The following is a 57,671-nucleotide window of genomic DNA, read 5'->3' on the forward strand; positions in this document are numbered from 1 at the left end:
GATATTTTTCTTTTAGTGAACATGCTAAAATAAAGATGTCGAATAACCCAATCTACTTGTCCAAGAGATTTTTAGGAGGAGGAAAAATGAAAAAAAACATCTGGCTGATCGTTGGTGCGATCGTCCTCATCAGTATTATTTTTAACGTAGTAGGCGATTCATTTGCGAGCCTATTATTAATCGTCGGTGCAATTTTAGTCTACGTCGGTATCAGAGGACGTAAAGTTCCGGCAGCGGATCCACAAGTTTTGCCTTCTTTAACGAGAGAACGAGAAGCCCATTACTTGAAGAGCGGAATGACTGCTCGTGAGATCGAATTGTTCCGTGAAACGATGAATCAGACGAAACACCAAATCGATAAATACCAAAAAAATATCACTAGCAATAACAAGTTAAAAGCCATTGACTTGCGTCACGATGCCTTGCGTGCCTCAAAAGCTCTTTTCAAAGAACTCGTAAAAGAACCAACTAAACTGCCTTTGGCAAGTCATTTCCTTTATACCCACTTGCCCAATATGGTCGATTTGACCGATAAGTTCATTGAAATCAATAGCCATGAGATCAAAAGTCGTGAGACCTATGATAAAATCGAAGAAAGCACACAAATTATCGAGCAAATGGCTTCCTTGATCGCCAAAGACTACTCCCAATTTGTAGCAGACGATCTTGATGACATGGATATTGAGTTATCCATTGCCAAACAAAGCATAAAACGAGATAATGAATAGGGATAGATTCTGATTGGCAACAAAAAAAGAATCTAAAAAAAATCTAGCCCAGGCTAGATTTTTTTCGAAAGCAGACAATTATTAGGAGGAGTTATTATGAGTGACACACCAAATCAAGTAAAACCGGTAACGGATACGCTTGACGATTTATTGAACAACCCATTTTCAACCCCTGTCGACACTTTGACCACTACTCAACAAGCGGAGATCAGTCAGCTGAAAGAACAGCAAACAGCACCGCGTTTGATTGACAAATTACCGCCAGAGCGTCAAGCACAGGCCCAAGAATTAGCCAGCAAGATCGATGCAACTGACCAGCAAGCAGTCATCACCTATGGTGCAGCTGCCCAAACCAAACTTGGGGAGTTTTCCCAATCTATGTTGAACCATGTCCAAGCAGCTGATATCGGCCCTGTGGGCGACTCATTGACTGAGTTGATGTATCGCTTGCAAGAAGCCAATCCAGATGAACTGCGTGCAGGTGAAGGCAACTTATTCAAGCGGATGTTTGGTAAAGTAAAACAATCCATTTTTGAAATCACCGCTAAATACCAAAAAATCGGTGCCCAAATCGACAAGATCGCCGTCAAATTGGATAAAGAAAAAGACGGTTTGCTAAAAGACAACCTGATGTTGGAACAGTTGTATCAAAAGAACAAAGATTACTTCGATGCATTGAACATCTACATTGCCGCTGGCGAGTTGAAGATGCAAGAATTGCAAACCAAAATCATTCCTGAAGCCATGAAAAAAGCAGAAGAAACGAATGATCAAATGGACGTACAGATCGCCAACGATTATACGCAATTCCTAGATCGTTTAGACAAACGGACCCATGACTTGCGCTTGGCACGTCAAATCACGATCCAACAGGCACCGCAAATTCGCCTGATCCAAAACACGAACCAAGCGTTAGCAGAAAAAATCCAAGCTTCTGTCAATACAGCGATCCCACTATGGAAAAACCAAGTGGTCATTGCCTTGACTTTATTGCGTCAAAAAGATGCAGTTACGGCACAGCGCCAAGTTTCTGAGACCACCAATGATCTATTGAAGAAAAACTCAGAAATGTTGAAAGTTTCTGCTATTGAAACAGCGAAAGAAAACGAGCGCGGCATCGTCGACATCGAAACATTGCAAAAAACACAAAACGACCTTGTGGAAACGATCCAAGAAACATTACGGATCCAAAAAGAAGGAAAAGAAAAACGTCGTGCTGCCGAAGTGGAATTAGGTCATCTAGAAGAAGACTTGAAAGACCGCTTATTGGATTTAACTAGCAACAAGTAAATTTCACCTATCAAAAGAGGACTTCCATTCCCGGAGTCCTCTTTTTTTGAAAAAATTGATTTAAGTGAAGGCAGCAATCAAATCTCAATGAAATGAAACTTCAAAGTGATTGACGCCGTCTTGATCCACCGTCAAACTGATTTGCGCCTCCAGCATTTCTGTGATGGCTTTGGCGATGGCTAAACCTAACCCATAGCCACCGTCTTGATGGTTGCGAGAAGGATCCCCGCGGTAGAAGCGGTCAAAGACATAGGGAATTTTTTCTTCGGGGATCAGACAACCACTGTTGGAGACTTGCAATACTGTCTTTCGTTGCCGTTCGATTAGGGCCACTTTGACTGTTTCTCCAGCGGGCGTGTATTTCAAGGCATTGTCTACCAATATCATGGTCAATTGCCGCAAGGCTTGCTCATTGCTTTCAAGGTGCACCTGTTTAGCGATCTGTTCCTGATAGTGGATCCCTTTTTCCAGCGCAATCGCCTCCATGCTTTGATAAACACTTTGCACGACTTGACTGGCGTCGATCAAAGAACGCACCATTTCTTGTTCGGCACTTTCGAATTTGGTCAACAGCAATAAGCTATTCACTAGCTCATCCATCCGTTCGGAACCTAACTGAATGTTTTTCAGCCATTTCATCTGGCTTTCCAAGGTTTCTTCTGGACTGCCAGCTAATACCTCAGCATTGACTTGAATGATCGCCAGTGGTGTTTTCAACTCATGGGAAGCGTTAGAAACAAACTCTTTTTGTTTGCGCCAAGCCAGTTCCACCGGTCGCAAGGCTCGATTGGCCACATAAAAACTAGCGATATAAATACTGGCTAAAGCTAAAACGCCGATGAGCAAAAGCGTGTTTCTTAGATTTCTCAGACTGGTCTTATAATCGGTGACATCAAAAAACATTACTTGGTAATACGGCTCATAGCTATTGATACTGGTAGAGTACATTCCCATTGACTCATTATTGATGGAATAATGGCTGAAAGAAGCTACCAAAAAGAGGGAATAGCGCCAATAACGATCATTCAACTTCACCTCGTTTGGTACTGCTCCTTGCTTCGTTGCTGTATCGACCAAAGCGGCATACAGTTCGCTCTCATCGACACCCTCATCATCACTTTGGATCTCAACGTCGACTTGATCGCTGACAACTAAGCCAATTTCTCTGACGTCACTCGTACTATTGATGACAGTCAAAATCATTGGATATTCTGGGTCTGCCAGTGATTGACGCACTTCTTCCTCATCTAACGGTGCTGCAGCTAGGAGATTTGATTCTTGCGAGACGAGCGATTGGATCTCGTTTTCAATTTGGGTGGCATTCAAAATATAGATAAAGGTAAAGGCACCTAAGACAATGATCGAGATCAGTGCCATATTGAACCACAGCATTTTATTTCGCAATTTTTTTAACATGGCGGCTCCTTGCTCTGCAAAATGTACCCCGCATTACGGATCGTGCGAATGCCGATATCTGCTTCAAGCAGTGCCAATTTTTTCCGCAGCAAAGACACATAGATTTCAACGCGGTTTTCTTCCACATCGGGATCAAAGCCCCAAATTTTATTGATGATGGTTTCTTTTGATAAGATCACTTTGGGTCTAGATAAGAACAGTTCCATCAGTTTCATTTCTTTGGGTGACAACACCACTTGATTGCTAGGCGTGGCTAACTGCAGCTCATTACGATCTAAGCCCACGTTGCCAAAGGCTAACTGGTCTTCTTGATAATCCAAATCTTTTCTTCTGCCTAACGAACGAATCCGTGCCAGCAGCTCTTTCATTTGAAAGGGTTTCGTCAAGTAATCATCGGCTCCTGCATCCAAGCCGAGTACTTTGTCATCGACTTCGCTTTTGGCCGTCAACATAATGATCGGCGTGCGAATATTTTGCTTGCGTAACGTCTTTAGCAATGTGATTCCATCGATTTTGGGCAGCATGATATCCAAAACGAGAATGTCATATACACCACTCGCTGCATAATCTAGTCCGGTTTCGCCGTCAAAGGCCAAATCAACGGAATAATGCTGTTTTTTCAATAAGCTGGCAACCGCTTCTGCGATCGATGGCTCATCTTCTACGAATAAAATCCGCATTGGTCAGTCCCCCTTTTACACTCATCATTTCTTTTTCAATCACTTTTCGGTAAGCACAATCATTCCTGTAGGATCATTCCAATTGTTCTCCAATAAAACGTTCTGTTGAAACGATCCGCACGTGTTCGCTGGATTGATGAATCCACATGTGTAGCAACAATGCTACCATACCGCTTAGTAAAAACACAAACAGCTTTTTCCTAAGGTCTTGAAAATTCTCTTGATGACGCATGGGTTTCCTCCTTCTTGCAGGTCATCGATAAATCCGCTCGACTATTCAGAATCAGATGCCGCAGGGGCTGTCTGATTGCCTAAACTGATATCAAAGGTAATCGTATCTTCTAACGGTAAAAACTGATTGAACTTGCTCATCCCCACGATTGTCCCGTAGGGTTCTGCTGAATTGACATAACGGACTTGATAGCTGATGTTCGCCCCTTTTGAACGGAATTCATCAAAGAAGAGTTTTTGCAGATCCCCTTCAAGGATCTCGCTTCGACGGTAATCTTTGATATAAGGTTGACCTGCCGAATAGACGACTTCAATGCCTTGGTCATCTTTGCTGGTTAAGACGGTCCCGGCGGTCTCACTTTGCGAGATCAATTGTCCATAGGGCAGACTCTGAGTAAACTGCATCCGCATCCGCACAGTGACACCCTCAACAGCGGCCTGGGCATCATCTGGTAAAATCGTTGAAAAGTCTGGTACGGTGACCCCTTTCCCTAGGGAAATCGTTACTTGAAACGCATCCCGTTTCGCGATTTTTTCTTTTGGTGCCACGCTTTGTTCAATGACTTTGCCTTCTTCCACAGTATCCGAAGCCTGTTCTTTGACTTCAAGCTCCAGCTCATGGGCTTTCCCCCATGTTTCTACCTCTGCACGGGTTTTATCACTAAAGTCTGGTACTTCAATATCTTTTTCAAAGGTTTCTTCGCCTTTGGAATAAAAGACTCGTCCGACATCTCGACGATGATAGTTCTCTCGTGAGACTTCTTTATTGGTAAATTCTACTCGAATCGGTGCTTTTTCCTCGATCTCATCGTGGTATTCATCGACGATCGTCAAATTGCTTGCTTGATTTTTTTCGATCCACTCTGCTGCCTCGTCCCTCGTCATTTCCATAAAGTCTGGCAATGCCAATTTCTCTTCTGGATCAGGTCCTTGGCTCACGGTTAGATGCAGAGTGCTTCTTTTTCTGACTCGACTTCTGGCAGCTTCTGCTTGGGCGATCACTTGATTGGCTGGGGCTTCATCATAGGCTGGTGTGACATCAACCGCAAGATCATGTTCCGCTGCCCATTCTCTGACCTCTGAGATCTCTTTGTCCACAAAGTTATCCAACCGGACATACGCCAATTGGAAAAATAAAAAGCCGCTGAGTATAAAGAGTCCAAGCAAGGCAGCTAACCCTAGCAGTCGTTTTTTTCGCCGCTTCTTTTTGAAGGAGGGATCATGTTCGATCCCCTCTTCTAAAGAAGCTGAACCTTTTTCTTTTCGGGAAGCACGGGAAGAAGGTACTTCGGCTGCTGATTCCTTGTCTGGCTGTTTCGGTTCTTCTTCAAACTTCGATAAAAAATCACTCATAGGCCGTCAACGCACCTTTTTTTAAGTAAAAAGTCTGATCTGACTGCTTGGCGATCTCGGTCGAATGGGTCACTACGATGATGCACTTGTTGTGGATCGCCGCTAGTTCTTTAAAAATATCCACGATTTCTTGTTCCATGCCTTCATCCAAATTCCCGGTAGGTTCATCGGCTAAAATGATATCAACGTTGGTCGCTAAAGCACGAGCGATGGCGACCCGCTGCTGTTCCCCACCGGAAAGCTGATTGACGAAACGATCGGCTTTCGTGGAATTGATGCCGATATAGTCCAGCAAACGATACGCAATTTGATCGTGCTGATCCGGGAGTTTGTTGTCTGAAATCGCCATCGAAACAAGGACGTTTTCTAAAGCCGTCAAATAAGGGATCAAGTTGTAACTTTGAAAAATCAAACTGATTTTGTTGCGGCGATATTCTTCATAACCGATCGTTTTGATATTTTTTTCTTCAAAAAACACTTCCCCATCGGTTGGCTGATCCAATGCACTGATCAAGGAAAGAAAAGTGGTCTTTCCTGAGCCTGATTTTCCTAAGATCGTGTAAAATTTGCCTTTTTCAAAGGAGATATTGGTTTTATCTAAAATTTTCCGGCGATTCTCGCCATCTTGGTAGTAATACGTCATGTCTTTTGTTTCTAAAATTGCCATGTTCATCGCTCCTTACAGCATGATTTTTTTCGGATTCAACCGTAAAATGTACAACAGCGGCACCACTGCCGAAAGCAAGATCGTCACGATCCCAGTCGCTAAAAAGGCGATCACATAAGATAAGGTATATTGAACGCGAAACGCCTCGTTGATCGTCGCTTGGTCGATTTTCGGTGCCCCCACAAAGAATTGTTCCATCCCTGCCTGGTTTGCCTCTAGCATACTGCTGGCTAACAAAGATTCAGAAACCATCTTGCCCAGCATATTCCCTGTAACCAAGGAGATCAGCATTGCACTGACACCAATCAACAGGAGTTCGATCACAATCTGTGCAAACACGTATTTCCGGCGTTCCCCTAACGAAAGGTAGATGCCTAACTCATATTTACGATCACGGGTAAACAACACAATGATCAAGGAGATAATAATCAAGGAAGCAATCACCGCAATCACTACGACATACGAGGAAATTTGTGATAAGCGATTCATACTGGTTCCCACACGGTCATACTCATCCGTAGAAGCATTGACCTTATAGCCATTTGGCAAGAGTAGTGTCACCTCTTGTTTGAATTGTTCTGCATCTTCTGGTTGATTCAAAATAAATTGCGGGGTAAAGAAATCCTCGTCAGATCCGGGGTCTGTCGCTGGAAACGCCGCTTGTCGCCCCGCACGTTCCTCTTCAACAATCGTTTTCACAGCATCATTTGGCATATAGATCCGATTGAAGGGACGATCATCAAAAGCAAACGAGCTGACTCCCCCCTCTTGTCCTTGTTCATTCGCTTTTTCTAAGCTGGTATTTTTAAAGATCCCGACGATTTCGATAGGATAATCATTGCCTTTTTGTTTCTCTGGATCTCCACCAGATGAATAATCGATAAACTGTCCATCTAATACCATGGTGTCACCAACGGTCAAGCCGTTTTCCTGAGCCACCTCTTCAGAAATCAACCCTACACGTTTTCCGGTACGCTGTTCCTCTTCTGTAAAGAAGCGTCCCTGTGTTAAATTCACCGTATCTTCTTCAAAATCCAACGGTTGTAAGAGATTGGTTCCTGTTAAATAGACCCAAGAATCCATACCTCCAGAAACCATGATATTCTCGTTTTCAACTTCTGGTCTAAAACTATAGGGTTTGAATTTATCAACAGCAATCATTGCTTCTCGCAAATAGTCATACTGTTTGACTTCCGAGCGCTCGCCAATTTGTTTGATCAGCTCCTCCGGCAGCGGCTGAATCTCCTCCATACTTGTGCCGCCCTCACTATTTGCCATCAAGGCTTCATAGTCGATATCGATCGTTGCGAGGGAACCTAATTGGTTTTTGATCTGCTTTTCGACATTTTGAGTCGACTGATTGACCGCAATTGCTCCAGCGATTACATTTCCTAAAATTAGAATAACAGCAAACAATATCGCAGATTTCCCTCGCTTTCTCGTCACACTCAGCCATGCTCGTTTCATATAATTCACTTGCCAACATCCTCTCTTTTTTTCTCTAACAAAAGCATACTGGATGAACCTTTAGTGAATCTGTCATTTGCAAATTTTTTCAAAAAAAGCAGAATCTTAGGGAACATTTGATAAAAAAGACTGTTGTTTCAATGATCGACTCAAGCAATCATCGGAATGTGAATGATAAAAGAAAATACCTCCCAAAGATTTCTTTGGGAGGCTTTGCTATAGTTAACAAAAAAAGACAAAGACCACATCTGGGTCTTTGTCTTTTCGCTATCTTATTCGTCGATTTTCTCATTTAATTCGCTGTTACGATAGCCATATACAAAATAGATTGCGATTCCGATCACTAAAGAGATCCCAAAAACGATCCAGGTCGCCTTTTGCAGACGGGTCATCAAGAAGAGACAGCTGGCAACGGACAACAAAGGCAATAACGGTACCAGAGGTACTTTAAATTCACCTTTAGCAGGTGGCCCCATCATCTTCCGCAGCTTGATGATCCCTAAGGACATTAAGATCATATAAGACAATGCCGCAATGTTGGTCAATTCTGCCAAGATATTCAACGGGAAAGCTGCCGCAAAGAAGAAAGCAAAAACACCAGCGATGTAGGTCGCTTTCTTTGGTGTTTTATGCTTAGGATCGATGGCTTGCATGGCTTTTGGCAATAACCCATCTTTACTAATGGCATATAACAGACGCGCCAAAGAGTACATCATAGCGATCGTCACTGTTAATAAGGTCAAGATCGCCCCTACGGAAATGATTGATCCGACCACTCCATGACCGACATAACGCATCGCAAAAGCCACCGGATCATTGACTCCTAATTCCGCAAACGGCACGATTCCCGTCATGATCAGTGTGACAATGATATAGAGGACTGTTGCGATCGCAATGGAACCAATGATTCCTCGAGGGACATTTTTCTTGGCATCTTCGACTTCTTCCGCCGCCATTGCGACGGCATCAAAGCCAAGAAAAGCAAAGAAAACTAACGCTGCACCATTAAAAACGCCTGAAAAACCAAAGGGCATAAAGGGCTGCCAGTTGTCTGGTTCCACGAAAAAGGCACCAAAGACGATAAACAAGAGGATCACGCCGAATTTGACCCATACCATAGCATTGTTCAAACGTAACGCTTTTTTCGCTTCTTGGCTGACCCACAAGGTTACAAAAATAATGACTAAACCAGCAATCAAATCAATGTAGGTCCCCTTGCTTGGGTCATAACCGCCCGTCAAAGCGGTTGGTAAATGGATATCCGCACTGGCCAAAAAGCCTTGCACATAGCCTGACCAGCCAGATGCCACCGAAGAAACGGCCAATAAGAACTCGCAAATCAAAAACCAGCCTGCCAGCCACGCGGTAAATTCACCAAAAACGACATACAGATACGAATAGGCGCCCCCTAAAACAGGGATCCGAGAAGCAAATTCCGCAAAAGAAAGCCCTGATAACACAACAACGATACCAGCTACAACAAAGGAAAGAATCAATGCCGGTCCGGCATACTCAGCAGAAGCAGTCCCTGTAACAACAAAGATACCTGTGCCGATAATGGCGCCGATCCCCAACATAATCAAATCTTTTAACTTCAACTCTTTTTTTAAATTCGTCACACTTTCCCGTTGTATGACTTTTTTTCGAAATAAATCCATAACTCCTCCTCAAAAATATAAGTTTATGTTGCTTTCATATACCCCAGCAAAACACCACCGATAATCACCAGCAGACAACCAATCACCACATAACGCAGTTCTTTCTTGGTTTTCTTTTCGCCGAGAATAAAAATCCCGCCTAGCGTTGAAATGATGATCCCCATCTGCGACAATGAGAAGCCCACCGCGAGTCCGACTTGCTGAACCGTGATCAGCATGCAGACATTTCCGATGCCCCATAACAACCCTGACAAAGTATTTTTCCCTACAAAACGGTCGACCTTCGTCTTCCTTAAAGCAAATAGGCTGGCACCGATCAGCATCCCGACACTTTGTGGCAAAATGATCGCCAAGGGGTCCAATCCTGCCCAAGTAATCAAAATCGTATAGGCACCGTAACCGATCGTTGATGAGATCAATGCCCGAAATCCTTTAGGAAAATCAAGCATCTTGCTGCCAGCTTCTACCGGACTTTCGCCATCTTGACGAGCGGTCAGATACGCCCCGATCACCAACAAGATCAATGCGCTAACACCTAGTGCATAATCGCGGGTCTGGGTCCATTCCGCAAAAAACAATGCACCGGCGACCGTATTTAAAATCAGCTGCATGCCGGTTGAAAGCGGCAGTCCAACAGACACACCTAAATATTTCATGCCATGGAATTGACCGTTTTGACCGACGGACCAAAAGAGACCAGACAAAAGACCGATCAAAATCACCTTTCCATCAATCACTGGCATCGTCACAAAATATACGACCAGAGAAAAGAAAAAGGCACCAATCGTCATTCCTAGCGTTTGCTGGTTCGCATCCCCGCCAAGTTTGGCACTTACTAAACCAATGCTGCCCCACGCAAACATTGGTACTAATGCAACGAGTATCTCCATTTCATTCATCCTTACCATTCAATTTTAAACACAGGCTTTAGTGTATCAGTGAAAACGTTCTAGGGACAAGTGATTTTTGTCAAAAAACACAAAAAGATACTCGAAAAAAAGCAGATTAGCGTTTTTCCTCATAATAACTCAACAAGGGAAAGAACAGCGTCATGGTGGTTCCTTTTCCAACTGTCGACGAAGCCGTTAGCTCGATGCCTAATTCCTTCGCTAAACTTTTCGCTAAAAAGAGCCCTAATCCCGTCGAGTGGGTGTCCGTTTGGCGCCCATTTTCGCCCGTAAAGCCTTTATCAAAGATGCGACGCATGTCTTCTTTAGGAATGCCGAGCCCACTATCTTGCAAGTGGAGATAGGTTCCTTGGGCATCTTTTTCGATCCGAATTGTCAGCTGCCCATTTTGTGGTGTGTACTTAACGGCATTGCTGACCAATTGTCGAAAGATAAAGCCGAGCCATTTTTCATCGGTCAACACTTGCTGATCCTCACCTTCAACGGCATAGTGCAGGTTCTTTTGGATAAAATAATTTGCCTGACTGCGTAAAACCGGCTGGATGACGGCTTTCAATGAAATTTCTTGGACCAGATAATCTTTTGAAAAGCTGTCCAAACGGGCGACGTACAAGACTTGCTCGACATATTCGTTCATGCGGTTCAATTCATTTTCTAGTAAGATGAATTTTTCATCTGGAATATCAAATTCGATCGAATGCAAAAGCAATCGTGATGCGGCTAAAGGTACTTTGATTTCATGGACCCACGAATCGATGTATTCCTTTTGTTCTTCTTGATTGCTGACGACTTGCTGCATCAATTCTTGGTGCTCTCGGATCAACTGATTGATGTAAGATTCGATCCGTTCTTCTTCCGCCGAGCGTGCTCCTTGCAAGTAGTTTTGCAGCAAGCTGTCTCCGGGCTTGGGGGTGATTTTTTGCCAAAAACGCCGCTTAGATAAGTAGCTGATTGCCAAAAAGAACACCATCAAGACACTTTGCATCAAAAAGAGATAGCCGACTGTACCCCAATCCATCGGGGAATGAGGAGTCAGCCAAAAAACTAAGACCGTCAACACGAAAAAGACCAGCCAGCCAATAAACAGCAGCCAACGATCTTTCAAAAAACTGCGCAAAACCCGCCACTTTGTCATGGTACGATATACCCTTGACCAACCTTGGTTTCAATGTAGCCATTCATCCCCGCTTGTTCGATTTTTCGTCGCAAACGATTGATATTGACCGTCAAGGTATTGTCATCTACAAAACGCTCGTCATCCCATAAGGCCCGCAAGAGTTTTTCACGACTTAAAATCTTGCCGTGATTTTTCATCAAAATATACAGCAGGCGGTATTCGTTTTTGCTAAGATCGATGCTTTCGCCATTGATATACATGCTGCTGTTGTCGATATTGAGGGTCAAACCGTTATGCACTAACGTCTCGCTGCTGCTTTCTACATAGTTGTAGGAACGGCGCAATAAGGCATTGATTTTTGCAATCAGAACGTCGATCTCAAAAGGTTTTGTCACAAAATCGTCCGCCCCCATATTCATGGCCATGATCATATCCATATTGGTATTGCGACTGGAAATAAAAATGATTGGTACTTTGGAAGCTTCGCGGATTTTTTGACACCAATAGTAGCCATCAAAAACCGGCAAATTAATATCCAGTAAAATCAGTTGGGGCTCTTGTTCTTCAAAGTCAGTCAACACTTGATGGAAATCCGTCGTGCCAAAGGTCTCAAACTGCCATTTTTCTAGTTCTTCGATAATCAGTTGGCGAATCACCGCTTCATCTTCTACTACCATTATTTTTGCCATATCCGTGAATTCCCTCACTTTGCGTAATTTTCTCCTCTTTACTTTATCAAATATCAAAAACGAATGCGAACATTAATCGCCGTTTTTAGCAAACCCTAAAAAACCTCTTCACTGTCCTGAGGAATCAGTGAAGAGGCAAACAAAAAACGGACGACTAGGTTACTCGATGATCTCAACAGTCTCAATTAGTAGTTTTCCGATAAACAATAAAATCCCATCGAAAAAAAGCACACTCATGTTGACACCTAATAGCATTGATAACCGTTCAACGACATCGATTTTTGGTCGTTTGTTCAAATAACGAAACAAGAAAAAATTCACACCATACGTCACTGCCATGATCAGCAGCATCAAGATCACCATTTTAGTTCCCTGCTTTTCTTCAAATTTTTGGTTGCTGTGCTAAAAACTGTGTCAGTTTACTTTGATCGATGGCTTCATACTGCGATAGGAAGCGACCGATTGCTTGAACGACTGCCGGTAGATGACCCGCTTCATCATTTTCGATCTGCAGCACCAGCAGTGGTTCGTGCAAGCTCATTCGCAGCAAGAACCAGCCTTGGCCATAGGGCGCTGTCAAGTTGATGCGAATGCCTTCCTCATTTTCTGGATCGATCTGCCAGCCTGGCAGCAAATGATCGGCTAAATCCGCGATCACTTGGCGACCATAGTCTTGATAGTCGGCTTGTTGGATCGCAAAGCGCAATTCTTGGGTCTCGGCGGGTTGTTGCAACGCCGCGATCAGCTCATCCAGTGTCGTGCCTTGCTGTTGCAATTGTGGCAGCATCATCAAGAGCTTGGCGATCACGTACGCCCCGTCATCTAAAAAGAAATTTTCTTTAAACGCGGCATGCCCGCTGGTTTCGATGGCTAACTGTGTGTCCAGTCCTGCTTCATTCAATTCAATCGCTTTGTTGATCACATTGCGGTAGCCAGAAATATAGCGTACTTGCTGCCCTCCCAGTGCTTCGATAAAGGTTTTTAAATGATTAGAGGTTGGTGAATTAGTGACGATACGCGTGCCAGGGTGTTCCGCTAAGATGATCTTGCTTAATACAGCAATCATATTGTTGCGGTTCAAGGGCTCACCGCTTTTGGTCACGACAGCCGAGCGGTCGACATCGGTATCGAAAATAATGCCTAGATCGGCTTGTTCTCGTAAGACGGCTTCACGAATACTTGCCATCGCCTCTTTATTGTCTGGATTAGGGATATGATTGGGAAAATGCCCATCCGGTTCTAAAAATTGCGAGCCATTCGTATCTGCCCCTAGCGGCAGCAACACTTTTTCAGCAAAAAAGCCGCCGGCACCATTGCCTGCATCAACAATGATCTTTAATCCAGCCAAAGGTTTTTCCTCATTGGTTCCCATCCCTTGGCGAATTTTTTGCAGTAGATCTTGGGCATAAGGCGTCAGCAGGTCTTTTTGCTGATAGCTTCCTTTTTCCGCTGCCTCATGAACGGTAGTGTGGGTCAAAATATAGTGGATATCCATTTTTTCGGCACCGCCTTGGCGGCTGAAAATTTTTATTCCATTAAAGTAATAAGGCAAATGACTCGCTGTCAGCATCACACCAGCATCACAGTCGAAATCCGCAAACTGTGTGCTCATAAACATGGCTGGTGTCGTTGCCAAGCCACAATCGATCACTGCCACGCCTTCTTGCTGCAGCTGTGCCATCAACACTTCTTGCAGTGCTTCGCCACTCAAGCGACTGTCACGACCGACTGCCACGCGAAAAGGTCCGCTGCCCTTTGTTTCCAACCAGTTGCGCAAGCCCGAAGCAACTTGCCGAACCGCTTGCTCCGTCAGCGTCACCTGTTCTTTTTCTGTTGCGATCGCAATCCCTCGAATATCAGAACCATTTTGCAAATCAACGATGTTCATTTCCTCCACCCCTTCTTGTAACCGGAATCAATTTTATTATACCAGAGAAAAAAGGAAATGAAATTGCTTTTTAGTATTTTTTACTATAAATAGTTTACTTTCCTTATTCTTTAAACGGAATCCCTTCCAGTTGCAGTAGTCGGCGTTTGGTTGCTAACCCGCCCCGATACCCCGTCAAGCGGCCGTTTTTTCCTAACACCCGATGACAAGGAACCACGATCATCATTGGGTTACGCCCCACTGCGTTGGCGACAGCTCGGACAGCGGTCGGACGTTGAATGCGCAGCGCCAAGTCACTGTACGTAGTGGTTTCACCATAAGGAATTTGGGTCAGTGCTTGCCAAACGGTTTGTTGAAACGGTGTCCCTACAAAATCAAACGCAAAAGTAAACGTCACTGGTTCCCCTGCAAAATAAGCTTGCAGCTGCGTTTCAATTACTGGATCAAGGTCAGCTATACTACTGATTTCAGCCAATGGAAAGAATTTGAGTAATTCATGATGATCCTGCTGCCGACCAAAATACACTAGCCCTTTTTCCGATTGGACCACCTCATACCATTCTTCGTCTAAAACGATCTTTGCCAATGCTAGTTTCATATTTTCACCTCATGGAATCCATTTTCCGCAGCACAACTGCTTACGTGCTGCCGCCGTTCTACGGCTGTCTCAGTGACAGTATACCATTTTTTCGAGCTGCGCAAAAAACCGACTGGCTTACTGCCAATCGGTCGTTGCAAACAAGGGGAAAATAGGCAGATCGCCAGTCGCTGCAGCTTCAAGCCGTAGCAATGGCAGAATCAATCCAATTCGATTTTCCCAGTATATAGCTGATAATAGGTGCCTTTTTCTGCCAACAGCGTTTCATGGGTCCCCCGCTCAATGATACGGCCATGATCCATCACCATGATGGCATCGGAGTTTTGGATTGTAGACAATCGATGGGCGATCACAAACACGGTCCGTCCAGACATCAAACGATCCATCCCTGATTGGACGATACGCTCTGTACGGGTATCGATGCTTGAGGTGGCTTCGTCTAAGATCATCACTGGCGGATCAGCGATCGCTGCGCGAGCAATTGCCAACAGCTGCCGTTGACCTTGGGAAAGCCCTTCGCCATCGCCCGTGATCACGGTGTCGTATTTTTCTGGCAAATGGTTGATAAACATGTCGGCATTGGCTAGTTTCGCTGCTGCCAGCACTTCTTCATCACTGGCATCCAGTTTTCCGAAGCGAATATTCTCGCGAATCGTTCCAGTAAACAAATGGGTGTCTTGCAAAACGATTCCTAATGAGCGACGGAGGGATTCCAGATGGATTTTTTCAATATTGATACCATCATAGCGAATCTTCCCGTCTTGGATGTTGTAGAACCGATTGATCAGATTGGTAATCGTTGTCTTACCAGCACCTGTTGCACCAACAAAGGCAACTTTTTGCCCAGGCTCTGCATACAGATTGATCTCATGTAAGACCAGTTGATTATCGACATAGCCGAAATCAACATCTTCAAACCGCACGTCTCCCGTCACTTCCGTATAGGTAATGGTTCCATCCTCGTGGGGATGTTTCCACGCCCACGTGCCTGTTCGTTCTTTGGTTTCAACTAGTTGACCTTGCGACCATTTGGCATTGACCAGTGTGACGTAGCCATGATCGATTTCTGGCGTTTCATCTAATAGGTTGAAAATTCGCTCAGCACCGGCTAATGCCATGATTACAAAGTTGATTTGTTGTGATACTTGGCTGATAGGGCCATTCAATGAACGGCTCAGTTGCAAGAAAGAAGCGATCATCCCGACCGTCAGTCCAGAAACACCATTGATGGCAAACAGGCCACCAATGATGGCGATCAAGACATATTGGACATTTAGTAAGTTCATCATGATCGGCATCAAGGTATTGGCATTGACATTGGCTTTAGTGGCACTTTCTTGCAGTTGATCATTTAAGGCATCAAATTCTTCCATGACGATTTTTTCATGATTGAAGATTTTGACGACTTTTTGTCCGTGCATCATTTCTTCGATATACCCGTTGACAGCGCCTAAATCTCGTTGCTGTGCGCCAAAGAAGCGGCCGCTGCGGCGAGAAATGATGCGGATCACATTCAGCATCAAAATAACCGACAGCATCACGAACAGAGTCAATGGAACACTGATGGAGAACATGGCGATAAAGACAGAACAAAAGGTTACCGCCGCCATCATCAAGTTTGGAATACTTTGGGAGATCATTTGACGCAACGTGTCCGTATCGTTGGTAAAGTGACTCATGATGTCGCCATCTGAGCGGGCATCAAAGTAGCCGACTGGTAGAGACTGCATATGTGTAAACATTTGGTCACGGATTTTTTTCTGCGTGCCCTCACTGATCTTGACCATCATAAAGTTATAGATCAGTGCGGCCAAGATCCCAATCAGGTAGATGATCGCCATTTGGACGATCGCCCGAAACAAGCCGCCAAAATCAGGATTGGCTTGCCCTAAAAGCGGTGTGATATGATCGTCGATCACGACTTGTAAAAACAACGAACCACGAACGTTGGCAAAAGCACTTAACAAGATCATAACAACGACGAATAGGAGTTGTCCTTTGTAGTCGCCAAACATCGTTCGCAATAAACGTTTTAATGTGCGCTTGGGATTTGCTGCTTGTCTATTCTTCACCTTCACCAAATCCTTTCTGCTGCGAATGGTACACTTCTTGATAGATGGCATTGTTTGCCAACAATTCTTCGTGGGTACCGATGCCATTGATTTTGCCATCATCCATTACGATGATCCGGTCGGCGTCTTCGATCGAATTGATCCGTTGGGAAATAATGATCGTCGTCGTTCCCGGAATTTCTCGTTTCAAGCCTTCGCGGATACTGCGATCGGTTTTGGTGTCGACGGCACTAGTAGAATCATCGAGAATCAAGATTTTCGGTTTCTTTAATAAGGCGCGAGCAATCGTCAACCGTTGTTTTTGCCCACCGGAAACATTGTTCCCTCCTTGTGAGATCTGCGTTTCATATTTATCAGGAAACTCTTGAATGAAGGGATCGGCTTGTGCAATCGTCGCCACGCGCTGGATCTCTTCATCCGACGCCTCTTCATTGCCCCAACGTAAATTGTCGTTGATGGTGCCGCTAAAGAGTACATTGTTTTGCAAGACCATACTTACTTGGTCCCGCAATGCTTCTAAATCATAGTCGCGAACATCATGACCGCCGACGATGACACGCCCTTCAATCACATCATATAAGCGGGGGATCAGCTGGACGAGGGTGGATTTCCCGCTCCCGGTTCCACCAATGATCCCAATGACTTCACCGGATTCGATGCGTAGATTCGCATCGGTCAGCGCCAACTTGTTTTTGTCATTGGCGTAACTAAAGCCGACATTTTCAAAAATGATGGAGCCGTCTTTGATTTCTTTGACTGGCTCGGCGGGATTTTTCAAGTCACTTTCTTCATCTAATACTTCCACGACCCGTTCTGCCGACGTTCGTGCGATCAAAATCTGCACGAAAGCCATCGACATCATCATCAAGCTCATCAAAATCTGCATCGTGTAGTTGAACATGCTGACTAATTCACCAGTCGTCAGGCTACTTTGTTCCACGATCAACTGGGCACCAAACCATGACAAGAGCAACATACATGTATAGACTGCAAATTGCATCAATGGCATGTTAAAAGAGACGATTCGTTGCGCGAGAGTGAAATTCCGATAAACATCGGTGGACACTTCGCCAAACAGTTCTTCTTGTTGTTCTTCTCGGACATACGATTTCACGACGCGAACCCCTTGTAGATTCTCTTGCACCACATTATTCAAGCGGTCATAAATGCGGAATACTTTTAGAAACAGCGGGTGGGCAAAACGAATCACTAAAGCAAGGCCAATCGCTAAAATCGGTAAAACAACTAAGTAAATCGTCATAAGCTCTGGGCTGATGGTGCTAACCATTGCAAGTGAGAAAATCAGAACTAACGGACTGCGGACCAGAATACGAATAATCATTTGATAAGCATTTTGGACGTTGGTCACGTCAGTGGTCAAGCGGGTGATCAAACTGGAGGAAGAAAAGCGGTCAATGTTTGAAAAGGAAAAATCTTGGATTCGGCGAAATAGATTGTGCCGCAGGTTGCGGGCAAAACCAGCCGAAGCGATCGCTGCCGTTCGTCCGCCAAGCGTTCCTAAAAGTAACGCGATCAAGGAACATAAAAAAAGCAAGCCGCCATCTCTTAGAATCACACCGGCGTCTCCTTTTTCGATCCCTTGGTCGATCATCATTGCCATGATCAGGGGCATAATGACATCTAAGGCAACCTCTCCTGCTACATACACAGGGGTTAGCAAGCTATCCTTCTTATAGCTGCCAACATTCGCGAGTAATTTTTTTATCATTTGTTTCGTCCCTTCTATAGATGGCACTGCGGAGCCATTTTTTCTCGTTACCATCAAGTTTACTTTATCGATCCAGTGATTTCAAGCGGCTCGCTCGTGTTTTTTTTACAATTAGTAAGTAAAAACACCCTTCCAAAGAAGGGTGCTTACCTTTTGATGCTGTGTGAAAAAGTGTCGGTTGCGAGATTATTCGGCAGCAGATGAACCAGCGGTACTGACCGGTTCATCCGCCTCCCCGCCATCCTCTGCCGGCGGTGTTTGGGTACTGCCTTGCAGATTGCCGCGGCTGATACCGATGGTGATCCACGTTTCTAGGGGAATGAACTCGCCGTAGCGGCTCATTTCAACGACGGTTCCTTTTGGTTCCGCCGAATCGACATAGTAGATTTCGTAATAGACATTGGCACCTTTTGATTTGTATTCATCAAAGAATAGTTTTGGCAAGTCGCCTTCCGTTGCTTGGAAACGGATGTCTTTCAAATACGGTCTGCCTAATGAGTAGACGACTTTGACAGTTGGCAAAGTATCGCTTTCGCTGTACTCTTTGCCCGCTTCCTCCGACTGACTCAAGAAACTACCATACGCCACTTGATCGGAATAGACCGTGCTGACTTGCAGCGGGATTTTTGATTCTAGTCCTTGGGCTTCTTCGATCGTGTATTGTGAAAAATCTGGAACGGTCAAAGCTTGGCCTTTTGAGACCTTCACCACAAATTCTTCTTTTTTCGCAAGTTTGCTGCCTTTGACTGGTTCTTGTGAAACGACCAGATCCAGGGCGACACTGTCAGAAAAGACGGTTTCTTCTTTGTATTTCAAGTCATTCTTTTTCGCCCATTCAGAAGCTTCACTTTTGGCTTTGCCTGTAAAATCAGGTACTTCAATATTTTTTTCAAAGACTTCTTTGCCCTTTGAATAGTAGACACTCAAACGGTCTTTGCGTTTGTATTCGGCTAAATCAAGCTCTTTGTTGGCCGCCTCTTGTTTGATAAAAGCTTCTGCTGCTACATTGTCGTCAAATTGTTCGATCAAAGAGAGGTTTTCGGCTTTATTGCTAGCGATCCAATCTTTTGCTTCGGTCACTTGCATCGCTGAAAAATCCGGTAGCTCTAAGCGTTCTTCAGGATCAGGCCCGAGACTCGCCGTCAGTGTCAGTGTGGCACCCTTCTTGATTTTTTTCTCAGGGTCGACACTTTGGTCGATTACTTGGTTGACGTCTTTGTCAAAGTCATATTCTTGCTCCACTTTGATAGCGACGCCTTCTTCCATGCCCCACGTCCGCGCTTCTGACAGATCTTGGGCAGTGAAATCCGGCACCTTCACATGGGTCATCTGATAATAGACGATCCCGATCACGGCAACCGCCAAGGCGGTCAGTAAAGCAATCAGCAAGATTTTTTTCTGCTGACGCTTTTTGTAGGTCGGATCAAATTCCGTTTCTTCTTTACCAAAACGGCTGACTGGTTCCTTTGATGCTACCTTCTCAGTCCCAGAACTCGCCGCTTTTGCTTCAGTCGTCTGTGTTTGTTGACGGGCTGCCGAGCGACTCATCGGCTCACTAGCTGTCGGCTCTTCTGATTGGTGAACCGTCGTTGGCTCCGCTGGTTTGCTCGCTTGCTCCGCGCCTCTTGCATTTTGATCTCCGACAGGTTCGCTAGTTTTTTTCTCGCTATTGCCAGCGGATTTCTTTTTGCCATCATAGTTGTCCGGGCTAAAATTTGATAAAAAATCACTCATGTTTACTCAACACACCTTTACGTAAATACAAGACTTCATCCGCTTGTTGAGCGATCTCGTTAGCGTGGGTCACGACGATCACACATTTGTTGTGGACGTGTGCCAGCTCCTTAAAGATATCGATGATCTCTTGTTCCATTTCTTCATCCAAATTCCCGGTTGGTTCGTCCGCTAAAATGATATCGACATTGGTGGCTAACGCCCGGGCGATCGCTACCCGCTGTTGTTCTCCACCAGATAATTGATTGACGAGCCGATCGGCTTTTTCTTTGGTGATGCCTATATAATCCAGTAAATTGTATGCCACTTCTCGCTGATTGTCTGGCAGCTGATTTTTCGTGATCGCCATCGGCACTAAGACATTTTCAACTGCACTTAAATAGGGAATCAGATTATAGCTTTGGAAAATGATACTGATGTCGTCGCGGCGATAATTTTCATGCCCAATTTTTTCGATATCGGTGCCTTCATAAAGTACTTGACCGCTTTTCGGACTATCCAACGCACTGATCAAGGATAAAAACGTCGTTTTTCCCGAACCAGATTGCCCTAAGATGGCATAGAAAGTCCCTTTTTCAAAAGAAACAGAGGTCTCTTTCAGTATATAGCGGCGCTGATCGCCGTCTTGGTAATAGTAATCGACTGCTTTGGTTTCTAATAAAGTCATCGTTGGTTCCTCCTACATCATGATTTTCTTTGGATTCAAGCGTAAAATATACAACAGCGGTAAAATAGCTGAGAACAAGACGGTTCCTAAACCTAACAGCAGATACGTAATGATGTAGCCTGCTGAGAAGGACACTTGATAGGCATTCTTGATATCCATGTAATCAATATCAGCTGCCATCAAACCGCCAGAATAAACACCGCCCATATCATTTTGATTGCTCATCCAATCGTTTTGCATCAAGGTATTTGAAACGGCACCACCTAATAAGTTCCCGGTCACTAAGGACAATAGCAGTGCGGCTAAACTAACCAGCAAGACTTCAATCACGATCTGTCCAATGACTTTCCCACGGCTTTCCCCTAAGGAGAGATAGATGCCCAATTCTTGTTTCCGATCTCGTAAGAAAAGCAAGACCACTAAGGAAATAATAAAGATGGTTGCGATCGACGCAATGATCACGATGTAATTTGCGATCACCCCTAACCGAGTAAAGCCACCGGCGATCTGCTCGTATTGATCCGTATTAGCAATGATACGATAATATTGGGGCAATAACGCACCGGCTTCTTGTTTAAAGGCTTCGACGTCATCCGTTGAATTTAGGACAAAGATCGGTTGATAATAGGCGTCTGACTCTTCTTCGATCACTTCTTGACCCCAAAGTTTTTCAGACTGCAATTTGTTAAAATCTTGCACTAAATTATTGCTAGCATAAAAGGTATTGATTTGTTCCATCACTTGCCATACCTGATCACTATTTTGTGAATCACTTTGATCTGATGAACTACTTTGATTGCTTTGATCCTTTTTAATTACAGAAAAGATCCCTGCAATGGTCACGGGATAATCAAAGGTCGCGACACGATTGCCACTCTCAGCCGTTTCGTCCGTCGCATCCTCACTATCATCACTTACTCCCTCGCTTGAACCACCTTCCATCATGACTTCTGCCCGTGTATCCCATACCAATTGATCACCGACACTCAGGTTATTCAATTCTGCGATCTCTTTACTGATCAATACCGCGTTCGTCAATTCACTGACATCTTTTTCTGTCAATCCCTCGCCTTCCTCCAAGCGAATCAAGCCTTCTTGCATGTCTAATGGCTCAACCAAATTTCCGCCCTTCAAAGAGAAGTAGTTGCCACCCATGCCGACCGATCCATCCTCCGGCGTATATGCTTTCAATTTTGTTGTTTCTAACCACGCTTGATTTTGGTAATCAAAATATTTCACATAGCTTAATTGACCGATTTGCTCATAAAGATCCAGCGCTGGTGGTTTCGGATAAAAATCTTCTTGTGACTGCTCTTCCTCCGAAGCATCCGCATGGTCTTTTTCAAAACCTTCCCAATCCATTTCCACCGTAGCTACATTCCCCATTTTGCGTTTCGTCTCTCGCTCCACGTTGGCAGTGGATTGTTGAATTGCTACAGCACCAGCGATCACATTGCCTAAAATAAATAGAACTAAAAATAAAATAAATGATTTCCCTTTTCTTCTGGTGATACTCTTTAATGCACGCTGCCAAAAGTTCATTGTTATTTCCTCCAGTGACATTATTTTTTAACAATTATTCCATACTTCTCCCTCAAGAACAATCGCAATAAAGGATCGTTTTTCGAATTTAAAATATTAAAAAACGGGTGAAAAAGATATTTCCATTTAATAACCCTTATAAAAGAACAAGAAAAAGATGTTAAATAACAAATAAAAGAATGGAATTTTTGCTAACAGTTTTGTAAGATTTCCCGATTTCAACTTAGATTTCACTTGGATTCCATCAAAAATGCTTAGCGCTTTCGAGAGTATAAAAAAAACGAAGGAATTCTCCCACTCTTTTCCAGCGAGAAAATCCTTCGTTTTGTATTCCCTATTTTTCTTTCGTATCGATCACGATCGTCACCGGGCCATCATTGACCAAGGCGACTTGCATATCTGCGCCAAATTTTCCAGTAGCAACAGTGATGCCTTCGGCTTGTAAACCTTCATTAAAGGCTTCGTAAAGCGGGATCGCAATACTTGGCGGTGCCGCTTGAATGAAACTAGGGCGATTGCCTTTCTTGGTCTCCCCATAAAGGGTGAACTGTGAAATACTCAAGACGGCGCCGTTTATGCTTTCCAGTGACCGATTCATTTTGCCCTCTTCGTCTTCAAAAACCCGCAGATTTTTGATTTTTCTTACGAGATAAGCCACATCGTCGCCTGTATCCTCATGGGTTATCCCCAACAAAACCATGAACCCTTGTTGGATCGCACCGACGATATTCTCCTCAATCGACACGCTTGCTTGACTGACTCGCTGGATCACTGCCCGCATTCTTTCTCATCCCTTCGTACGTCTGACACTGTAAACATCTGGAATCTGCTTGATTTTATCAACGATCGATTTCAAATGAGTCAAATTCTGAATCGCCACCGTGATGCGGATCGTTGCCATTTTGTCTTTGTTGGTTTTGGCTTCGACACTCACTAAGCGCTTCGTGACGCTATTGACCGTCTGCAAGACATCGTTGAGCAACCCAGACCGATCATAGCCATAGATCTCAAGATCGGCATCGTATTCTTTGTTGATGTCGGTAGCATCTTCCCACTCAACATCGATCAAACGGTTCGCTGCCTCTTTGTTTTGAACATTGGGGCAATCGCTGCGGTGGATCGAGATTCCCCGCCCTTTAGTAATATAGCCGACGATCGAATCCCCAGGAACCGGATTGCAGCAGCGGGAGATGCGGATCAACAAGTTATCGACCCCTTCAATGACAATGCCGCCTTCGTGACGAACCTTCATTTTTTCTGGTTCTTTTTTCGCCGGTTGATTGATCATCTCTTGGACTTGCTGCTTTTGCTTCTCGATTTGTTTCTCGCGCCGTTCTTCTTCGGTCAAACGGTTGGCTAAGGTCGTGGGACTGACTTCCCCATAGCCGACAGAGGCAAACAGGTCATCTTCTGTTTGATAATTGAATCGTTCGCAAGCTTCCGCCATTTTGCTTTTCGTCAAGAATTCTTTTGGCACAAAGCCCATATCTTGTAAGGTACGAACCACTGCCTCATGTCCTTTGATGATATTCTCATCACGATCTTGGGCTTTAAAAAATCGTTTGATTTTGTTCTTTGCTTTGCTGGTAGCCACTAGTTTGACCCAGTCGCGGCTTGGCCCAAAGGAATTCGGTGATGTCAGAATCTCAATAATGTCGCCATTTTTCAGCTTATAGTCTAATTGGACCATTTTGCCGTTGACCTTGGCACCAGTAGTTTTGTTGCCGATGTCGGTATGGATGCTATAGGCAAAATCCAGTGGACTGGAGCCTTGAGGCAACTCCGTCACATCACCTTTTGGCGTAAATACATAGACTTTGTCGCTGAAAATGTCCCCTTTGACACCTTCCATAAATTCAGAAGCATCATAGCTTTCATCTTGCAGTTCCAAGATTTCACGGAACCAGCCAACTTGTTGGGTCATCTTGTCGGCTCGGACTTTTTCGGTCTTGCCTTCTTTATAGGCCCAGTGCGCAGCAACCCCAAATTCAGCGATCTCATGCATTTCATGGGTCCGAATTTGGATCTCGACAGGATTGCCTTTGGGACCAATGACCGTCGTATGCAGCGATTGGTACATGTTGGCTTTTGGCATAGCGATATAGTCCTTGAACCGCCCAGGCATTGGTTTCCATTTTGTATGGATCGTTCCCAAAACCGCGTAACAATCTTTGATGGAGTCAACGATCACTCGGATCGCCAACAAATCATAAATTTCATTGAACTGTTTCTTTTGGTCTTTCATTTTGCGATAGATCGAGTAAATATGCTTTGGTCGACCATAGATCTCAGCATAGATATCTAGTTCCTCCGTAGCGATCCGAATCTCTTCCACGGTTTCGGAAACGTAGGATTCCCGTTCTTCTCGTTTGGTCTGCATCAAATGCACGATTCGGTAATATTGCTGTGGATTCAAGTAACGCAAAGAAATATCTTCTAGTTCCCATTTGATTCGGCTGATCCCTAAACGATGAGCCAATGGGGCATAGATTTCCATCGTTTCTTGGGCGATGCGGCGTTGTTTGTCTTCCCGCAGATGTTTCAACGTACGCATATTATGTAAACGGTCAGCCAGTTTGACCATGATGACCCGTAAATCTTGCGCCATGGCGATCAACATTTTCCGATGATTTTCTGCTAATTGTTCTTCATGAGATTTGTACTTGATCTTACCCAGCTTGGTCACGCCATCCACTAGCATCGCTACATCGGCACCGAATTCTTCTTTCAGATCGGCTAACGTCACATCGGTATCTTCGACGACATCATGCAAAAAACCAGTTGCAACGGTATGAGGGTCCATCTGCAATTCTGCCAAGATCCCCGCAACTTGGATTGGATGAATAATGTAAGGCTCGCCGGATTTACGGAATTGTTCTTTGTGGGCTTCTGTCGCGTAGTCTAATGCTTTTTGGACAAAGGCAACGTGTTCTTCACTCATATAATGAGCGACCAATTTGATGACATTGGGCCCGGTCAATATAACTTCTTTTGCCATTCATTCCGCCTCCTGCTCTTCTTTTTTGTGCTATCAAAAAGGCAGACAGAAGTCGCTGTTAACGTTTCGTCACGCACCCAAAGCCTTGCGGACAAACGTTCTAAGCATGGGACTCCTGTCTAACCTGCAGTTCTTATTTAGTAGTATTATTATACAAATTTTTCAGCTATTTTTCAATCGCTGTTGTTCAAAGCACATCGGGTGCCGGCTTGTCCTTAAGCAATTCTTCAAAAACATGATACGAGAGCCCGATTTTCTCGGCGCCGGCAGCCTGTAGTGATTGCATAGCTTGTTCATCTATTGTGTCAGGATTGATCTGGATCGACAGTTGACTGCCACCATCTAAGGAAAACAAGCTCACGTCGTGCAATGCTTCTGCTAGTGGTTGTTTTTGTCCTAACACGATCTTTGGCCATGCTTCTTCTTTCAAGCGTTGTGCCACTTGGATCTTCGTCAATTCATTCATGATCTCGGTTTGCACAGCTAAGCGGATCTCCCCTCCTGTCAAGGTCAAGGAGCGAATCGTTTCAGTCAATTCCGCAAAGCCACGATCATTTTCCATGAAGGAAGAAGCCGGTAGCCAGACTTCCAAAAAATCGGCACCTTCCATAAACGCCCGACCGATTTCAAACGCTACCTTTGCCAGTGTTCCTTGGGCAAGGGGGTAATCGATCACTGCGCCGATTTGTAAGGAAGAGCCTTGTGCCAAGATTTTCGCCCGCCGAATGGCACTAGGCAAAACGACGACTTCCTTTAAAGCCGTTTTATATTGATTGATAAAATCCTTCAAGACCCAGTCGGTCAGATCGGCCGTCAACAAACGGACACTGATTGCTTCTTGGTTCTTATTCATCAACTCACATCCTCTTTAATTCCGTTAGCACACTGACAGCACTTAAAAAATAAAACGGTGCTGTTTCTGTTCGTAAAATCCGAGGGCCTAACCCGCATAATTTAGCGTTGTTTTCCTGGGCTCCTTCGATTTCGGAGGGGGTCAGACCGCCTTCTGGGCCAAAGATCGCTAAAACTTTGCTACCAACGGGCAATTCGGTGATCACTTGCAGCAGCATCGCTGCTTCTCCTTGCTTGGCTGATTCTTCATAAGCCACTAGGACCGCATCGTACTGACTGAGGCTTTGCCAAAATGCTTTGGCGTTATCCAGCAGTGTGATGGCTGGTGCGATCTGCCGTTGGGATTGCTCCGCCGCTTCTTGGGCGATTTTTTGCAGCCGCTGCTGCTTTTTCTGTAACTTCTTTTGATCCCATTTCACGACCGAAGTTTGCGCAGGAAAACCGATAAATGCTGCCGCCCCAAGTTCCGTGCCTTTTTGAACGATCAAGTCCAGCTTGTCGCCTTTCGGGTAGCCGCTAGCGATCGTGACCTGCAGCGGCAATTCCTTGTCCTGCTGTTCTTTTTCGACTTCCTCTAAGTAAACCGTTTCTTCATCGGCCTCTTTGATCTTGGCGATGATCGCCAAATGATCCTCAAAAACTAAACCGACTTTCGTGCCGGGAGTCATGCGCATCACTCGGATCATATGGTGGAAGGGTTCTCCCGAAACGGCAAACACCGCTTTTGCTTCATAAGGCTCCTGTAAAAAATATCGCTGCATCTTACTCTACCTCTGGTTTTTTAAAGGCGATCGCATACCAGTCTTTTTGATTGAACAATTGATCGATCTCAAAGCCTTGTGCGATCATGGCATCGATCACTAATTGTTTTTTCGTCTCAATGATCCCAGAAACGATCAAGGTGCCCTCTTGCTTCAATAAACGCCATGCATCAGGGATCATCAATAAAATGATATCCGCTAAAATATTGGCAACGATAAGATCAGCAGGGACCGTCACCCCTTGCAAAAGGTCATTGGCTTGCACGGTCACATCGTGAGCAATGGGGTTCATCGCCATATTTTCTTGGGCGGACCTCACAGCGACTTCATCTAGATCATAAGCAAACACGTCTTTGGCACCTAAATATTTGCTGGCGATACTTAACACCCCTGAGCCCGTCCCGACATCTAAGACGGTTTCACCGCCCCGCAAGTAGACTTCTAGGGCTTGTAATGTCAAGCGTGTCGTAGGATGCGTGCCGGTCCCAAAAGCCATTCCCGGATCAAGGGTGATGATCTTTTCATCTTCTTGCAGCGGTTGATAGTTTTCCCAGCTCGGCACGATCGTCAGATAGCGGGAGATACGGACTGGATGGTAATATTTTTTCCAGGCCGTCGCCCATGCTTCTTCCACGACCTCGCTCGTTGTGATGGTGTTTTTGCCGATCGCCAAACCATACTCCGGCAGACGGTCGATGGCTGCTTTGATCGTCGGCAGCACTTCTGGCAAAAAAATCGTCTCTGGGAAATAGGCACTGACTTGCGCACCTTCTTCTAAGGTCGTATAGGTTTCTTTATCCAAAATTTCGCCATACGCATCGCTTTTAAAATTTTCGACATCTAAAACGTCCTCGATCGCTACCCCACTTGCTCCGTGTTCCATTAAAATATTGGCGACTGCTTCCACTGCTTCGCTAGCTGTCGCTACGGTTACTTCATTCCATTTCATTTTCGTTCTCCTTAGTAACTAGGGTACGGGATCATGGTTTCCCCAGCCCCGGCTTGATAGTTCGTCATTTTCTCCACAAATGCTTCTTCGTTGAATCGCAATTCAAAGATCGCTTCTTCACTGTCATCGTTCAAGAAATCAAGCAGATCGCTTTGGCCTTCTTCTAAAATTTCTTGAATGTAATCAACCAATCCGTCTAACAACGCTTTTGGGATCCCTTTTTTTCCTGCATAAGGAATCGTCGCTAAATAATCTTCTTCATCAAACGTTGATTTTTGTGGATCATACAACAAAATCCCATCTTCAAATTCAATGATCGCTTCCTCTGATGCCACACCTTGCGCGTCGTCGATTTGGACTTGTTGAGGATTTTCGGCAAACAAGCGCAACACCAATTCGATGGTATGATTTTTGGCATCCCAATCGATCGCCACATCATAATCGGAGATTTTTTTCGTTAATCGCTGATCTAAGTAAGTCAATATCGTTTCTTTCGCCATCACTATTCCTTCTTTCTAGCCAGCCATGATCTTGCTGAACAGCGGCTTTTCGTATATTTGTTAAATAAGGATTACCAGCTACCGCAAATCGAAGCGGCATCTGAGTCCACTCCCCTTTGTTCGGGATACCAATTCGAGGCAATGCCAAAATTTCTTTTGGGGTACGTCGGCGCTCAGGAACCAAATGCAGCGGACTCGTAAAAACCGATTCTCCGTAAAGCTCAGCTGGGATCTGTAGTGCCTGTACTAGTTTCCCGGGGCCATTGGCTACATCCGGTTCCGTTTTTTGTCGCTGTTGTTCCATCAAGTCAATCCCATCCACCGGTTCTAGCCCGCGAATCATGATTCCTTGTGGGATGCCTTTTGGTTGCGTAATAAAGTTGACGATTCGATGCGTATGCATCGTATATAAATAAATCGTGCCGGGTTCCTGATACATCGCCCGAACCCTAGGTGTGTTTCGCATGCCCACACTATGAGCCGCCAGATCATCGGGACCTAGATATGCTTCACAATCCACGATATACCCACCTAATTTTCCGTTTGGGGTCTCATGTTCCAAATACATCCCTAATAAGGCACGCGCGATGGTCGTTGTCGGCTGTGTCGCAAAAAGTGCCATTAATTCATCCATTCTCATCACCCTCTTTATTCTACACAATTCTCGGTCAACTTACTATCTTTGACTACAGAGTTGCGGTGATCTCAACGATTTCTTTTCAACGAACCTGTTTTTTGCTGACTGAGTGGAAAATACGCGCCCTTTTGTTTTCGTAAGGACGCAAATCAGCTTGTTTATGAGAATGTACGTTCTTATGTTATACTTACAGGAAAAGGAGAGGATCGTTTTATGCAGCAGCCACTTGCTTATCGAATGCGGCCACGGAACTTAGATGAAGTCGTCGGACAGCAGCATTTGGTTGGCCCGGGGAAAATCATTCGCCGAATGGTCGAAGCCAAAATGCTTTCTTCGATGATCCTATACGGACCGCCGGGAACCGGAAAAACCAGCATTGCCAGTGCGATTGCCGGCTCGACACGCTATGCGTTTCGCATGCTGAACGCCGCCACAGATACAAAAAAAGACCTGCAAATCGTGGCAGAGGAAGCCAAAATGAGCGGTACTGTCATTTTATTGCTTGATGAAGTCCATCGACTAGACAAGACAAAACAAGACTTTTTACTGCCCCATTTAGAAAGCGGCAAGATTATTATGATCGGTGCCACGACGGAAAATCCCTACATTACGATCAATCCAGCGATTCGCAGTCGGACACAGATTTTTGAAGTCAAACCGCTCCAAGAAGAAGATATTTTGACCGCCATTGATCAAGCTTTAGCAGATGAAACTCGCGGACTTGGATCAGAAACCATCGTATTGACCGATGATGCCCGCTTGCATCTTTCGCGAGCGACCAACGGTGATTTACGAAGCGCCCTCAATGGCTTAGAACTCGCTGCCCGTTCCACACCAAAAGGACCAGACGGCATTATTCATTTGACCTTAGCGATCATCGAAGAGTGCGTACAGCGCAAAGCATTGACCCATGATAAAGATGGGGATGCGCACTATGATGTGATCTCTGCTTTTCAAAAATCGATTCGCGGCAGCGATGTGGATGGTGCGCTGCATTACTTAGGTCGTTTAGTAGAGGCAGGCGATTTGGCGATCATTTGTCGGCGCTTGATGGTCATCGGTTATGAAGACATCGGTTTAGCTAACCCAGCAGCCGCTGCTCGAACCGTCAATGCTGTGTTAGCCGCTGAACGTTTGGGCTTGCCGGAAGCTCGGATCCCTTTGGCCGATACGGTGGTCGATCTATGTTTGTCACCAAAATCCAACTCGGCCTACATGGCATTGGATGCAGCGATCGCAGATATTCGTAGCGGTAAAGCTGGAGATGTCCCGGATCATTTACGAGACAGTCATTACAAAGGCGCCGAAAGCTTGAATCGAGGAGTTGGCTATCAATACCCACATAATTTTGATGATGCATGGGTCGATCAGCAATATTTACCTGATAAGCTAAAAGGTACCCACTATTATCAACCGAAAGCCACCGGTAAATACGAGCAAGCGTTGGGCCAACGGTACCAACAATTGCAGCAACGAAAGAAAAAAAACTAGGTGCTTAGAAAAAATAGTGACTTTTTGGTATCGTTTTCAAACAACTTTATTGCACCTTCGTCATTCCTATGCTACTATAAGGGTGGGAATTCTGTGATGTACGAGTTGTCCCTTTTGTGTGTTGACCGAACATTTTTATTGATATCTTGGGATCCGTCTTGTGTCAATGCTGGTAACATGCCTTTTCCTTTGGTAGTTCGAAGCTTAGACCGTGGAACCCACCTGCTAGAATTTGCGGGATCAATACTATGGGAAAAAGAACGGCATCAACGGATATTACCCATTCTTTTTAGAATGTGCCATCTGTTTTTAACAGATGGCTTTTTTGCGTTTTCTAGCCGTTAGAAACCGTGCAACGTCCTCCATCTGATATCAAAGTAAGGGTGGCTTTTGCTATTCTTTCTAGGGTTCGCTATACTAAACCTATCAACTTAGAATAGGATGGCGTATGTTTATGATTCTTCTATTATTTACGATCGTGGCACTCGTATTATTCGGCACCAGTTATTTGCTTTATGCCAAACAAGCGATTTTTTTCACTTTGATCCCTACTACTGAGGCGAATAAAGTCTTCTTAAAAACCTATAGCCTCATTCATTTCCTTTTAGGCGTAGTGGCATTGGTTGTGGGCTTTGTCGATAGAGAGCTGATTGCCTTGTTTTATTTGGCGTTGTTGCTGCTCTCTTCCGCTTCATTCAGCATCTTGCTGGCACAAAAAAATGAAAAAAAAGGAAGATTAGGTTTTCTTTTTCCAGAAAAAAGCATTACAATAAAAGTAGAAGATAACAGATGGGAGTGTTTCTTATGTTACAACAATATCAACGAATCATGGTAGCCGTCGATGGGTCTAGCGAGTCAGAATTAGCCTTCAAAAAAGCCGTGAATGTGGCACAGCGGAATGATTCTGAATTAGTTTTAGCACATGTGATCGACACTCGGGCCTTTCAAACCGTTTCTTCTTTTGACGGCATGCTTGCTGAGCAAGCAACCGAAATGGCCAAACAAACTTTGAAAGACTATGAGGATTATGCCCGCAAACACCAAGTAACTGCAGTCAAAACAGTAATTGAATACGGCTCGCCAAAACCAATCATTGCCAAACAATTGCCCGAAGATCACAACATCGATTTGATTATGATCGGTGCCACTGGTTTAAATGCCGTGGAACGAATCTTTATCGGTTCCGTGTCTGAGTATGTCATTCGCCATGCTGGCTGTGATGTGTTAGTTGTGCGGACAGATCTAGAAAACAAAATCCCAGAAAAAGACCACACCAAAGCTTGATAGCTAGACGACCTGCCGACGAACGGCAGGTTTTTTTGTGCAAAAAAAACCGTGACAAAAGCAAAAGAGTCAACGAGCACTTAGGTCTCATTGGTCTTTTTGCCTTTGGTCACAGCTCTTTGACAAGTCGGTTATCCAAACTTGTACAGCAAAAAATGAAAGCAAAGTAATAGGTACTCCTATCTAACCATGTTTCCTTTTGATTGTAAATAGTTTTTCTGAATTTTCTGAATAAATAGTTAATTTATCCATCCTTAAATAAAATAAGCAAAGCGTCGCTTCCCTTAGGAAAAACGACGCCAAAATCTATGGTCATAATGGGCTATCCAAAGGACGCTGGTCAAGAGGATCACAAAGAAAACCGGACCATTCAATAACCAAAAATCAATCGAAGTCGCAGCAAAGCCATAAAGGATGATAACAATGACGGAAAGAAATAGCGTTGCGACTGTTCCAATGGCTAACCCAAGACTCCCCGCCCCTCTCGTAAACAATTGACTGATATTGGTCCAATCCAAAAGCAGCAATCGATAATCCCGAGCAAAATATTTCAAGCACAAAAGAAAACTGCTCCAAAGTGCCCCGACTAGAAAAGAGACAGCCAAAATCAGCGGCATTTTGAATAAAAGCACTGCTGCCAGCACGATGACTGCCGTTAAGCTCAGCTGCAAAACGACGCCAAAGCGGAATTTTTCCCGCAAGTAGCGCTTCATCGATAGCGGCAAGGAGCGGACAAACAAGAAATTCTCCTGATCCAATGAAATCAAATTACTGATAAAAGAAGTCGGGTTGACCATCAGTGCCGCCAAGGCGATCCCCGCCACGAAAACAACACCGATAAATCGCTCATCCAATTCACTTAACTGAACCACCCCAGTAAACACAAAGGACACTAAAAAAATGATGGGCATCAGTAACGAGGAAGAAAAGACTTGCATGATCAAATTCGGATCACGGATCAACTGCGAATTGTAATTAAACAACAGCTGGCCCAAGCCTTGATTGGGTTTATGTTTCCGACGAACACTCCCTTGGTTAGGCGCCGCGGCTGCCACTTGCTCATAAAACTTCGGCAAGATCAACCGATAGAGGGCAAAAAGCAACACGCCTGCTGTGGCGATGATCCCTAGCAAGCTAAGCAAACCAGTTGTTTGAAACGGCGCCACCATCACATAATAAAAGGGCAATAAAAAGCTGATCGCTCCTCGGTCTACCACGTCTGCCTCGTAGGTATTCACCTGATTCATCATTAAGACCCCGATCACAACAACCAGCATCGTCACGCCTAGCAATAAACTAGTGACCAATTTTTTATGCTTCAAGAAAAACTTGGTGCGCGTCAGGCTGAAGACGATCAAGCTGCAAATGCTGAAGATCAGGACTAAAAACAAGCCGAATAGCAAGAACGCCCATAAGACCGTCAGCAAGAAAAAGACGTTTGCCCGAATCCCTGTCAGGAGAAATAAGACCAACAAAGGAAAAATAAACGGCGCAACGGTAAGAAATACCACCACGATCTTTGCCAGAAAAATTTCACTCTGTCGAAAGGGCAGCGGCAAATACGCTGGCAGATCTTGACTTTCGAAGAAGACATTGTAAATGGACGAAATCCCTTGGGAAAAGCCTAAGATTCCGAACAAAGCGACATAATAGGTAAAAAAGCCCGGCATCTGACTAAAATCCAATGTGATCATCGTCAAACCATAGACTAGCAGAAACACCACTCCAGAAAGCGCATATTGAAACAACAAATAACTGGTCAAGGTCGAACCAGCCTTGCCTTTTTTGCGGGCTTTGTCTGTTAGTTGGGGATTGGCATACCGCAAATTAACGGAGGTCAGCGTCAGAAATTGTTGTTTTCGCATCTACGCTTCCTCCGCTTCTGCAAGAATCGCTTCTTCTTGACTTCTCCCAGTCATTTGCAGATAGATTGTTTCCAAAGAAAGCGACGGATGCTGTGCCAGCAAATCTGCCACTGAGCCATTGTACAGCAGCTCACCTTTTTTCAAAATCGCTAATTGATCACACAACTGCTGGGCGGTGTCTAAGACGTGGGTAGAAAAAATCACGGTCTTGCCCTTGGCAGCATGCTGTTTCATCATTTCTTTTAAATCATACGCTGCTTGGGGATCTAAGCCTTGCAATGGTTCGTCCAAGATCCAAATGTCCGGATCGGGGATCAATGCCCCAATCAGCAGCGTTTTTTGTCGCATTCCATGGGAAAAGCTAGCGATGGTCTCTTCTTCATGAGACAGCATATCAAACAAGCGCCCTAATTTTTGCAAACGCTCGGCCTTTTCCGCTGCTGGTACTTCATACGCGGCGGCAATCAAGTCCCAATATTCCCCAGCCGTCAGCTGTAAAAACAAATCTGGCGTGTCCGGCACATAGGCAATTTGTTTTTTTATCGCTTCCCGATGTTCCACGAGGGATTGACCGTCAAAAAAGATTTCCCCACTCGTCGGTTGCAAAATACTAACTAAGCTTTTGATCGTTGTCGACTTCCCTGCCCCGTTGTGTCCCAGAAAGCCAAAGATCTCCCCTTGACGAATCGTCAGGGAAAGATCAGACAATGCTTTTTTGGGTCCATACTGTTTCGTCAGATTCTTGATCTCAATCATTTTCCTGCCTCCTTATTCCATACCTATTGTTATCTTACGCTGAAAAGCAGTAAAAGAAAAATGTTTATTGCCATTTTTATCAAATCAATTGACAGGAGCTGCAAAAACAAAGATAATAAGAGCACTTTAGGGGAGTAGCACATGGATCGTTCCATGATCTTAGATCAACAGCAAGCGGGAATCCGCTGGTTTAAGATGTTTCTTGCAAGACCTAAGTGGCAAGGGGCCGCTTAGGTCTTTTTGCAGTTTAAAATGGAGGGAAAACAGTCAATGAGTTCAAGTAAAATGAAAAAAGTGACCGCCGGCGGACTTTTAGTCGCCATGGGGGTGGTCTACGGTGATATCGGTACGAGCCCACTTTACGTAATGAAAGCCCTGGTGGAGGATAATGGCGGACTCCGCACCTTAACGCCCGATTTTATCTTAGGCAGCGTCTCGCTCGTCTTTTGGACGCTGACCTTGTTAACGACGATCAAGTACGTCTTGATCGCATTAAACGCGGATAACCATGGAGAAGGCGGGATTTTTTCCCTTTATACCTTAGTTCGTAAAAACAGCCGCTACTTGATTATTCCAGCGATCATCGGGGGCGCAGCCCTGCTAGCAGATGGGGTATTGACGCCTGCCGTGACCGTAACCACTGCCATCGAAGGATTACGGGGAATTCCAGCCTTTTTTGATCGCTTCGGCAATGACCAATCGATCATCGTCGGCATCACCTTAGCAATCTTATTGGTCCTCTTTGCCCTGCAGCGCTTTGGGACTGAGTTTGTCGGCAAAGCCTTCGGACCGATCATGCTAGGCTGGTTCACCTTCTTGGGCATCGTCGGTGTGATGAACTTTGCCGGTGACCTTTCGGTGATTCGGGCCCTTGACCCCCGGTATGCGATCAATCTGCTCTTTAGTCCCGATAACAGCGCTGGTCTCTTTATTCTCGGCAATATCTTTTTGGCGACTACTGGTGCGGAAGCCCTCTACTCGGACTTAGGTCATGTGGGTAAGAAAAACATTTATGCTAGCTGGCCCTATATCAAAATCTGCTTGATGCTGAATTACTTTGGTCAAGCGGCGTGGCTGCTGCAAGTCTATCAAAACCCGACTTATCAAGAAATCGAAAACTTGAATCCATTTTTCCAAGCGTTGCCGCAAGGGTGGACAGTCTTTGGTGTCAGCTTCGCCACACTCGCTGCCATCATTGCTTCGCAAGCTCTGCTGTCTGGCTCCTTTACCTTGGTTTCTGAAGCCATCAAGTTGAAACTATTGCCGCGGATGCAAATCATCTATCCGGGGGCGTCTATCGGGCAAATGTATATTCCTGCCTTGAACACCTTGCTGTGGATCGCCTGTTCCGGCGTAGTCTTATTCTTCCAGACCTCTACTCGGATGGAAGCCGCTTATGGATTGGCCATTACGGTAACGATGTTGATGACCACTATTTTGCTGTATTTCTACTTGCACCAAAACAAGAAGACCCGTTTCTTGGCACCGTTCATCACGCTCTTTTTTGCAGCGATCGAAGGCATTTTCTTTATCTCTAGTGCGACGAAATTTTTCCATGGCGGTTACGTTGCCATCTTATTAGCCAGCGTGATCATCGGTGTGATGCTGATTTGGGAATGGGGCAATCGTATTCAAGAAAATGCTGCCGAAGAAGTTGCACTTTCTACCTACATCCCTCAATTGAAACAGTTGCGGGAAGATGATTCTTTGCCATTATCTCAGACGAACGTCGTCTTCATGGTTCCTAAACTGCAAGACGATCAGATCGGTCAGCAGTTCATCTATTCCATTTTAGACAAACGGCCGAAGCGTGCCAAAGTGTATTGGTTCGTCAATGTGGAAGTCACCGATGAACCTTATACGAAAAAATATGAAGTTTCGATGGCAGATACCGATTTTATCGTTAAACTAAAGCTTTATCTCGGCTTTCGGGTGCCGCAAGAAGTCAATCTCTACATTCGCCAAATCATTCAAGAATTGATGAAAGATGGTCGCTTGCCGCTGCAGCCGCAACGCTATTCCTTAACGCCTGGACGCAATGTGGGTGATTTCCAATTCGTGATGATCGAAGAAGAGCTGTCGAATGCAACTGCATTAAGCAAATGGCAGAAGCAAGTCATGCAGACGAAGCTTTTTATCAAACGCCATACTATTTCACCTGAACGCTGGTTCGGCTTAGAATACAGCGATGTGGTTCATGAGACCGTTCCTTTGGTCATCGGTCAGATGAAAGAAAGCTCTCTGACAGAATTACGCATCGAGGAACGCTAAGAAACCGCCAGTCCTGGTTGAACTTTCTGATACTTTCAGGTACACTGAAAAGACAAAGACACAAAGGAGGGAAAACGACCATGATGCGCATGACTAAAATAACAAGTAATGAAAATTACCAACGATACCATATCGCATTTAGCCATGCAATTGGTTTTACAGTTGCTGTTGACGGGACTAATCTGTCCAAAACAGTTAAATTTACGTAAAATCAATGGCCATCTCAAGGTATTTTTCTCTAAAAATCTGAGTTTAAATAACACTGGCCATGGATATCCATGGCCTTTTTGAGTGGTCTCAAGGAGAGAGATCATGATCATACAAGCAATTGCTATTAAAAAAACCATCGGCGGGAATCCGTTATTTGAGGAGTTATCCTGCCAAATCGAAGCTGGGGAAAAAATTGCCCTAGTCGGCATCAACGGAACGGGCAAATCAACCTTATTACAAATCTTGACTGGCAGTGAAGGTGTCGATAGCGGCGTTATCAGCCGCCAAAAAGGCTTGAGGATCGGGACGGTCGAGCAAGAGCTGACAGTTTCTGAAGCAACCGTTACCCACTACCTGCTCCATTCTGCAGCTAACATTCAAGAACTCAAACAGCAAATGAGCCATTACGAAGCCTTGATGGCAGAACCCGATACTGATTTAGAGAAGTGTCTGATCCGTTATGGCGAGCTGCAGCAGCGCTTTGAAGAGCTGGGCGGTTATGGATTAGAAGACCGAATTTCCGCGATCTTACAAGGGTTAGGAATTCCCCATCGGCAGGACGCACGGTTAACAGACCTTAGCGGGGGTGAACGGGTCAAAGTCGCTTTAGCCAAAGTGTTAGTCACCGATGCTGACTTGCTGTTACTGGATGAACCAACCAATCACTTGGATCTTTCAAGTATCCGCTGGTTGGAAAATTATTTACAGAATACGAAAAAAGCGGTTCTAGTCGTTTCTCACGATCGACACTTTCTCGATCAAGTCACCACCAAGACCTGGGAACTGGAAGAAGGCGCCCTGATTGAGTATCCTGGGAACTATAGCCGATTTCGTGTCTTGAAAGAAGCTCGCTTGGCGGAGCTGACCAAAAATTACGAACTGCAGCAAAAAGAAGTCCAGCGACTGAAAGTCATGATTCGTCGATTTCGTCAGTGGGGCCATGAAGGAGACAATGAATCCTTCTTCAAAAAAGCCAAAGAATTGGAACGCCGCCTAGCGAAACTTACACTGGTCAAACCGCCAGCGCCCCCGAAAAATCGGCTGCAAGGCTTGGCAAATGGCGGAAAATCAGGCAAAGAGGTGTTCATCGTTCACGATTTGCACCAGCAATACGCCGGCCAAGTCTTATTCAAAGACAGCAGTTTTGCGGTCTACCGTGGGGAGCATCTAGCCATCATCGGCGACAATGGTACCGGAAAATCAACCTTACTCACATTACTTCTCGGTGAGGAGCTTCCTAGCGGCGGCACTATCAAGCGCGGCAGCAGCTTACAGATCGGCTATTTGCCCCAGCAGCTGCAGTTTTCCGATCCCGAGAGCCGCCTATTAGCCTACGTCCATACATTGACAGGAAACGAAGAAACGGCTCGTCGGCAATTAGCCAAAAGTGGTTTTTATCAAGGTGATGTGGCCAAACGAATCAAAGATCTATCCGGTGGTGAAAAAATCCGGTTGGCGTTACTGAAACTCTTTTTAGAAAAAATCAACGTCCTGATTTTGGATGAACCAACCAATCACCTCGACAGCTATGCCCGAGAAGAAATTGAAGAAATGCTGCAAGATTATCAAGGAACCCTGCTGGCAGTCAGCCATGACCGCTACTTTTTGCAGCAGCACTTCCAAGAAGCCCTGGTCATTGCACAGCAGCAGATCACACGCCAGCCACTAAGCCCATTGATTGACTAAGACATTGATTCGCAACAAAAAAACTTGATTTTCCTACCGTATGCATGGGTTGTTCAATCCATGCATAGGCGGAAAATCAAGTTTTTATTTTTTGATCAATGAATGTTGCCGATCAAGTTGCGGATCGGTTTTCTAGCTAAATACAAGATGATGCCGACAACAACGGCTACTCCGCCGACGATGCCATAGTACATCCCTTCTGTTTGTGGTGTGTAGAACCGAGCGATTTGCGCATTGATGGCTTGTGAAGAAGCGTCTGCTAACAACCAAATCGCCAAGGTTTGTGCTTCGAAAGCTTTCGGCGCTAGTTTGGTCGTCACCGACAAGCCCACAGGTGAAAGACACATTTCCCCCGCAATCATAATGAAGAAGCTCAATACCAACCATAATGGGCTGACCCGTTCTTCTACTCCAAACAAGAGGCTTGGCAGCATTAGCAATAGAAAGGACAAACCGGCTAAGACCAAACCAATGGCAAACTTCACTTCTGTCCGGGGTTGACGAGAACCTAGTTTGGTCCACAACCAGACAAAGACAGGTGTCAGTAAGACGACAAAAAGTGGATTTAAGGTTTGATACAAACTTGCTGGAATATTGATGCCGAATAACGTTGATTGCGTACGGTCAGCGGCAAACAATGCCAAGATCGATGAGCCTTGTTCTTCTAAGGACCAAAAGACGATCGCTGACAAGAACAGCGGAATGTAGGCCAACACTTTTTTCTTTTCATCTGGTGTGACATCTTTCGAACGCAGCATTTTGGTAAAGTAGTAGATCGGCAAGAAAATACCTAGAACACTGATGAAGTTGATGAAGAAATCAACCGTCAGATGGCCTGTTGCAGCAGCTGCGCCAAACAACACTGCCAATGCGAGAAGAACCAGAACGACTGCTCGGAAGAAGGTTTTCTTTTCGGCTGCCGATAAGGGATTCGTTGGCGCGATCGCTACACTTTTCAACGTGGTTTTTCCTTGCACATAATACTGCACCAAACCGATAAACATCCCGATAGCAGCAATCGAAAAGCCTAAGTGGTAGTTGACCTCTTGTCCTAAGATCCCGACGATGATCGGCGCTAACAAGCCACCGATATTGATCCCCATGTAGAAAATTGAGAAACCAGCATCCCGACGGATATCGTCTTTGCTGTACAAATGCCCCACCATACCCGACACGTTGGATTTCAATAGTCCGGTTCCGATGACGATCAGCATCATGGACACAAACAACGCTGGAATCCCTAAAGGTGTTGCCAAGACGATGTGTCCTAACATGATCAAGATTCCACCATAAAAGACGGATTTATTTGATCCTAAAAGACGGTCCGAGATCCAGCCGCCAACAATACTTGACATATACACTAAGGAACCGTAAATCGACATGATCGCCACAGCCGTTCCTTTTGGCAACCCTAAGCCGCCGTTGGCAACTGCATCGTACATGAAGTACACCAAAATCGCCCGCATACCATAATAACTGAATCGTTCCCACATTTCCGTGAAGAATAAAGTTGACAGCCCTCGCGGCTGACCTAAGAATGTTTTTTCTTTTTCCATATGTAATGGCCCCTTATAAAAATTAATGAAAATAAAATAGCGGAATTTTTCTGAAAATTCACAAATGCCAGTTTATTCCCATTTGGCAACTTTTACAAGGGTATTTCCCTGAGAACATCCTACAAAAAAGGAGGGAAATTTAAATTCAAATGAAAGTAAAATGAGAAGCCTTCTAAATAAGTCCAGTATGAACCACTTTTCATATGTATAATTATTAAATATTCTGTTTAAAAAATTAGAAACTGGTCTTCACCAATTTTTACCTCTGACACCATTTTTTTTGATTTTCCTACAAAAAAGCACATGCAAGTATTTTCTCTTGCATGTGCTTCCTCTTCTATTTAAGGATTGCTTTGGCTTAGCCGCGTAAACGTTCCACATCGCGAGCGATCATTAATTCTTCATCTGTTGGGATCAAAAGCACTTTGACTTTTGACTCTTCAGTTGAGATCACTAATTCTTCGCCGCGTTTTGCATTTTGATCGGCATCTAATTCGCAACCAAACCAAGTCATGCCTTTGATGACTTCGCTACGGACGTGGGCATCATTTTCACCGATACCAGCAGTAAAGACGATCGCGTCAACGCCATTCATGGTTGTGACATAGCCACCGATATATTTACGGATCCGGTCAGTAAAGACATCATAAGCAACTTTGACTTCTTCTTTGTCGTAGTTTGCTTCTAGATCGCGCATGTCACTTGAAATACCAGTTAAGCCTAATAGACCAGATTTTTTATTCAAAACATCCACCATTTCATCGATGTTCAAATCTAATTTTCCCATTAAATATGGTAAAACAGCAGGATCGATGTCACCTGAACGTGTGCCCATCGTTACACCAGCTAATGGCGTGAAGCCCATTGAGGTATCCACTGATTTTCCGCCGTCAACCGCAGTGATCGACGCACCGTTCCCTAGATGGCAAGTGATGATTTTTAATTCTTCGATTGGTTTGCCTAACATTTCTGCTGCACGCTCAGAAACATAACGGTGGCTTGTACCGTGGAAGCCGTATTTACGTACTTTAAACTCGTTATAGTACTCTAATGGCAAGCTGTATAGGTAATTGTGTTTTGGCATCGTTGCATGGAAAGAAGTATCAAAAACAGCGACACTAATGATTTCTGGCAAGATTTTTTTGAAAGCAGTGATCCCCATCAAGTTTGCTGGATTGTGTAATGGCGCAAATTCAGCCAATGCTTGGATGCGTTCCATCACTTCGTCTGTAATCACAACAGAATCAGGGAAATCTTCTCCGCCGTGAACGACACGATGGCCGACACCAGTGATTTCATCATAGGCACCTAAAATGTTTAATTCGATCAGTTGATCCAATAACATTTTTACCGCTACTTCGTGATCGTTGATGTCGATGATTTGTTCGAATTTTTGATCTTCCCCATATTTGATGGTAAAGATAGAATCTTTCAAACCGATTCGTTCAACGATTCCTTTAGCGACAACTGTTTCCTCTGGCATTTGATATAATTGCCATTTTAAACTTGAACTTCCAGCATTGATTGCGATTGTTTTTGACATGATGATCTCCTTATCCGAATTATATTACAGATTTGCTGCTTTCCAAGCCGCAAATTGTTCAAAAAGTTTTGTGATGTTCTTTGGTTCTTTCAGTGAGGCTAGCTTGACCAGCAAGACTTCGTCTGCTTGTTTGCTTGTCCCTCCATGGTTTTGTAAAAGCAAAATACTTTTACGTGAATGTTCATTTTTAAAGAGTTCTTCAGGAAGCTGAATCATTCCTTGCAAATAAACCTTTTCTTTCAGCCATTTTTTCAAAAATTCACTCTGTTCTGTTTCCAAGAAGTTGCTTGGTACTAAGAACAAACCGTACCCACCTGCTTTGACATAGTTCATCGCTTGTTCCATCAGCAAATGATGGGCGTAACTGTGTCCTTCAGGAGCCGCTGTAATGAAACTTTGGGCTTTTTCATCTTGTGGGTAATAGCCCACCGGTAGATCGCTGATTGCCAGATCCATTGGTTCGATCAATAGCTCTTGTAAGCCATCTTGATGGAACAAATGCAAAGGCGCTTTGGTCCATTCCCCCGTTGCAGCTGCGATCGCCAACAAGGTTTCGTCAATATCCACACCGGTTCCTTCTACTGGCCGCTTGGCTAATTGTAGATTCAGCAAGACTGTCAATAAGAGATTCCCCATGCCTACCGATAAATCCAGAAGTTTCACTGGTTGATCGGCACTGCTTAGTTGCTCGATCAGATAAACGAATAAAAACCCAAGACTATCTGGTGTCAGTTGGTGATTGGCCTGCAAGCGCTCCGTTTGGCTGCCTTTGAGCAAAACCAACTGCGCAAGCTTGCGTTTTTCTTCTGCCGATAGTTCCATTGCTCGAATTTCTTGATAGATGGTTTCTAAACGAGCAGCAGTTGCTTCATCAGGTACCCCATCGATCACACGAACTTGGTATTGATCAACAAAATTTTCGATCGTCTCTACGTAAGCATCAAAAAAAGACGTTTCCAATGCGTTTTGAAGCAATTGGATCGCTTCAACGGTCAAATGAAAAGACGTTTCCATTTTTTCTGCGGACATCTTGCACCTCTTTTCAAAACTATAACAACATATATACCTGTTTAATTTTAGCCGATTCATCCAAAATAATCAATCGCTTTCGTTTAGAATAATTTGTGAAGCTGTAAACATTCTTTTTCTATTTCTGTATGAAAAAGGATGGTCGAAACAACCATCCTTTCCCTGTACTATTCCTCTTGGTCTTCTGTGTCTATTTCAGGCTGTTCTTCGGGTAACAAAAAGGTAAATGTAAAGCGGCGGCTTTTGACATGGCACTCGATCTGTAAGACCTGTCCTTGCCGTTCATAGGTCAACTTTCCCACATTATAAAGACGTGACCCTTGATCAGCCATTTCGTTTTGCAAGAATTCCGCATGGAACAGTTCACTCATGATGCGAGCTTCATAAGTTTCAATGGTTTTTGTATAAAAAAGTGCCGTTGTCCGACTATTTTCTAACACCAGTAATAGCATCAAACTCATCAGCTGTACAAACAATAGTGCTGTCAATAAAATACTGCCCTTATGCCGCCTCTTGTGTGTGTATTTTCCATTGCCCAATTTTTTGCTCTCCATTCTCAAAGGAAACGGTAAAGCGGATCGCTGCGCCAATTTTCTCAAAAGACACATCCGCTACTTCTGTCAATAGTGGTTGATAGCCATTGTTGTCCCGTTTCCGCAGCACGCGATTGATGCGATCGATCGTTACCGAATTGTTTTGACTGCTTCGCAAATATAGCGTCGTCTCGCTGACTGATAGATAGGTACAGGTACTTAATTCCCGTTCCAGCTGAAGCAAAAACACATGCCACTCTCGATCTTTGCGAGCCATGATCTGCTGATTGACCGGTGCCAGGTGCTTGACGATCCCACTGATCATCAATAAGCAGATCGCCAATACCCATAAAGACAACAGGCACTCCCACAAAGTAAAGCCTTTACTCTTCATACAAAATCTCCCAGAGCTGTTCGCCACTTTGGATGCGTGCCTGTTGATGCTGCGCTGCTTGCCAAAAGCGAACTTGATAGACCGCCTGACGCTGCGTCGTGTAGCTGATGGCTGAAGAATCAAAGGAATGGTTCTGGACTTCTTCATACAGCACCCTCATCATCTGGGCTTTTTCCTGCAATGCCGCACTTTGAGCAAGTACAGCAGCCTGCATCACTAAAAACAATAAGATACACGTTGCTAACACCCCAAACCCCATCAGGCTTTCGGCCAAGATATACCCGCTATTCAACGATTTTTTCATAACGGCCACTCCCAAATAAAAACTTATAGCTGATGGTTTGCTTTTTCTCCTGCCAATAAAAAACGATCTTTCGCAGACTGCTGTTGTTGCCAGATTGACTACTGAACAGGATGTCGGGAAACGCCTGCACCTCTAGCTGTGAAGGAACTTCAATCTTCGTTACCGGCTCAGTGGTAGCTCCGTGAAACGAAACAGTTGGCGTTGGCTCTGCTTGATAGACGGCCCGGGTTTGTGTGTTGTCGATGATGGCCGTTTGCTGTAAAGTGTAGAGCCCTTTTTCTAAGCGAGCACAGAAGCCTAAGACTTCGGCAGATTGCTGATAGTATTCAATGGCCACAACAGGGAAAAAGAGAAACATACTACTGACAAGAAGGACCAAAAGGCTTTCTATTAAGGTAAACCCAGCAAAAGAGCGCCATTGACAGTCCTCAGTTCCCCTGCTCATAAATCGCATATTGTTCCTCAGATACATACCCTTCAGCAATCAATTCTTCTCTCGAAGGCTCCCGATTTTCATTCAGACGGAAGAGTTCGATCTGGGTTTCCACTACTTTCACGATCGCCGCATTTCCTTTCTCATCAATGATTCCTCTTTGATTGGCAAGATTTGGGACGAACAATAAAACCAAAATACTGATCACTAATAAAACGACTAGCATTTCAACCAATGTAAAGCCTTTTTTGACACGCCAAATCCCCTGCTTGCGAGGAGATGCTACTTTCTTTTCTATCATTCGATCACTCCTTGGATATTTCCATAGATTGGTAAAAACATAGCGGCATAGATCCCAACGATCATTAAAGCAACCAACAAAAAAATCAAGGGCTGAATCCAGTGGATGGATTTTTCGATTCGTTGAAACAAGCGTTCCATCAATAATTGACTGTATAAAAAAAGCTCTTCTCCTAACTTTCCTCGTACTTCTCCTTGAAAGACGATCAAAGAAAATTCTGGTGTGAGAAACGAGAAATGACGAAGTTTTTCTGGGAGTTCTCCACCCAACGTCAAGGTTACTCGTAGCTCCCGTGCTAATTCTTGGATCAGCGTGGCTTTGCTGGTTTGTTCCATGCACTCAATAATTTGTTGGATATCTAATCCTTGCTGAAACAGCTTGCCCCATTCCAATGCGAAAAAACTCGTGTGATAACTCGTGTACAATGCTCCGAACAATGGCAGGCGGCTGAAAAACACAGCTTTTTGCAAGGCAGTGCGGCGGGCAAACACCCAGCGGCTGATCACAAAAAGCAGCCCACTGAACAACAAGAAGAGGATAAGTACTGCGGGTGCCCAAGTGATGGCGCGAATGCCCAAATGACCTTCGTCGATCATGCCAGAGGCTAACAATTGGGGCAATAAAAAGCGGTGCATCCCAAAAAGCGCAGCTAGTAAAAAGACCAGCAACAAAAGCGGATAGGCAGCTACTTTGTACAGCAGCTGTTTTTGCTTGTTGACCAATGTGTGGTAGTCGACCATCCGCCGCAAGGTCGCCGTGAGATCCCCATGCCTTTCTGCTAAATGAAGCTGACTTTTTTCAGTAGCTGATAACGACAACGGCGCTACCGCTGCTGCAAAGCTTTGCCCTTGGGCAAGATGGACAATCAGCTGTTCGATCACAGGTTCAGAAAACTGGCGGCTGCGCAGCAGCACTTGGAGGCTTTCTTGTAGGGAAAAGCCACTCTCCAATAACACCGTGAAGGTGACTAAGAGGGCTTCAGTTGCACGGCGTGGTAGCTGGGGCTTCTTTTTCATAAACTTCATCGCTGATCCACCCACTTTCTTTCACTCGGTTTAGTACGTGTTGCCACTGTTTTTCCACTTGCCCCTCATAAAAGTGATACGCCAGCAATCCATGAGGTTCATTCGCTTCATTTGGCAGCAATCGCTGATAAATGATCCCTTGCAGCGCATGTGCCAGACGATCGTCTGTCCCGAGCAATTCTAGCAGCCGCGTCTTGGTTTCTGCTACACCTCGGGCATGGATCGTGGCAAATACTCGGTGACCTGTCAGAGCGGCTCGAACAGCGGCTTGCGCCGTTTCTTTGTTACGGATCTCGCCGATCAAAAGCAGGTCCGGACGATGCCGCAAAGACAAGCGAATCAATTCATCATAATCTTGCCCGATCTTCAAATTAGTTTGTAGCTGCAAAAAGCGCGGCTCTTCGATCTCGACGGGATCTTCAATGGTAATGACTTGCCCCTTGGTTGCCCGTGCTAACTGATACATGAGGGTCGACTTTCCTGATCCAGTGGGGCCTGAAAACAAATACAGCCCTCTTTGTTTGGTCCCCTGCTGGATCTGCTGGACATCTTCTGCAAAGAAATAGCGCAGATGCTCCTGAGTCAAGGGATAAAGAAACCGCATCACGAGACTTTCACGCCCTTGGTAGTCACCGACTGTTGAGATGCGCAGCCGCTGCAGCTGATCGCCGAACGGATAACTGACTGCGCCTAACTGAGCTTTACGTCGCTCTCCCACCTCCATTCCTCCTAAAAATTTGAAGCGAGTGATCAGCTGTTGGGCTTCTTCATTCGTCAACACTTGATAGGACTCTCTGAGATAGCTTTTGCTGAAAATTACCTCCATCTGTGAACCGCTAGGCAAAATGGCCAGATCCTGCATACGTTCTTGTCTTCCATAAAGAATCAACTCGTCTGAGAATGCTTGAATATCCACGACTTATCCCTCCTAAAAAGAAATACGCAAACGCTTTGAGAATAGAAAAAAAGATGAAGCAAATTTGCTTCATCTTTCATCATTCGTTTATTTCTGTGGTTCTTTTGCCACAAATTGGGCTTCCACCCGATAGATTCGCTGCCCGCGGCTGGAGAATTTTTCTTCATATTCCGTCATGATATTGTTCTCAAAGGTACTGTTATGCAGGTCCAACCAAACTTGTTTGATGATCATGCCATATTGAGAAAAGCTCGCTAAGGAATACTCAAACAATCCTTGGTTGTCCGTTTTGAAATGGATCTCGCCATTAGGTCGTAAAATTTGCTCGTCCACTGCTAAAAAGGCTTTAGAAGTCAAACGGCGCTTCTCATGCTTTTTCTTAGGCCAGGGATCAGAAAAATTCAAGTAGATCTGGTCTACTTCATTGTCCGCAAAATAGTTGGTCAATGCGGAACCATCCACATGCAGCAGTTGCAAGTTTGGGATCTCCTGCTCGATCATTTTATCCAATGCGATCGAAACGACACTGATCTGCATCTCTACCCCAATATAATTGATCTCGGGATGAGCTTTCGCCATTTCTGTAATAAATTGGCCTTTTCCCATGCCGATTTCGATGTGTAGCGGATGATCATTGCCAAAGCGTTCATGCCAACGCCCTTTCCATTCGATAGGCTCTGCAACGACGTATTGTGGATGAGCTTCAATCAGCTCTTTTGCACCTGCACGTTTTCTTACTCTCATGTTTCTTCCTTTCCGAAAAAACAAGATGGAACCAAATTGCCTCGCTCCATCTTCTCTTCATTCACTATAAATTCGTTTTAATTGTAAAATCTCTGCATTCATGGCTTTGTAATCGCCCCGCAGATAATATTTTTTGACCTCTTGCAGCATACTCAACAATGCATACCAATAAATCTTTTCGATCACTTCGCTGCTGCTATGGATACCATAGCGCACCAGCCAATGAGACCAGCTGGATAGCGGCACATAGTGACCTAAAATAGTCCCGATGTCGATTGCTGGATCTGCAAACATCACGGAATCCCAATCGACTAAATATAAATAATTTTGACAAACTAGCCAATTTCGATAATTGACATCGCCATGGACGACCGCGGCTTTTTGCTCGTCAAAAGCTGGAATATTAGCTTTTAAATACTCGGTGACCAAATGAATAAAACCGTTTTGGGCGACCGCAGAAGGCAGCTGATCCTGATAATCCATCAGCATCTGTTCAGGCGATCTGACTTGTCCCCCTATTTTACTTAGCATCTGTGCCAGTGTTTTTGAATGATGCAAGTGATACAACACATCAATGACGTCATTTCTTTGGCCGATTTCATCGGGATCTAAGACCCGTCCATCCAGCCATTCTTGTGCGGAGAGCGTATCGCCATTTCCCGTCCGTTTCGTCCAGACGAGTTTGGGTGCAATGCCCTCTTTAGAGAGTGCCGCAAGCATCGGGGTCGTATTTCGTTTGATAAAGACTTTGTCGTTGTCCTTGAGCCCGATATAGGCTTTCCCGGTGTCGCCTTTGATCGGCCGCATACGCCAATCTTGATCCAAGCGAATATCCATCCTAGCTTCTCTCCTTATTTCGCAGTACCTCTTATTCTAGCTTCCCAAAGGGTCGCCGTCAAGCGCATATGCGTTCGCTTTTTGTAAGAGAAGCCACTTGTGGATCAAGCATGCATTTTCTTTAATCGCCCTGGTAAATAGATGCCTAAAAAGAGACCCGCAAACCCTAAGAAGCCAAGAAACGCGATACCGCCTTGCCAAACAAAAGGCAAGCGCAAGCAACAGATCACGCCGAAAAGAACTGCGGTCACCAGTAAGAGTGCCCCAAGAATTTTTTTGATCGCTGCGGCTTTTTGTTTTTCTGGCACGGGATACAGATGGGTCAAAACCATGTATTGAAATTCATTGATCAAGGGAATCAGTTGGAAACCGATCAGATAAAGAAACAAGCAGCCGATCAGCAGACTGATCCAAAGCTCATCGACAAAGAACAAGACGAACCCACCAATCAAGGATAAGCGGACATAAAGGCCGCCGTATTGCCCACCACGAATCACTCGGCGCAAGTAAAGATAGAGATACGTATTGCTGTGCACTGGCTTGATCTTTGCCAGCAACCAGTCGAGGTATTTGCGCCGTTTGGCTTCCGTCGTGATTTGGGGAACATCTGTAAATAAGTTGATAAACCGATAGATCCGCATTAAGCGCGACTGTTCGGCTTGGATCATATAGTCCCAATCTAAAAGCTGACGATTAGATTTCACGCCAAAGAGGAACCAGATTGCTTGGAGGATGCTGATCACCAACCCTAACCAAGGTACTACATAAATACTAGCAAGTGCAGCAACTAGCGCACTGACCATCCAGATGCCTCGCTGCTGTTTGACTTGCTGCTGGGTTTCTTGATACAAACGGATCCGTTGTAGTGAAAGATCCCCCAGTTTTAAGAGCCACATCATCCCTAAAAAGTATGGGAATGAGGCAAAGGTGCTGTTTGCTGTGACCACGACCAAAGGCATTGTTGCCCCTACGGTTAAAAATAAAACCCCAAAGGGCAGCCAGAGGGAATAACGTAACGCTTGGCTGAGGTAACTTGTCATTTGTCCTTCCTTGGCTAAAAGAAAAATCAAGTCTGCCGGTTTTGTCAATGTCGCTAAGCGTCCTAACGGTAAAACAAATAACCAAACAGCCACCACGATGACGCCGCCTAAGGGAAACGGCCGCGGCAATGTTTTTAATAACTCCGAATAGTAAAGACCGAGGCCTCCGACTAAAAAGGTGCTGATCAAAGCAAAATGATCATTGAAGACATAGCGCAAATAGCGTGTCATCTGTTTTTGATGCCGCTGTAAGCGTTGCGAGAAAAACTGCTTCATGCTTGACTCTCCTTTGTCAGTGCGAGGTACAGATCATCAAGGGAGGCTTCCGTTGCTTGAAATTGGCTTCTTAGTTGCGCCAAGGTCCCTTGTGCGCGGATCTCACCGTTATGCAGTAGAATGAATTTATCACAATACTTCTCTGCGGTTGCTAAAATGTGGGTGGACATCAAAATCGATGCTCCAGTTTGTTTCATCTCATTCATCAGTTCCAATAATGCATTGATCGCTAAAGGATCCAATCCTAAGAAGGGTTCGTCGATGATGTAAACGCTTGGTTCAATCAAAAAGGCACAGAGCACCATGACTTTTTGTTTCATTCCTTTTGAAAAATTTGCTGGGAACCAATCGAGTTTGTTTTCTAAACGAAACGTTTTTAACAAGCGTTCTGCTCGCTTCATGGCTTCTCCTTGCGGAAGATCGTAGGCCATCGCCGTCACTTCGATGTGCTCTCTTAAGGTCAATTCTTCATATAAAGAAGGGGTTTCAGGGATATACCCGATTTGTTTGCGGTATTGCTCTGGGTTTTCTTTCAGGGTCAGGCCATCGATCGTGATGGTGCCGCTGTGAGGTTGCAGTAACCCGATGATCTCTTTGATCGTCGTACTCTTTCCTGCCCCGTTCAAGCCGATCAAGCCGACGAGTTCCCCATCGCCGATCGTAAAATCAATATTTTTTAAGACTGGCAGTTGATTATAGCCGCCTGTCACGTTTGCTACTTGTAAAGTCATTTTCTTCCTCCGATTCACCTAATTACGACACTTTTTCAACGTAGGCTCTTTTTGTTCAATTCAGTCAGCTGGCAAAACAGTTATTTATTTTTCTTTATTCGTAACTTGCAAGATAAATTCGTTTTCTCCCACTGTAATGGGGTCTTGCGGCAGTTCTTGGCTGCCAAAGCGCTCTTGCCACGTTTGTGCTTCGCTGGCTGGAAAGACGACCATTTGGATCGCACCAGCAGCAAGACGGGTGGTAAATGCTTGGACAGCAGCTGGTTCAGCATAAGAAACCAGACTGATCCTCAGCTCTTCTTTTTGATACCCTTGGTCAATCGCCCATGCTTCAACGGCTGCTTCCAATTCACTTTGCACCGCAGGGTCCATTGCTGTTTCAGTGACAATGGCGGCATTGACTACTTCTTCTTGCGGACGTGTCAGAGAATAAGTGATTGAACCAGCAAACACCACAAACAGCGTGATCGCGATCAACCACTCTTTATAGGCATAGGCTAAGTAGCGAAGCTTCGCTGAAGTCGTTGTTTTTTTCTGTAAGGTTTCTCTAATGATCGGTTTCATAGGTTCCTTCTTTCCAAATGATTTCTGATATTAAGTCTAGGGTTGTTGGAATCTAAATGCAAGCGTTTCTCGCTCGCTTTTCGCATTTCTTTAAAAAAGCGCCTTTGTTGAAGGAACAGTTGCCTTGTTCCGACTTTTTCAAAGAGGAAACCAGACGAAAAAAAGCAAAATATGGTAAAGTAGAGGTACTAGATCAAGGAGGTTTTTTTACAATGGAAAATTGTATTTTTTGTAAAATCAACAATCGTGAGATTCCTAGCTACAAAGTCTACGAGGATGAGCAAGTCTATGCCTTTTTAGATATTTCCCAAGTCACCCCGGGTCATACATTGGTGATCCCCAAAACGCATGTGACGGATATTTTTGAGTACGATGAAACGTTGGCAGCAGCGGTTTTTGCCCGCATTCCTAAGATTGCTCGAGCGATCGAAAAAGCATTCCCTGAGATCGAAGGCTTAAATATCATCAACAACAATAAAGAATTGGCGTACCAATCGGTCTTTCATTCCCATGTCCATTTGATTCCTCGTTACAGCAAAGACGATGATTTCAAGATCCATTTTGGCAATCACGCAGACAACTACACGGGGGAAGAACTAGCGGCAATCGCCGAAAAAATTGGAAAGCAGGTGGATTAAATGATCGGCAATTTTCTTAAAGGACTATTATTCGGTTCCATCGCCGGCGGCTTAGGTGGTTTGCTTTTTGCACCGAAAAGCGGCAATGAAACTCGTGAAGAATTGATTCGCTATTTAGATGACACGACAGAAGCGACCTTAGAATTCAATGACAGCGTTAAACAGCTAAAGGATGCTGTGATGGTGACCCGCAAAACGATCGACGAAACCATCCCCGTTGTGACCGAATCTTTTACGAAAGATCTGGAAGCCTTCAAATTCCAAGCGCAACCGCGCCTTGCTCGGATCAAAACCCAAATGGAGCAGTTAAATCAGCACATCACGACGATTCAAGCCCAAAGCGCAGAGGATACCAAACAAATTGAAAATTTGTAGTTTTTATGAATTTTGTTTGAAACATCCACTGTTTTCTTCCCAACCATTTCTAGAAGTGGTATAGTAGGTGCAGTGATTATTATGAATCTTTTTTAGAATTAGGAGTGCTTAAACGAATGAAGAAAAAATTAATTTTAGTAGCAGTCAGTGCAATGAGTCTTTTTGCATTAGCGGCTTGTGGTAATTCAAGTGAGGAAATCGCAACAATGAAAGGCGGTAAAATCACTGTTCAAGATTTTTATGACCAAGCAAAAACAAGTTCAGAAAACCAAAATGCGTTGCGTCAAATGATCGTCTTAAAAGTCTTTACTGAAAAATATGGTGATGATGTTACCGAAGACATGATCGATGAGCAATTCAACAATATGGCTGAACAATACGGTGGGAATGATTCCTTTGAATCAACCTTGACTGCCTCTGGTTATACGGTGAAGTCTTACCGGGCAGAATTGAAGCAACAACTTGCTTTACGTGAAGGCTTAAAAGCCAACATGGATATTACTGACGAAGACATGAAAACAGCATGGGATTCTTTCCACCCAGAGGTAGAGGCACAAATCATCAAAGTAGCAAGTGAAGATGATGCCAAAGATGTCTTAGAAGAAGTGAAAAAAGATGATGCTGATTTTGGTGAAATTGCCAAAGAAAAATCAACAGATGCAGCCACAAAAGAAGATGGCGGAACAATCAAATTCGATTCTACTTCATCAGCTGTACCGAATGAAGTAAAAACAGCCGCTTTTGACTTAAAAGATGGTGAAATCTCTGAAGTGATCTCTGCCACCAACACATCAACTTACACGACAGAATACTACATCGTGAAAATGGTGAAAAACCAAGACAAAGGCAACGATATGGATAAATACAAAGATGATTTGACTGAGATCGCTCAAAACACCTTATTGAATGATCAAACATTCGTGGCAGCAACGATCGGTCAAGAATTGCAAGCAGCCAACGTGAAAATGAAAGACTCTGATTTAGCAGACTTGCTTTCTGATTACATCACAGCAGCCGAAACAGAAGATTCAACTGCTGACTCTTCTGCAACAGATGCAACGGACAGCTCAGCGGCAGATTCTTCTGCTACTGATGCAACCGATGACTCTACTGCAACGAGTGAAAGTGCTACAGATTCTTCTGCTGAATAATAAAAAAAGAAGTGCCGTCATAGCGGCGCTTCTTTTTTTGTACCGATTAGATTTCTATCTACGATTCAAATTTTTCCAGCAGCTAACAAAAACCACGCTAAGCAAGCCTAGCGTGGTTTTTGTTCTTTCCGTCATTCACTTTGGTTGATCGTGCTGCAACGTCGCTGCTACACTTCTTTTGGTACATAAAAACTCCGGTTGTCCATGCCAAAAATACGATCCGTGTATTGACCAGGTTCCGTTAAACGGATTGACGTCAGCATCATTTGCATGGAAGCATCCAAGTTATCGATCTGATGGAGGATTTCTGCTTCCATTATGCGGGGCCGAACAGGTGACCCATATTCTAGCAACCCATGATGAGCTAAGACCATATGCCGCAAAACAACGATATCTTCTTCTTTATCATCAAATTTCAAAGCAATACAGGCTTGTGTGATTTCTTCATCCACTAAGACGAGATGCCCTACTAGATTCCCTGCTAAGGTATACTCTGTCGTCATGGGACCTGTCAACTCGATTACTTTTCCTAAATCATGCAAAATAATGCCCGCATACAGCAGTGACGCATTTAATTCAGGGTATTCTTTGACGATCGCTTTTCCTAACCGCAGCATAGTTGTCGTATGATACGCCAATCCACTGGCGAAGGCATGGTGATTGCGCTTCGCTGCTGGAAAGTCAAAGAATTCCTTTTTATACTTGTTCAACAAGAAACGGACGATGCGATTCCAGTGAGGATTTGTGATCTCAAACAAGGTTTGACTGATTTCTTCTTCCATCTCTTCTTTTCGCAAGGGCGCTTTTTCCATGTATTGGCTTGGTTCATGAGGTTCTTCCGGCTTCGCTAAGCGCAAATGCATGATTTTGACTTGGGGATTGCCTTGGTAGACTTCCCGTTTCCCATCTAGCAGTACTACTTTCCCGGGTTCAAAACGGGCGATTTCTTCATCTGATGCATCCCAGAACTTTCCGTCGATCGTGCCGGATGTATCTTGAAAGGTGAAGGCAATAAATTTTTTACCGTTTTTCGCGATTCGTACATCGGCATTCTTAATCAGTAAGAAAAGTTGAAACGTTTCATCAACAGTTAATTCACGAATTTTTTTCATGGGCTTATTTGGCCGATCAGCCAAATCTTTCACTTCCTTTACTCAGATCCTGGATAGGCTGCTGGTACTTCTGATAATAGCTTACCATTTCTTGATCAGAAGACAAACAAATTACTTGATAACTTTGACCAAACTCTTTTAACAGCGCGGCGAAGCGTTCCTTACGAACACTGTCATAATGCAACCAACCATCATCAATAATGATCGGGCACAACGGATGATTTTTTTGCAGCGCTAGATAACCGAAACGTAACGCCATGATCAACTGATCCTTCGTGCCTGTGGACAAGTCGATGATCGAAAAGGTCTCGCTGGCATTTCCCGCTACTAACAGACCATTTTCCAGAAGAATCTTTTGATAACGTCCGTTTGAAAGCTGTTCAAAATAAGTCGAAGCGGCTGACAATAGCTGCGGCAATTGCTGTTCTGACAATTCGGTCGTGACATCCGTCAAAATTGAAGCCGCCAACTGACGACTGCCCCATGCCACAGCGAGTTCTTCAATGACCGCCTTCAGCTCACTTTCTTCTTGATAAAGCTGATTCAAGGTGCCTTTTTTTTGACTGGCTGCTGCTTCTAATTCCAAGCGCTGTTTTTGCTCTGTCAACTGCTGTATTTGTGCTTGAAGCTGTGTTTGCTGCTGCTTGATCTGGTCTTTTTGCTGCAGCAATTCTGCTTGTGTCACTGGTTTGGGATAGATCGGTGTTAACATCTCCGCCAATTCTTCTGCTCGCTGCTGCGTGCGTTGCGCCGCTTCCCATTGCTTCAACCAGAGGCTGATTTCTGCGGGGTGATCTAAGCCTTGCTGCTGCAAGAGATCACTGGCCTGGGAAAGCAGCTGGTCGCGTTCATTGCGGGTGCGGTTCAATTGTTGAGCCAGCAGTGTGCTAGGTTGTTGCAGCCGTGAAAGCTTGATCGTTTGCATCTCTTCATGAAATTTCTGTAAGATCGCTGCTTTTTCTAACACTGTTTTGTTTTGCAGCGGCAGCCACTCCGCATACGGACGGTACTGCTCGTCAAAGGGGGCCAGTTCTTCTGCGACGGCTTGCCGTTCTTGATAGGCTTGTTTGCGTTGTTGCGAGTAGGCTTGATAGCTAGCAACATCTTCATCATAGGCCAATAGATACGCCTGCCAGCTTTCCACCGGCAAATTACCAAAAAAGGGTGTCAACGCTTGGTAGGCACGATCGATCTGCTGCTGCTTTTGCTGCTGTTCATTTTCCAGTTGTGCCAACTCTTCTCCCAGTAGATCCAGCTGCATGAGGATCGTCTGCCATTCTTGCTTTATGCCTTGCTGCTTGTTTGGCGCTGCTTTCATCAGCGGTAAAACACTGCCGATGATCGCTGCGATCCCCGCACCTAATGCAAGCCAGCGCCAGGGACTCGGCAAAAAGATACCGATCACTGCTAGCAGCCCACCGACGATCCCTAGCGGCCATAGCGGGCGAGAAACCGGCTTGCGGCCAATCAATTGAGGATGCTGCTGCTCTAAGCGAGCTGCGGTGGCTTGCAAAGGCTGCGCTTTTTCTTCTAAACGCATCATGCGCTTTTCGAGCTCTTCTAACTGCACACGTTCTTGTAGTAAACGTGTGGTTTGTTCATGGATCGAAGCCGTTACTAGCGGCGGCGATTCTCTGCTCCATTGGCGCTTTTCAATCAAGCGATTCAGCTCCGTGATAGCGACGGCTTCTTGTTGATTGGCCGCTGCTTCACGATCTGCCAAACGCGCCATCGTCACTTGCTGCTGCAGCAAGTGATGGATTTGGTGCTCATGATCAAGATAAAAGAAATACTTATCTGATTCTTTTCCTTGCTCCAACTGATCTAATTCAGCTTCTTTTTTGCGAATTTCTTCCGTCAGCTGCTGATACTGCTGATAAAACTGTTTGATGGCTTGGACTTGCTGAGGATCGGCTAACGTATCTGCTGGTGCCATTTGCTGCCACTCTTCATAAAGACCCCAATGACTCAGCTGCTGCTGATTTTCCTGATAGGCGTCATTCAATGCTTGATACTGGTGTCGCAAGTCTTGGATCTGTTCTTGCAGCTGGGCGATCTGCTGATACTGCTGTTGGATACGGCTTTCTTCGCTTTCTTTTTCCGCAATCGTTTTTTGCAGTTTTTCTAATTGTTTTAACGCCTGGTTCAAAGGCAGCTTTTGCCCCCGCGGCTTGTATTGCTGCTGATTGGTGGTTTCATATTGCGCCACTTGCTGCAGCATTTTTTGACTGCCGCTGATCCCTAGAGAAATCAACGCTTGGTGCAGCTCATTTTCTTCTAGCTTATCGATCTGGGTCAATTGCTCTTGCTGAAAAGTAAAGACATCGAAGAACAACGCTCGATTGAGGGGCTGCAAGTGTTGTGCCAGCCATTGCTCATCAACCGTCTGACCAGCGACATGGACTTTGGCACGACCACGGTCCACTTGCCGATAGCGTTCGACGATCACTTCGCCGAAGGGTTCCAGCGCCAACCATAACTTGCCACCGTAAGCAGCACCGTTTTTGGGGGTATAGTCTTTTTTCTTGGCTGTCTTTTTCGGAAAGCCAAACAAGATGGAGGCAATAAATTGATACAACGTCGATTTTCCGATCTCATTGTGCCCAAAGAGCAGCTGATTTTGCGGATGAAAGGCAAAACTTTGTTCATGGTATTTCCCAAAACCGGTAATCTCTGCTTTTAAAATTTTCATGACTGCTCCTCCCATTGAAAGTCGTCTTTCAACAATTGTTTAGCTTGCTGCAAGACTTCTTCTTGAAATGATTCATGGGTGATCCCTCGCTGGATCAGCGGATGCTGCAATAGGTCCGACAGTCGGTCCGCAAACATCTCTGGTGACTCATACATCGCTAAAAACTGCAGCATATAATCTTCTGATACCGCCAATGCGATCTTGTCTTCATTGGCTTGCTCGACTTCAAGGGCATAGATCACTTGCAGTGGCTCTGTTTGCGCCAACCGTTCATTGAGGTAGGTTAGCCATTCATTTTTTTCCGCAGCTGGAAACCAATCTGGCGGCAGCTGCTGCACATCGGTCAACACCAGATGCAGCAAGCGCGAACGAGGACTTTTTAAACGCTCGATGATCGCTGGCAATACGGCATTCGAGGCGGTCACATCCGCTAAGGAGACCACTTGCTTTTGCCAAGCGATCTCAGCGATCTCCAAGCGCTCGATCGTTGATCCTTGCGGCGTTAAGTCTGCCAAAATCACCCCAGTCGCCTGTTCTTTCTTGGTCTTTCCTTGGGGTGTACCGGGATAGAAGATCGGCGGCTGCTCTGAGAGCGTCTTAGGTACATGGATGTGCCCCAAGCCCCAATAATCATAGCCTTTTTGCTTCATTTCACTGATTGAAAAGGGGGCATACCGTTCACCGGCTTGATCCCCGTGGTAAAGCCCAATATGGTAATCCACCGCTGCTCTTGCGGGAAATTCTGTTACTTTATTTTCAGCGATCCAAGGATGTTGGTAGCTA

Annotated in this window: 55 protein-coding genes and 1 other RNA gene (1 of these 56 only partly in view); 11 read left to right on the forward strand and 45 right to left on the reverse strand. The window is 44.8% G+C overall.

Features of this window, described 5'->3' with window-relative positions:
• Positions 1-86 precede the first annotated feature (86 nt).
• Together FJU10_RS12930 and FJU10_RS12935 are read left to right on the forward strand one after the other, a co-directional pair.
• Entirely contained in the window at positions 87-728 is a 642-nt protein-coding gene (locus tag FJU10_RS12930; protein WP_008379306.1) for a 5-bromo-4-chloroindolyl phosphate hydrolysis family protein, read from the forward strand.
• Between the two features lie 96 nt (positions 729-824).
• A complete protein-coding gene (locus FJU10_RS12935; RefSeq protein WP_005233515.1) occupies positions 825-2,018 on the forward strand; it encodes a toxic anion resistance protein in 1,194 nt (397 codons plus the stop codon).
• An 84-nt stretch (positions 2,019-2,102) separates the two neighbouring features.
• Here the strand turns inward: FJU10_RS12935 and FJU10_RS12940 are convergent, their stop codons facing one another.
• The 25 genes from FJU10_RS12940 to FJU10_RS13060 form a co-directional block, all read right to left on the reverse strand.
• Positions 2,103-3,434, reverse strand: a complete 1,332-nt coding sequence (locus tag FJU10_RS12940; RefSeq protein WP_008379305.1) for a sensor histidine kinase — start codon at positions 3,432-3,434, stop codon at positions 2,103-2,105.
• The gene (locus tag FJU10_RS12945) at positions 3,428-4,114 is read right to left on the reverse strand and encodes a response regulator transcription factor (protein ID WP_140966112.1); all 687 of its coding nucleotides are present in this window, start codon (positions 4,112-4,114) and stop codon (positions 3,428-3,430) included. Before FJU10_RS12945 ends, FJU10_RS12940 begins: the two co-directional genes overlap by 7 nt.
• Before the next feature lie 73 nt (positions 4,115-4,187).
• On the reverse strand, positions 4,188-4,346 hold the full coding sequence (locus FJU10_RS19100) for a hypothetical protein (protein ID WP_005233508.1): 159 nt from the start codon (positions 4,344-4,346) through the stop codon (positions 4,188-4,190).
• Positions 4,347-4,387: 41 nt separating this feature from the next.
• Positions 4,388-5,698, reverse strand: a complete 1,311-nt coding sequence (locus FJU10_RS12950) for a PASTA domain-containing protein (protein WP_140966113.1) — start codon at positions 5,696-5,698, stop codon at positions 4,388-4,390.
• Entirely contained in the window at positions 5,691-6,365 is a 675-nt protein-coding gene (locus FJU10_RS12955; protein WP_008379303.1) for an ABC transporter ATP-binding protein, read from the reverse strand. The genes FJU10_RS12950 and FJU10_RS12955 overlap by 8 nt, the downstream gene beginning before the upstream one ends.
• A gap of 12 nt (positions 6,366-6,377) precedes the next feature.
• Positions 6,378-7,832 carry an ABC transporter permease gene (locus tag FJU10_RS12960; protein WP_140966143.1) on the reverse strand — a complete coding sequence of 485 codons (1,455 nt, stop codon included), beginning with the start codon at positions 7,830-7,832 and terminating at the stop codon, positions 6,378-6,380.
• A gap of 272 nt (positions 7,833-8,104) precedes the next feature.
• Positions 8,105-9,490 (reverse strand): APC family permease, encoded by a 1,386-nt coding sequence (locus FJU10_RS12965; RefSeq protein WP_140966114.1) that lies wholly within the window; start codon positions 9,488-9,490, stop codon positions 8,105-8,107.
• Between the two features lie 23 nt (positions 9,491-9,513).
• Entirely contained in the window at positions 9,514-10,380 is an 867-nt protein-coding gene (locus FJU10_RS12970) for a GRP family sugar transporter (RefSeq protein ID WP_008379298.1), read from the reverse strand.
• Between the two features lie 115 nt (positions 10,381-10,495).
• Complete coding sequence (sapS, locus tag FJU10_RS12975; RefSeq protein WP_140966115.1) at positions 10,496-11,533, reverse strand: two-component system sensor histidine kinase SapS; 1,038 nt, start codon at positions 11,531-11,533, stop codon at positions 10,496-10,498.
• A complete protein-coding gene (gene sapR / locus FJU10_RS12980; protein ID WP_005227794.1) occupies positions 11,530-12,204 on the reverse strand; it encodes a two-component system response regulator SapR in 675 nt (224 codons plus the stop codon). Before sapR ends, sapS begins: the two co-directional genes overlap by 4 nt.
• A 159-nt stretch (positions 12,205-12,363) precedes the next feature.
• Complete coding sequence (locus FJU10_RS12985) at positions 12,364-12,567, reverse strand: hypothetical protein (protein ID WP_005227790.1); 204 nt, start codon at positions 12,565-12,567, stop codon at positions 12,364-12,366.
• Between the two features lie 19 nt (positions 12,568-12,586).
• Complete coding sequence (locus FJU10_RS12990; protein WP_086332718.1) at positions 12,587-14,092, reverse strand: phosphomannomutase/phosphoglucomutase; 1,506 nt, start codon at positions 14,090-14,092, stop codon at positions 12,587-12,589.
• 103 nt (positions 14,093-14,195) lie between these two features.
• Positions 14,196-14,690 carry a methylated-DNA--[protein]-cysteine S-methyltransferase gene (locus FJU10_RS12995; RefSeq protein WP_005233483.1) on the reverse strand — a complete coding sequence of 165 codons (495 nt, stop codon included), beginning with the start codon at positions 14,688-14,690 and terminating at the stop codon, positions 14,196-14,198.
• Positions 14,691-14,890: 200 nt separating this feature from the next.
• Positions 14,891-16,813 (reverse strand): ABC transporter ATP-binding protein, encoded by a 1,923-nt coding sequence (locus FJU10_RS13005; RefSeq protein ID WP_228085046.1) that lies wholly within the window; start codon positions 16,811-16,813, stop codon positions 14,891-14,893.
• On the reverse strand, positions 16,752-18,491 hold the full coding sequence (locus FJU10_RS13010) for an ABC transporter ATP-binding protein (protein WP_034878268.1): 1,740 nt from the start codon (positions 18,489-18,491) through the stop codon (positions 16,752-16,754). The genes FJU10_RS13005 and FJU10_RS13010 overlap by 62 nt, the downstream gene beginning before the upstream one ends.
• A 186-nt stretch (positions 18,492-18,677) precedes the next feature.
• A complete protein-coding gene (locus FJU10_RS13015) occupies positions 18,678-20,225 on the reverse strand; it encodes a PASTA domain-containing protein (RefSeq protein WP_086316624.1) in 1,548 nt (515 codons plus the stop codon).
• Complete coding sequence (locus FJU10_RS13020; RefSeq protein ID WP_005227776.1) at positions 20,218-20,892, reverse strand: ABC transporter ATP-binding protein; 675 nt, start codon at positions 20,890-20,892, stop codon at positions 20,218-20,220. Before FJU10_RS13020 ends, FJU10_RS13015 begins: the two co-directional genes overlap by 8 nt.
• 12 nt (positions 20,893-20,904) lie before the next feature.
• Positions 20,905-22,455 (reverse strand): ABC transporter permease, encoded by a 1,551-nt coding sequence (locus tag FJU10_RS13025; RefSeq protein ID WP_140966116.1) that lies wholly within the window; start codon positions 22,453-22,455, stop codon positions 20,905-20,907.
• 313 nt (positions 22,456-22,768) lie between these two features.
• Entirely contained in the window at positions 22,769-23,215 is a 447-nt protein-coding gene (gene dtd, locus FJU10_RS13030; protein ID WP_010749039.1) for a D-aminoacyl-tRNA deacylase, read from the reverse strand.
• 6 nt (positions 23,216-23,221) lie between these two features.
• A complete protein-coding gene (locus FJU10_RS13035) occupies positions 23,222-25,432 on the reverse strand; it encodes a RelA/SpoT family protein (RefSeq protein ID WP_005233463.1) in 2,211 nt (736 codons plus the stop codon).
• Between the two features lie 187 nt (positions 25,433-25,619).
• Positions 25,620-26,285, reverse strand: coding sequence for a hypothetical protein (locus tag FJU10_RS13040; RefSeq protein ID WP_005233460.1), 666 nt, complete (start codon positions 26,283-26,285; stop codon positions 25,620-25,622).
• Positions 26,286-26,289: 4 nt separating this feature from the next.
• Positions 26,290-27,045, reverse strand: coding sequence for a 16S rRNA (uracil(1498)-N(3))-methyltransferase (locus tag FJU10_RS13045; RefSeq protein WP_016612975.1), 756 nt, complete (start codon positions 27,043-27,045; stop codon positions 26,290-26,292).
• Position 27,046: 1 nt separating this feature from the next.
• Positions 27,047-27,994 carry a 50S ribosomal protein L11 methyltransferase gene (prmA, locus tag FJU10_RS13050; protein WP_005233456.1) on the reverse strand — a complete coding sequence of 316 codons (948 nt, stop codon included), beginning with the start codon at positions 27,992-27,994 and terminating at the stop codon, positions 27,047-27,049.
• Between the two features lie 11 nt (positions 27,995-28,005).
• A complete protein-coding gene (locus FJU10_RS13055; protein ID WP_140966117.1) occupies positions 28,006-28,494 on the reverse strand; it encodes a DUF3013 family protein in 489 nt (162 codons plus the stop codon).
• Positions 28,430-29,128 carry a DNA-3-methyladenine glycosylase gene (locus FJU10_RS13060; protein WP_140966118.1) on the reverse strand — a complete coding sequence of 233 codons (699 nt, stop codon included), beginning with the start codon at positions 29,126-29,128 and terminating at the stop codon, positions 28,430-28,432. Before FJU10_RS13060 ends, FJU10_RS13055 begins: the two co-directional genes overlap by 65 nt.
• 216 nt (positions 29,129-29,344) lie before the next feature.
• Here FJU10_RS13060 and FJU10_RS13065 point away from each other — a divergent pair, with 216 nt between their 5' ends.
• From FJU10_RS13065 to FJU10_RS13080, 4 genes are all read left to right on the forward strand, one after another.
• Positions 29,345-30,622 carry a replication-associated recombination protein A gene (locus FJU10_RS13065; protein WP_008382049.1) on the forward strand — a complete coding sequence of 426 codons (1,278 nt, stop codon included), beginning with the start codon at positions 29,345-29,347 and terminating at the stop codon, positions 30,620-30,622.
• 85 nt (positions 30,623-30,707) lie between these two features.
• Positions 30,708-30,902, forward strand: a non-coding RNA gene (gene ssrS / locus FJU10_RS13070) — 6S RNA.
• 174 nt (positions 30,903-31,076) lie between these two features.
• Positions 31,077-31,457, forward strand: coding sequence for a hypothetical protein (locus tag FJU10_RS13075; protein WP_223273065.1), 381 nt, complete (start codon positions 31,077-31,079; stop codon positions 31,455-31,457).
• Complete coding sequence (locus FJU10_RS13080) at positions 31,427-31,906, forward strand: universal stress protein (RefSeq protein ID WP_008382048.1); 480 nt, start codon at positions 31,427-31,429, stop codon at positions 31,904-31,906. Before FJU10_RS13075 ends, FJU10_RS13080 begins: the two co-directional genes overlap by 31 nt.
• A 284-nt stretch (positions 31,907-32,190) precedes the next feature.
• Here FJU10_RS13080 and FJU10_RS13085 read toward each other — a convergent pair whose 3' ends face one another.
• Together FJU10_RS13085 and FJU10_RS13090 are read right to left on the reverse strand one after the other, a co-directional pair.
• A complete protein-coding gene (locus FJU10_RS13085; RefSeq protein ID WP_140966119.1) occupies positions 32,191-33,771 on the reverse strand; it encodes an ABC transporter in 1,581 nt (526 codons plus the stop codon).
• Positions 33,772-34,527, reverse strand: a complete 756-nt coding sequence (locus FJU10_RS13090; protein WP_008382046.1) for an ABC transporter ATP-binding protein — start codon at positions 34,525-34,527, stop codon at positions 33,772-33,774.
• A gap of 270 nt (positions 34,528-34,797) precedes the next feature.
• Here FJU10_RS13090 and FJU10_RS13095 point away from each other — a divergent pair, with 270 nt between their 5' ends.
• Entirely contained in the window at positions 34,798-36,798 is a 2,001-nt protein-coding gene (locus tag FJU10_RS13095; protein WP_008382045.1) for a KUP/HAK/KT family potassium transporter, read from the forward strand.
• A 312-nt stretch (positions 36,799-37,110) separates the two neighbouring features.
• Entirely contained in the window at positions 37,111-38,694 is a 1,584-nt protein-coding gene (gene abc-f / locus FJU10_RS19780) for a ribosomal protection-like ABC-F family protein (protein WP_140966120.1), read from the forward strand.
• A gap of 95 nt (positions 38,695-38,789) precedes the next feature.
• On the opposite strand, the gene FJU10_RS13105 is transcribed toward abc-f, so the two are convergent.
• The 15 genes from FJU10_RS13105 to FJU10_RS13175 all read right to left on the reverse strand — a co-directional run bounded on the left by FJU10_RS13105 (position 38,790) and on the right by FJU10_RS13175 (position 50,920).
• Complete coding sequence (locus tag FJU10_RS13105; RefSeq protein WP_005227746.1) at positions 38,790-40,250, reverse strand: peptide MFS transporter; 1,461 nt, start codon at positions 40,248-40,250, stop codon at positions 38,790-38,792.
• A gap of 358 nt (positions 40,251-40,608) precedes the next feature.
• Positions 40,609-41,793, reverse strand: coding sequence for an acetate/propionate family kinase (locus tag FJU10_RS13110; protein WP_140966121.1), 1,185 nt, complete (start codon positions 41,791-41,793; stop codon positions 40,609-40,611).
• Between the two features lie 24 nt (positions 41,794-41,817).
• Positions 41,818-42,822 (reverse strand): class I SAM-dependent methyltransferase, encoded by a 1,005-nt coding sequence (locus FJU10_RS13115; protein WP_077452345.1) that lies wholly within the window; start codon positions 42,820-42,822, stop codon positions 41,818-41,820.
• 167 nt (positions 42,823-42,989) lie between these two features.
• Entirely contained in the window at positions 42,990-43,361 is a 372-nt protein-coding gene (comGG, locus tag FJU10_RS13120; RefSeq protein WP_223273066.1) for a competence type IV pilus minor pilin ComGG, read from the reverse strand.
• Positions 43,324-43,749 (reverse strand): competence type IV pilus minor pilin ComGF, encoded by a 426-nt coding sequence (gene comGF, locus FJU10_RS13125; protein ID WP_140966122.1) that lies wholly within the window; start codon positions 43,747-43,749, stop codon positions 43,324-43,326. The genes comGG and comGF overlap by 38 nt, the downstream gene beginning before the upstream one ends.
• On the reverse strand, positions 43,739-44,053 hold the full coding sequence (locus FJU10_RS13130) for a hypothetical protein (RefSeq protein WP_140966123.1): 315 nt from the start codon (positions 44,051-44,053) through the stop codon (positions 43,739-43,741). The genes comGF and FJU10_RS13130 overlap by 11 nt, the downstream gene beginning before the upstream one ends.
• On the reverse strand, positions 44,034-44,507 hold the full coding sequence (gene comGD / locus FJU10_RS13135; protein ID WP_189372323.1) for a competence type IV pilus minor pilin ComGD: 474 nt from the start codon (positions 44,505-44,507) through the stop codon (positions 44,034-44,036). The genes FJU10_RS13130 and comGD overlap by 20 nt, the downstream gene beginning before the upstream one ends.
• On the reverse strand, positions 44,482-44,787 hold the full coding sequence (comGC, locus tag FJU10_RS13140; protein WP_140966125.1) for a competence type IV pilus major pilin ComGC: 306 nt from the start codon (positions 44,785-44,787) through the stop codon (positions 44,482-44,484). The genes comGD and comGC overlap by 26 nt, the downstream gene beginning before the upstream one ends.
• A complete protein-coding gene (gene comGB, locus FJU10_RS13145) occupies positions 44,784-45,812 on the reverse strand; it encodes a competence type IV pilus assembly protein ComGB (protein WP_140966126.1) in 1,029 nt (342 codons plus the stop codon). The genes comGC and comGB overlap by 4 nt, the downstream gene beginning before the upstream one ends.
• The gene (comGA, locus tag FJU10_RS13150) at positions 45,766-46,728 is read right to left on the reverse strand and encodes a competence type IV pilus ATPase ComGA (protein WP_140966127.1); all 963 of its coding nucleotides are present in this window, start codon (positions 46,726-46,728) and stop codon (positions 45,766-45,768) included. The genes comGB and comGA overlap by 47 nt, the downstream gene beginning before the upstream one ends.
• An 87-nt stretch (positions 46,729-46,815) precedes the next feature.
• Positions 46,816-47,472, reverse strand: coding sequence for a tRNA (guanosine(46)-N7)-methyltransferase TrmB (gene trmB, locus FJU10_RS13155; RefSeq protein WP_140966128.1), 657 nt, complete (start codon positions 47,470-47,472; stop codon positions 46,816-46,818).
• Between the two features lie 57 nt (positions 47,473-47,529).
• Positions 47,530-48,309, reverse strand: coding sequence for a phosphotransferase family protein (locus FJU10_RS13160; protein ID WP_077452353.1), 780 nt, complete (start codon positions 48,307-48,309; stop codon positions 47,530-47,532).
• Between the two features lie 104 nt (positions 48,310-48,413).
• On the reverse strand, positions 48,414-49,625 hold the full coding sequence (locus FJU10_RS13165) for an ABC transporter permease (RefSeq protein WP_140966129.1): 1,212 nt from the start codon (positions 49,623-49,625) through the stop codon (positions 48,414-48,416).
• Positions 49,622-50,356, reverse strand: a complete 735-nt coding sequence (locus FJU10_RS13170) for an ABC transporter ATP-binding protein (protein ID WP_140966130.1) — start codon at positions 50,354-50,356, stop codon at positions 49,622-49,624. The genes FJU10_RS13165 and FJU10_RS13170 overlap by 4 nt, the downstream gene beginning before the upstream one ends.
• An 84-nt stretch (positions 50,357-50,440) precedes the next feature.
• Complete coding sequence (locus FJU10_RS13175; RefSeq protein ID WP_081117833.1) at positions 50,441-50,920, reverse strand: hypothetical protein; 480 nt, start codon at positions 50,918-50,920, stop codon at positions 50,441-50,443.
• Between the two features lie 212 nt (positions 50,921-51,132).
• Between FJU10_RS13175 and FJU10_RS13185 the strand changes: the two genes are divergently transcribed.
• The 3 genes from FJU10_RS13185 to FJU10_RS13195 all read left to right on the forward strand — a co-directional run bounded on the left by FJU10_RS13185 (position 51,133) and on the right by FJU10_RS13195 (position 53,084).
• Positions 51,133-51,558 carry an HIT family protein gene (locus FJU10_RS13185; RefSeq protein WP_005227719.1) on the forward strand — a complete coding sequence of 142 codons (426 nt, stop codon included), beginning with the start codon at positions 51,133-51,135 and terminating at the stop codon, positions 51,556-51,558.
• Complete coding sequence (locus tag FJU10_RS13190) at positions 51,559-51,933, forward strand: YtxH domain-containing protein (protein ID WP_077452358.1); 375 nt, start codon at positions 51,559-51,561, stop codon at positions 51,931-51,933.
• Positions 51,934-52,049: 116 nt separating this feature from the next.
• Positions 52,050-53,084 carry a peptidylprolyl isomerase gene (locus FJU10_RS13195; RefSeq protein WP_077452359.1) on the forward strand — a complete coding sequence of 345 codons (1,035 nt, stop codon included), beginning with the start codon at positions 52,050-52,052 and terminating at the stop codon, positions 53,082-53,084.
• Positions 53,085-53,251: 167 nt separating this feature from the next.
• Here FJU10_RS13195 and FJU10_RS13200 read toward each other — a convergent pair whose 3' ends face one another.
• The 3 genes in view from FJU10_RS13200 to FJU10_RS13210 are tightly spaced (at most 16 nt apart) and all read right to left on the reverse strand, a layout consistent with a single transcriptional unit that may run on beyond the window.
• Positions 53,252-54,196, reverse strand: coding sequence for a 3'-5' exoribonuclease YhaM family protein (locus FJU10_RS13200; RefSeq protein WP_081117852.1), 945 nt, complete (start codon positions 54,194-54,196; stop codon positions 53,252-53,254).
• Between the two features lie 16 nt (positions 54,197-54,212).
• The gene (locus tag FJU10_RS13205; RefSeq protein ID WP_189372325.1) at positions 54,213-56,888 is read right to left on the reverse strand and encodes an AAA family ATPase; all 2,676 of its coding nucleotides are present in this window, start codon (positions 56,886-56,888) and stop codon (positions 54,213-54,215) included.
• Positions 56,885-57,671, reverse strand: partial view of a metallophosphoesterase family protein gene (locus FJU10_RS13210; protein ID WP_223273067.1) — the 3' portion only. It continues 404 nt past the right edge of the window; 787 of the gene's 1,191 nt are visible here — the last part of the coding sequence; its start codon lies beyond the right edge, outside the window — the gene reads right to left on this strand; it ends in the stop codon at positions 56,885-56,887. The genes FJU10_RS13205 and FJU10_RS13210 overlap by 4 nt, the downstream gene beginning before the upstream one ends.

This window comes from Enterococcus sp. OL5 (genome assembly GCF_006491895.1).
Lineage (GTDB): Bacteria > Bacillota > Bacilli > Lactobacillales > Enterococcaceae > Enterococcus_D > Enterococcus_D innesii.

What these genes read in the sequence shown, in the direction of transcription:
- FJU10_RS13105 (WP_005227746.1), bottom strand. Translation starts at nt 40,250, where the DNA reads ATGGAAAAAGAAAAAACATTCTTAGGTCAGCCGCGAGGGCTGTCAACT.
- sapS (WP_140966115.1), bottom strand. Translation starts at nt 11,533, where the DNA reads ATGACAAAGTGGCGGGTTTTGCGCAGTTTTTTGAAAGATCGTTGGCTG.
- FJU10_RS13110 (WP_140966121.1), bottom strand. Translation starts at nt 41,793, where the DNA reads ATGTCAAAAACAATCGCAATCAATGCTGGAAGTTCAAGTTTAAAATGG.
- FJU10_RS13015 (WP_086316624.1), bottom strand. Translation starts at nt 20,225, where the DNA reads ATGAGTGATTTTTTATCAAATTTTAGCCCGGACAACTATGATGGCAAA.
- FJU10_RS12970 (WP_008379298.1), bottom strand. Translation starts at nt 10,380, where the DNA reads ATGGAGATACTCGTTGCATTAGTACCAATGTTTGCGTGGGGCAGCATT.
- FJU10_RS13205 (WP_189372325.1), bottom strand. Translation starts at nt 56,888, where the DNA reads ATGAAAATTTTAAAAGCAGAGATTACCGGTTTTGGGAAATACCATGAA.
- FJU10_RS13190 (WP_077452358.1), top strand. Translation starts at nt 51,559, where the DNA reads ATGATCGGCAATTTTCTTAAAGGACTATTATTCGGTTCCATCGCCGGC.
- FJU10_RS13075 (WP_223273065.1), top strand. Translation starts at nt 31,077, where the DNA reads ATGATTCTTCTATTATTTACGATCGTGGCACTCGTATTATTCGGCACC.
- FJU10_RS13010 (WP_034878268.1), bottom strand. Translation starts at nt 18,491, where the DNA reads ATGATAAAAAAATTACTCGCGAATGTTGGCAGCTATAAGAAGGATAGC.
- FJU10_RS13095 (WP_008382045.1), top strand. Translation starts at nt 34,798, where the DNA reads ATGAGTTCAAGTAAAATGAAAAAAGTGACCGCCGGCGGACTTTTAGTC.
- comGF (WP_140966122.1), bottom strand. Translation starts at nt 43,749, where the DNA reads ATGAAGAGTAAAGGCTTTACTTTGTGGGAGTGCCTGTTGTCTTTATGG.
- FJU10_RS13115 (WP_077452345.1), bottom strand. Translation starts at nt 42,822, where the DNA reads ATGTCCGCAGAAAAAATGGAAACGTCTTTTCATTTGACCGTTGAAGCG.
- FJU10_RS12955 (WP_008379303.1), bottom strand. Translation starts at nt 6,365, where the DNA reads ATGGCAATTTTAGAAACAAAAGACATGACGTATTACTACCAAGATGGC.
- FJU10_RS13005 (WP_228085046.1), bottom strand. Translation starts at nt 16,813, where the DNA reads ATGCCATCTATCAAGAAGTGTACCATTCGCAGCAGAAAGGATTTGGTG.
- FJU10_RS13035 (WP_005233463.1), bottom strand. Translation starts at nt 25,432, where the DNA reads ATGGCAAAAGAAGTTATATTGACCGGGCCCAATGTCATCAAATTGGTC.
- FJU10_RS13130 (WP_140966123.1), bottom strand. Translation starts at nt 44,053, where the DNA reads ATGAAAAAATCGTTGAATAGCGGGTATATCTTGGCCGAAAGCCTGATG.
- FJU10_RS13165 (WP_140966129.1), bottom strand. Translation starts at nt 49,625, where the DNA reads ATGAAGCAGTTTTTCTCGCAACGCTTACAGCGGCATCAAAAACAGATG.
- FJU10_RS12965 (WP_140966114.1), bottom strand. Translation starts at nt 9,490, where the DNA reads ATGGATTTATTTCGAAAAAAAGTCATACAACGGGAAAGTGTGACGAAT.
- FJU10_RS13160 (WP_077452353.1), bottom strand. Translation starts at nt 48,309, where the DNA reads ATGGATATTCGCTTGGATCAAGATTGGCGTATGCGGCCGATCAAAGGC.
- FJU10_RS13060 (WP_140966118.1), bottom strand. Translation starts at nt 29,128, where the DNA reads ATGGATGAATTAATGGCACTTTTTGCGACACAGCCGACAACGACCATC.
- FJU10_RS13175 (WP_081117833.1), bottom strand. Translation starts at nt 50,920, where the DNA reads ATGAAACCGATCATTAGAGAAACCTTACAGAAAAAAACAACGACTTCA.
- FJU10_RS13185 (WP_005227719.1), top strand. Translation starts at nt 51,133, where the DNA reads ATGGAAAATTGTATTTTTTGTAAAATCAACAATCGTGAGATTCCTAGC.
- FJU10_RS13020 (WP_005227776.1), bottom strand. Translation starts at nt 20,892, where the DNA reads ATGACTTTATTAGAAACCAAAGCAGTCGATTACTATTACCAAGACGGC.
- FJU10_RS13045 (WP_016612975.1), bottom strand. Translation starts at nt 27,045, where the DNA reads ATGCAGCGATATTTTTTACAGGAGCCTTATGAAGCAAAAGCGGTGTTT.
- FJU10_RS19100 (WP_005233508.1), bottom strand. Translation starts at nt 4,346, where the DNA reads ATGCGTCATCAAGAGAATTTTCAAGACCTTAGGAAAAAGCTGTTTGTG.
- FJU10_RS13055 (WP_140966117.1), bottom strand. Translation starts at nt 28,494, where the DNA reads ATGGCGAAAGAAACGATATTGACTTACTTAGATCAGCGATTAACGAAA.
- comGD (WP_189372323.1), bottom strand. Translation starts at nt 44,507, where the DNA reads ATGCGATTTATGAGCAGGGGAACTGAGGACTGTCAATGGCGCTCTTTT.
- comGC (WP_140966125.1), bottom strand. Translation starts at nt 44,787, where the DNA reads ATGATAGAAAAGAAAGTAGCATCTCCTCGCAAGCAGGGGATTTGGCGT.
- FJU10_RS13025 (WP_140966116.1), bottom strand. Translation starts at nt 22,455, where the DNA reads ATGTCACTGGAGGAAATAACAATGAACTTTTGGCAGCGTGCATTAAAG.
- comGB (WP_140966126.1), bottom strand. Translation starts at nt 45,812, where the DNA reads ATGAAGTTTATGAAAAAGAAGCCCCAGCTACCACGCCGTGCAACTGAA.
- abc-f (WP_140966120.1), top strand. Translation starts at nt 37,111, where the DNA reads ATGATCATACAAGCAATTGCTATTAAAAAAACCATCGGCGGGAATCCG.
- FJU10_RS13200 (WP_081117852.1), bottom strand. Translation starts at nt 54,196, where the DNA reads ATGAAAAAAATTCGTGAATTAACTGTTGATGAAACGTTTCAACTTTTC.
- FJU10_RS12945 (WP_140966112.1), bottom strand. Translation starts at nt 4,114, where the DNA reads ATGCGGATTTTATTCGTAGAAGATGAGCCATCGATCGCAGAAGCGGTT.
- FJU10_RS13170 (WP_140966130.1), bottom strand. Translation starts at nt 50,356, where the DNA reads ATGACTTTACAAGTAGCAAACGTGACAGGCGGCTATAATCAACTGCCA.
- FJU10_RS12935 (WP_005233515.1), top strand. Translation starts at nt 825, where the DNA reads ATGAGTGACACACCAAATCAAGTAAAACCGGTAACGGATACGCTTGAC.
- FJU10_RS12950 (WP_140966113.1), bottom strand. Translation starts at nt 5,698, where the DNA reads ATGAGTGATTTTTTATCGAAGTTTGAAGAAGAACCGAAACAGCCAGAC.
- FJU10_RS12995 (WP_005233483.1), bottom strand. Translation starts at nt 14,690, where the DNA reads ATGAAACTAGCATTGGCAAAGATCGTTTTAGACGAAGAATGGTATGAG.
- FJU10_RS12985 (WP_005227790.1), bottom strand. Translation starts at nt 12,567, where the DNA reads ATGGTGATCTTGATGCTGCTGATCATGGCAGTGACGTATGGTGTGAAT.
- prmA (WP_005233456.1), bottom strand. Translation starts at nt 27,994, where the DNA reads ATGAAATGGAATGAAGTAACCGTAGCGACAGCTAGCGAAGCAGTGGAA.
- FJU10_RS13195 (WP_077452359.1), top strand. Translation starts at nt 52,050, where the DNA reads ATGAAGAAAAAATTAATTTTAGTAGCAGTCAGTGCAATGAGTCTTTTT.
- FJU10_RS13040 (WP_005233460.1), bottom strand. Translation starts at nt 26,285, where the DNA reads ATGAATAAGAACCAAGAAGCAATCAGTGTCCGTTTGTTGACGGCCGAT.
- trmB (WP_140966128.1), bottom strand. Translation starts at nt 47,472, where the DNA reads ATGAGAGTAAGAAAACGTGCAGGTGCAAAAGAGCTGATTGAAGCTCAT.
- sapR (WP_005227794.1), bottom strand. Translation starts at nt 12,204, where the DNA reads ATGGCAAAAATAATGGTAGTAGAAGATGAAGCGGTGATTCGCCAACTG.
- FJU10_RS13065 (WP_008382049.1), top strand. Translation starts at nt 29,345, where the DNA reads ATGCAGCAGCCACTTGCTTATCGAATGCGGCCACGGAACTTAGATGAA.
- FJU10_RS12990 (WP_086332718.1), bottom strand. Translation starts at nt 14,092, where the DNA reads ATGAACATCGTTGATTTGCAAAATGGTTCTGATATTCGAGGGATTGCG.
- FJU10_RS13090 (WP_008382046.1), bottom strand. Translation starts at nt 34,527, where the DNA reads ATGATTGAGATCAAGAATCTGACGAAACAGTATGGACCCAAAAAAGCA.
- FJU10_RS13080 (WP_008382048.1), top strand. Translation starts at nt 31,427, where the DNA reads ATGTTACAACAATATCAACGAATCATGGTAGCCGTCGATGGGTCTAGC.
- FJU10_RS12930 (WP_008379306.1), top strand. Translation starts at nt 87, where the DNA reads ATGAAAAAAAACATCTGGCTGATCGTTGGTGCGATCGTCCTCATCAGT.
- FJU10_RS12940 (WP_008379305.1), bottom strand. Translation starts at nt 3,434, where the DNA reads ATGTTAAAAAAATTGCGAAATAAAATGCTGTGGTTCAATATGGCACTG.
- FJU10_RS12960 (WP_140966143.1), bottom strand. Translation starts at nt 7,832, where the DNA reads ATGAAACGAGCATGGCTGAGTGTGACGAGAAAGCGAGGGAAATCTGCG.
- FJU10_RS13085 (WP_140966119.1), bottom strand. Translation starts at nt 33,771, where the DNA reads ATGCGAAAACAACAATTTCTGACGCTGACCTCCGTTAATTTGCGGTAT.
- dtd (WP_010749039.1), bottom strand. Translation starts at nt 23,215, where the DNA reads ATGCGGGCAGTGATCCAGCGAGTCAGTCAAGCAAGCGTGTCGATTGAG.